Source organism: Pseudomonas sp. GW822-FHT02E03, from assembly GCF_058802325.1.
Map to the genome: position 1 here is coordinate 210,373 of NZ_JBXAOA010000002.1, position 57,671 is coordinate 268,043.

Annotated in this window: 50 protein-coding genes (2 of these 50 only partly in view); 25 read left to right on the top strand and 25 right to left on the bottom strand. The window is 59.9% G+C overall.

The features are described from left to right. The 9 genes in view from tssF (AC1RQB_RS02835) to tssA (AC1RQB_RS02875) are tightly spaced (at most 50 nt apart) and all read right to left on the bottom strand, a layout consistent with a single transcriptional unit that may run on beyond the window. Positions 1 to 1,735: the 5' portion of a type VI secretion system baseplate subunit TssF gene (gene tssF / locus AC1RQB_RS02835; protein ID WP_063342108.1), read on the bottom strand. Its footprint begins 53 nt before the window's first position; the window shows 1,735 of its 1,788 coding nt (coding positions 1-1,735); it begins with the start codon at positions 1,733 to 1,735; its stop codon lies off the left edge, out of view. A 15-nt stretch (positions 1,736 to 1,750) separates the two neighbouring features. Continuing rightward, a complete protein-coding gene (locus AC1RQB_RS02840) occupies positions 1,751 to 2,203 on the bottom strand; it encodes a hypothetical protein (protein WP_241824468.1) in 453 nt (150 codons plus the stop codon). Between the two features lie 50 nt (positions 2,204 to 2,253). Then, positions 2,254 to 2,643, bottom strand: coding sequence for a hypothetical protein (locus tag AC1RQB_RS02845; protein WP_063342106.1), 390 nt, complete (start codon positions 2,641 to 2,643; stop codon positions 2,254 to 2,256). Then, on the bottom strand, positions 2,644 to 3,507 hold the full coding sequence (locus AC1RQB_RS02850; protein WP_063342105.1) for a hypothetical protein: 864 nt from the start codon (positions 3,505 to 3,507) through the stop codon (positions 2,644 to 2,646). A 5-nt stretch (positions 3,508 to 3,512) separates the two neighbouring features. Then, the gene (locus AC1RQB_RS02855; protein WP_063342104.1) at positions 3,513 to 4,016 is read right to left on the bottom strand and encodes a PAAR domain-containing protein; all 504 of its coding nucleotides are present in this window, start codon (positions 4,014 to 4,016) and stop codon (positions 3,513 to 3,515) included. A gap of 10 nt (positions 4,017 to 4,026) precedes the next feature. Then, a complete protein-coding gene (gene tssE, locus AC1RQB_RS02860; protein ID WP_007894554.1) occupies positions 4,027 to 4,434 on the bottom strand; it encodes a type VI secretion system baseplate subunit TssE in 408 nt (135 codons plus the stop codon). Positions 4,435 to 4,448: 14 nt separating this feature from the next. Further along, on the bottom strand, positions 4,449 to 5,924 hold the full coding sequence (gene tssC / locus AC1RQB_RS02865; protein ID WP_007894551.1) for a type VI secretion system contractile sheath large subunit: 1,476 nt from the start codon (positions 5,922 to 5,924) through the stop codon (positions 4,449 to 4,451). A gap of 28 nt (positions 5,925 to 5,952) precedes the next feature. Then, positions 5,953 to 6,456, bottom strand: coding sequence for a type VI secretion system contractile sheath small subunit (tssB, locus tag AC1RQB_RS02870; RefSeq protein ID WP_007894548.1), 504 nt, complete (start codon positions 6,454 to 6,456; stop codon positions 5,953 to 5,955). A gap of 32 nt (positions 6,457 to 6,488) precedes the next feature. Further along, positions 6,489 to 8,045, bottom strand: coding sequence for a type VI secretion system protein TssA (tssA, locus tag AC1RQB_RS02875; RefSeq protein ID WP_063342103.1), 1,557 nt, complete (start codon positions 8,043 to 8,045; stop codon positions 6,489 to 6,491). Between the two features lie 726 nt (positions 8,046 to 8,771). Between tssA (AC1RQB_RS02875) and AC1RQB_RS02880 the strand changes: the two genes are divergently transcribed. Genes AC1RQB_RS02880 through AC1RQB_RS02895 form a run of 4 tightly spaced genes read left to right on the top strand, consistent with a single transcriptional unit; the run spans position 8,772 to position 14,765 of the window. Continuing rightward, positions 8,772 to 10,799, top strand: coding sequence for a type VI secretion system Vgr family protein (locus AC1RQB_RS02880; RefSeq protein WP_063342102.1), 2,028 nt, complete (start codon positions 8,772 to 8,774; stop codon positions 10,797 to 10,799). Further along, positions 10,796 to 11,644 carry a DUF4123 domain-containing protein gene (locus AC1RQB_RS02885; RefSeq protein ID WP_063342101.1) on the top strand — a complete coding sequence of 283 codons (849 nt, stop codon included), beginning with the start codon at positions 10,796 to 10,798 and terminating at the stop codon, positions 11,642 to 11,644. The genes AC1RQB_RS02880 and AC1RQB_RS02885 overlap by 4 nt, the downstream gene beginning before the upstream one ends. Beyond that, positions 11,641 to 12,432 (top strand): hypothetical protein, encoded by a 792-nt coding sequence (locus AC1RQB_RS02890; protein WP_063342100.1) that lies wholly within the window; start codon positions 11,641 to 11,643, stop codon positions 12,430 to 12,432. The genes AC1RQB_RS02885 and AC1RQB_RS02890 overlap by 4 nt, the downstream gene beginning before the upstream one ends. Continuing rightward, positions 12,429 to 14,765, top strand: a complete 2,337-nt coding sequence (locus AC1RQB_RS02895) for a lipase family protein (protein WP_063342099.1) — start codon at positions 12,429 to 12,431, stop codon at positions 14,763 to 14,765. The genes AC1RQB_RS02890 and AC1RQB_RS02895 overlap by 4 nt, the downstream gene beginning before the upstream one ends. A gap of 130 nt (positions 14,766 to 14,895) precedes the next feature. Here the strand turns inward: AC1RQB_RS02895 and tagQ are convergent, their stop codons facing one another. The 12 genes from tagQ to tagH all read right to left on the bottom strand — a co-directional run bounded on the left by tagQ (position 14,896) and on the right by tagH (position 32,108). Then, positions 14,896 to 15,825, bottom strand: coding sequence for a type VI secretion system-associated lipoprotein TagQ (gene tagQ, locus AC1RQB_RS02900; protein WP_008073462.1), 930 nt, complete (start codon positions 15,823 to 15,825; stop codon positions 14,896 to 14,898). A gap of 84 nt (positions 15,826 to 15,909) precedes the next feature. Further along, on the bottom strand, positions 15,910 to 17,637 hold the full coding sequence (locus tag AC1RQB_RS02905) for a formylglycine-generating enzyme family protein (protein ID WP_008073464.1): 1,728 nt from the start codon (positions 17,635 to 17,637) through the stop codon (positions 15,910 to 15,912). Then, positions 17,630 to 18,826, bottom strand: coding sequence for an ABC transporter permease (locus AC1RQB_RS02910; protein ID WP_063342098.1), 1,197 nt, complete (start codon positions 18,824 to 18,826; stop codon positions 17,630 to 17,632). Before AC1RQB_RS02910 ends, AC1RQB_RS02905 begins: the two co-directional genes overlap by 8 nt. After that, positions 18,826 to 19,542 (bottom strand): ABC transporter ATP-binding protein, encoded by a 717-nt coding sequence (locus tag AC1RQB_RS02915; RefSeq protein ID WP_063342097.1) that lies wholly within the window; start codon positions 19,540 to 19,542, stop codon positions 18,826 to 18,828. The genes AC1RQB_RS02910 and AC1RQB_RS02915 overlap by 1 nt, the downstream gene beginning before the upstream one ends. After that, on the bottom strand, positions 19,542 to 22,586 hold the full coding sequence (locus AC1RQB_RS02920; RefSeq protein ID WP_063342096.1) for a serine/threonine-protein kinase: 3,045 nt from the start codon (positions 22,584 to 22,586) through the stop codon (positions 19,542 to 19,544). Before AC1RQB_RS02920 ends, AC1RQB_RS02915 begins: the two co-directional genes overlap by 1 nt. Next, positions 22,583 to 23,314 (bottom strand): PP2C family protein-serine/threonine phosphatase, encoded by a 732-nt coding sequence (locus AC1RQB_RS02925; protein ID WP_063342095.1) that lies wholly within the window; start codon positions 23,312 to 23,314, stop codon positions 22,583 to 22,585. The genes AC1RQB_RS02920 and AC1RQB_RS02925 overlap by 4 nt, the downstream gene beginning before the upstream one ends. After that, on the bottom strand, positions 23,315 to 23,965 hold the full coding sequence (gene tagF / locus AC1RQB_RS02930; RefSeq protein ID WP_063342094.1) for a type VI secretion system-associated protein TagF: 651 nt from the start codon (positions 23,963 to 23,965) through the stop codon (positions 23,315 to 23,317). Then, on the bottom strand, positions 23,962 to 27,462 hold the full coding sequence (tssM, locus tag AC1RQB_RS02935) for a type VI secretion system membrane subunit TssM (protein WP_063342093.1): 3,501 nt from the start codon (positions 27,460 to 27,462) through the stop codon (positions 23,962 to 23,964). Before tssM ends, tagF begins: the two co-directional genes overlap by 4 nt. Then, positions 27,459 to 28,757, bottom strand: a complete 1,299-nt coding sequence (locus AC1RQB_RS02940) for a DotU family type VI secretion system protein (protein ID WP_063342092.1) — start codon at positions 28,755 to 28,757, stop codon at positions 27,459 to 27,461. Before AC1RQB_RS02940 ends, tssM begins: the two co-directional genes overlap by 4 nt. 6 nt (positions 28,758 to 28,763) lie before the next feature. Next, on the bottom strand, positions 28,764 to 30,098 hold the full coding sequence (gene tssK / locus AC1RQB_RS02945; protein WP_007894507.1) for a type VI secretion system baseplate subunit TssK: 1,335 nt from the start codon (positions 30,096 to 30,098) through the stop codon (positions 28,764 to 28,766). A 15-nt stretch (positions 30,099 to 30,113) separates the two neighbouring features. Continuing rightward, complete coding sequence (tssJ, locus tag AC1RQB_RS02950; protein WP_063342091.1) at positions 30,114 to 30,626, bottom strand: type VI secretion system lipoprotein TssJ; 513 nt, start codon at positions 30,624 to 30,626, stop codon at positions 30,114 to 30,116. Positions 30,627 to 30,701: 75 nt separating this feature from the next. After that, positions 30,702 to 32,108, bottom strand: coding sequence for a type VI secretion system-associated FHA domain protein TagH (gene tagH / locus AC1RQB_RS02955; RefSeq protein ID WP_063342090.1), 1,407 nt, complete (start codon positions 32,106 to 32,108; stop codon positions 30,702 to 30,704). 404 nt (positions 32,109 to 32,512) lie between these two features. On the opposite strand from tagH, the gene tssA (AC1RQB_RS02960) reads away from it, so the two are divergent. From tssA (AC1RQB_RS02960) to comJ, 17 genes are all read left to right on the top strand, one after another. Next, positions 32,513 to 33,538, top strand: coding sequence for a type VI secretion system protein TssA (gene tssA / locus AC1RQB_RS02960; protein WP_063342089.1), 1,026 nt, complete (start codon positions 32,513 to 32,515; stop codon positions 33,536 to 33,538). Between the two features lie 80 nt (positions 33,539 to 33,618). After that, positions 33,619 to 34,128, top strand: coding sequence for a type VI secretion system contractile sheath small subunit (tssB, locus tag AC1RQB_RS02965; RefSeq protein ID WP_007894500.1), 510 nt, complete (start codon positions 33,619 to 33,621; stop codon positions 34,126 to 34,128). A gap of 15 nt (positions 34,129 to 34,143) precedes the next feature. Further along, the gene (tssC, locus tag AC1RQB_RS02970) at positions 34,144 to 35,637 is read left to right on the top strand and encodes a type VI secretion system contractile sheath large subunit (protein ID WP_008073493.1); all 1,494 of its coding nucleotides are present in this window, start codon (positions 34,144 to 34,146) and stop codon (positions 35,635 to 35,637) included. A gap of 233 nt (positions 35,638 to 35,870) precedes the next feature. Next, the gene (locus tag AC1RQB_RS02975; protein ID WP_007894494.1) at positions 35,871 to 36,359 is read left to right on the top strand and encodes an Hcp family type VI secretion system effector; all 489 of its coding nucleotides are present in this window, start codon (positions 35,871 to 35,873) and stop codon (positions 36,357 to 36,359) included. 82 nt (positions 36,360 to 36,441) lie between these two features. After that, positions 36,442 to 36,879, top strand: a complete 438-nt coding sequence (locus AC1RQB_RS02980; RefSeq protein WP_008073495.1) for a type VI secretion system amidase effector protein Tae4 — start codon at positions 36,442 to 36,444, stop codon at positions 36,877 to 36,879. Positions 36,880 to 36,887: 8 nt separating this feature from the next. After that, positions 36,888 to 37,322 (top strand): hypothetical protein, encoded by a 435-nt coding sequence (locus AC1RQB_RS02985; RefSeq protein ID WP_177319496.1) that lies wholly within the window; start codon positions 36,888 to 36,890, stop codon positions 37,320 to 37,322. Beyond that, positions 37,316 to 37,882: a hypothetical protein gene (locus tag AC1RQB_RS02990; RefSeq protein WP_238543583.1), complete on the top strand. Its 567-nt coding sequence runs from the start codon at positions 37,316 to 37,318 to the stop codon at positions 37,880 to 37,882. Before AC1RQB_RS02985 ends, AC1RQB_RS02990 begins: the two co-directional genes overlap by 7 nt. Next, positions 37,876 to 38,388: a type VI secretion system baseplate subunit TssE gene (gene tssE, locus AC1RQB_RS02995; protein WP_063342088.1), complete on the top strand. Its 513-nt coding sequence runs from the start codon at positions 37,876 to 37,878 to the stop codon at positions 38,386 to 38,388. Before AC1RQB_RS02990 ends, tssE (AC1RQB_RS02995) begins: the two co-directional genes overlap by 7 nt. Next, entirely contained in the window at positions 38,385 to 40,244 is a 1,860-nt protein-coding gene (tssF, locus tag AC1RQB_RS03000; RefSeq protein ID WP_063342087.1) for a type VI secretion system baseplate subunit TssF, read from the top strand. The genes tssE (AC1RQB_RS02995) and tssF (AC1RQB_RS03000) overlap by 4 nt, the downstream gene beginning before the upstream one ends. Continuing rightward, positions 40,208 to 41,260: a type VI secretion system baseplate subunit TssG gene (tssG, locus tag AC1RQB_RS03005; RefSeq protein ID WP_063342086.1), complete on the top strand. Its 1,053-nt coding sequence runs from the start codon at positions 40,208 to 40,210 to the stop codon at positions 41,258 to 41,260. Before tssF (AC1RQB_RS03000) ends, tssG begins: the two co-directional genes overlap by 37 nt. Further along, a complete protein-coding gene (tssH, locus tag AC1RQB_RS03010; RefSeq protein ID WP_063342085.1) occupies positions 41,253 to 43,931 on the top strand; it encodes a type VI secretion system ATPase TssH in 2,679 nt (892 codons plus the stop codon). The genes tssG and tssH overlap by 8 nt, the downstream gene beginning before the upstream one ends. 172 nt (positions 43,932 to 44,103) lie before the next feature. Beyond that, positions 44,104 to 46,041, top strand: coding sequence for a type VI secretion system Vgr family protein (locus tag AC1RQB_RS03015; RefSeq protein WP_063342084.1), 1,938 nt, complete (start codon positions 44,104 to 44,106; stop codon positions 46,039 to 46,041). 18 nt (positions 46,042 to 46,059) lie between these two features. Continuing rightward, positions 46,060 to 46,494, top strand: coding sequence for a DcrB-related protein (locus AC1RQB_RS03020; protein WP_008007718.1), 435 nt, complete (start codon positions 46,060 to 46,062; stop codon positions 46,492 to 46,494). A gap of 12 nt (positions 46,495 to 46,506) precedes the next feature. After that, entirely contained in the window at positions 46,507 to 50,880 is a 4,374-nt protein-coding gene (locus AC1RQB_RS03025) for an RHS repeat-associated core domain-containing protein (RefSeq protein ID WP_063342083.1), read from the top strand. A gap of 22 nt (positions 50,881 to 50,902) precedes the next feature. After that, positions 50,903 to 51,349: a hypothetical protein gene (locus AC1RQB_RS03030; RefSeq protein WP_008073505.1), complete on the top strand. Its 447-nt coding sequence runs from the start codon at positions 50,903 to 50,905 to the stop codon at positions 51,347 to 51,349. A 74-nt stretch (positions 51,350 to 51,423) separates the two neighbouring features. After that, positions 51,424 to 51,831 carry a tetratricopeptide repeat protein gene (locus tag AC1RQB_RS03035; RefSeq protein ID WP_109790654.1) on the top strand — a complete coding sequence of 136 codons (408 nt, stop codon included), beginning with the start codon at positions 51,424 to 51,426 and terminating at the stop codon, positions 51,829 to 51,831. Positions 51,832 to 51,922: 91 nt separating this feature from the next. Beyond that, positions 51,923 to 52,402, top strand: coding sequence for a competence protein ComJ (comJ, locus tag AC1RQB_RS03040; RefSeq protein WP_008073507.1), 480 nt, complete (start codon positions 51,923 to 51,925; stop codon positions 52,400 to 52,402). A gap of 99 nt (positions 52,403 to 52,501) precedes the next feature. On the opposite strand, the gene AC1RQB_RS03045 is transcribed toward comJ, so the two are convergent. The 3 genes from AC1RQB_RS03045 to AC1RQB_RS03055 form a co-directional block, all read right to left on the bottom strand. Further along, complete coding sequence (locus AC1RQB_RS03045; protein ID WP_003213368.1) at positions 52,502 to 52,777, bottom strand: HU family DNA-binding protein; 276 nt, start codon at positions 52,775 to 52,777, stop codon at positions 52,502 to 52,504. 192 nt (positions 52,778 to 52,969) lie between these two features. Next, a complete protein-coding gene (locus AC1RQB_RS03050; protein WP_063342082.1) occupies positions 52,970 to 54,118 on the bottom strand; it encodes an NAD(P)/FAD-dependent oxidoreductase in 1,149 nt (382 codons plus the stop codon). Positions 54,119 to 54,137: 19 nt separating this feature from the next. After that, positions 54,138 to 54,305: a rubredoxin gene (locus AC1RQB_RS03055; protein WP_007896465.1), complete on the bottom strand. Its 168-nt coding sequence runs from the start codon at positions 54,303 to 54,305 to the stop codon at positions 54,138 to 54,140. A 200-nt stretch (positions 54,306 to 54,505) separates the two neighbouring features. Here AC1RQB_RS03055 and AC1RQB_RS03060 point away from each other — a divergent pair, with 200 nt between their 5' ends. Continuing rightward, positions 54,506 to 55,069: a chorismate--pyruvate lyase family protein gene (locus tag AC1RQB_RS03060; RefSeq protein ID WP_063342081.1), complete on the top strand. Its 564-nt coding sequence runs from the start codon at positions 54,506 to 54,508 to the stop codon at positions 55,067 to 55,069. Beyond that, the gene (ubiA, locus tag AC1RQB_RS03065; RefSeq protein ID WP_063342080.1) at positions 55,069 to 55,959 is read left to right on the top strand and encodes a 4-hydroxybenzoate octaprenyltransferase; all 891 of its coding nucleotides are present in this window, start codon (positions 55,069 to 55,071) and stop codon (positions 55,957 to 55,959) included. The genes AC1RQB_RS03060 and ubiA overlap by 1 nt, the downstream gene beginning before the upstream one ends. 159 nt (positions 55,960 to 56,118) lie before the next feature. On the opposite strand, the gene AC1RQB_RS03070 is transcribed toward ubiA, so the two are convergent. Continuing rightward, positions 56,119 to 56,496 carry a COG4315 family predicted lipoprotein gene (locus AC1RQB_RS03070; protein ID WP_007896473.1) on the bottom strand — a complete coding sequence of 126 codons (378 nt, stop codon included), beginning with the start codon at positions 56,494 to 56,496 and terminating at the stop codon, positions 56,119 to 56,121. 152 nt (positions 56,497 to 56,648) lie between these two features. Here AC1RQB_RS03070 and phoB point away from each other — a divergent pair, with 152 nt between their 5' ends. Both phoB and phoR read left to right on the top strand, forming a co-directional pair. Next, positions 56,649 to 57,338 carry a phosphate regulon transcriptional regulator PhoB gene (gene phoB / locus AC1RQB_RS03075; RefSeq protein WP_007896474.1) on the top strand — a complete coding sequence of 230 codons (690 nt, stop codon included), beginning with the start codon at positions 56,649 to 56,651 and terminating at the stop codon, positions 57,336 to 57,338. 144 nt (positions 57,339 to 57,482) lie between these two features. Then, a protein-coding gene (gene phoR, locus AC1RQB_RS03080) for a phosphate regulon sensor histidine kinase PhoR (protein WP_219734874.1) crosses the window boundary here: on the top strand, positions 57,483 to 57,671 show its start. Its footprint extends 1,098 nt past the window's final position; only the first 189 of its 1,287 coding nucleotides appear in the window; the start codon lies at positions 57,483 to 57,485; the stop codon falls past the right edge of the window.

The window sequence follows — 57,671 nt, forward strand, 5'->3', positions numbered from 1 at the left end:
GTGTGCTTTTTACCCGCAGCTCGTGGAACGAATTGAGACTGGCGTAAAGCGCGAAAAACTCGTTAAGAACCGAAGCGAACACGAACAGGTCGCCCTCGCCGATATACCCTTCCGGGTCGATGGTCAGCTCAGTGCGCAACCCGCGTACCGGCAACCCTCGATGCAATCTGTCGACGTGTTGGTGCTTGATCGACTTGAGCCCGCCCAGCAGGCGTTTGCTGACTTTTTCCGCGTGTTGGTCGTAGTAGCGCGGCAGGTCGTAGGTTTCGAGAATCACCTTCAGCGCATTGACGTCGGCCAATGAGAGGTAGTTGAGCGACATGTTGCTGATCAGCTTCCAGAGGAAGTCACGGTTCAGCGGCGGCGCGAAACTGGAGGTGGCCGGCGTGATGTTGCGGAAACTCAGAAACTCCGGCGTGTCTTCGCAGGCCATGCAGATGTCGCCGAGCTTGAGCTTGCGCGGCAGGTTCTGGTTGGTGCACATCAGCTCGATCGACAGGGTTTCGTGGGCTTCGGTGTGGCGGATGCCGAAGCTCAGGTAGGTGTCGAGGCCGTCGTGCAGCAAGGACGAACGCTGGCGAATGCTGTAATGCGGACGGCTGGTGGGCACGTCGAAACTCGGGTCGTGTTCGAAGGATTCGAACGGCACGTACTCCTGATAACCGAGGCCGCCGGGCTTCCAGCCAGTGACGGTTTCCACCGAGAACACGCCGCAGTTTTGCAGGTCGTATTCGGCTGGTAGCAGCAGGTATTCGTCCTGTTTGCCATCGAGGCGAATGGGCAAAGCATCGTGCTCGAACAGGTTAACGATCGGCGTGCAGTAGAGCTTCACGTTGTCCAGGGTCGGACGCATACGCATGATGCCGCTCTTGCGAATGTCGAAACGCAATTCGAGGCCGCGCATCTGCTTGAGCGTGTCTTCCGGCAGCGCCTTGAGCAGGTCCAGACCGTTGATATCGACGAAGAGGAATTTGTCCTGGAAGGCGAAATATTCCTGCAGGTAGCGATAGCCGCGAAAAGTGTTCAGCGGATACGGGATCAACGCCTCTTCTTCGGCAAAACCCACCGGTTGCACGCGGTCGCCGGGCATCTTGAACGCCATCGGCTGGCCGCTCACACCGTTGATGGGCTTGCCAGCGCCATCCAGCGGGATCAGCTCGATGCCTTCAAGATTGCGCAACAGGCTCAGGTAAAGCATCTGACTGATGTAGCGCTCACCAGCAAAGTGCAGACGCAGTCGACTCAGCTCCAACTCGCCGAGGTGACCATCGGCGCTCATCTCCAGGCGCAGGCTCAACAGCGAACCGTCACCCTTCACCGAGTAAGTCAACGCAGCCAGATCCAGCGGCAACACCTCGGTCGGGTAGCACGTGCGGAAACGGCAGCGCACATCATCGACCGGCACACTCTCCACTGGCGTATCACGCTCGACCCTCAACGCAGGCCCGGAACGCTTCAACGGGTCGAACTGCAAAATGCTGAACGCCGGCAGCGGCCGCATGTAGTTGGGCCACAGCAACTGCATCAGCGAGTGGCTCAGCTCCGGCAACTCGTCGTCGAGCTTCTGGCGCAGGCGCCCGGTCAGAAAGGCAAAACCCTCCAGCAACCGCTCCACATCCGGATCCCGCCCGGCCTGCCCGAGGAAAGGCGCCAACGCCGGGCTACGCTCGGCGAATCGACGACCTAACTGGCGAAGTGCGGTGAGTTCGCTTTGGTAGTAGTGGTTAAAGGACATGGAGTAGCTGCCTGATCATGAATTTAGTGAAGTTACCGAACTGGCACGAAGCCAGCGTCGGATAATCAGTCGATGAACTAGTGAGCGTGTGAATAACGCGATGACACTCATACCTCCTGTCAGCATGCTGTATGCCATCGCACGAACTGGATTCTCAGGAAGAAAATAGAAAAGTACGATCGCGACCATCAGCACTATCGTTGCAAATTTCAAAGCCATTCTAGGCAGCACGAAAACAACTACATTGATGAATATAAAAAATCCAAACATCAGCTCAGCAGTTATCCCAATAGCAACGCCCCTCGCCGTGAAACCGCCCATTCGCTCTTTATAAAAAGAAACTCCAAGATCATGAACAAACACGTACAAAACAATCACCAATAAATAAGCAATAGCCCCGAAAGTTATTTTCGCGACCTGGGCACTATTAGAAACGGCGCAACTCATCGGTGTCGGATTGGAATTCACATCAAGCTCCATTAATTAAGCGCTTTTTTGTACCTATATCACTACCTTGCTCACAGCGATTCACGTTTTTGGAAAAATTTCGCCCAAACCCTCACCAGCAGACTGGACATGACAATTGCAATAAAAGTCAAACTTCCCGACAGAGCACCATATGCCATACCTCGAACAGGGTATTGTGGAAGCATGTAATACAAAATAGCCAAGACCATAAACACGGCTATACCAATTTTGACTGGCATCCTCTTAACAAAAACAATAATGAAATTACAAAAAACAAAAAAGTAAAAAATCACATACATCCCCATCCCGATAGCGACACCACGAGACGTCAACCCGCCCACCATCTCTTTGTAGATTGGCACCGCATAATTATTCATGACAATGTAAAGTGCACATGCCAGAAAATGAATCAGGAACCCTATGACTATTCGACTATTCATTTATTCGCCAACCTGCTTATTCCAAATTCCATATTTATCCAGTTCGCCCTGCAAAATTGGGTTCTCCAGCCTGACATTAGATGTCGGCACGTAAGGAATGCTGACAGGATTCATTTCTTTTTCGGTACTTCGAATAGGGCTCGCTGCGTGATGTTCTACGATAAGCTTGAAGTTTTCGGAAGCCCACAACGCTGCTCTTAAAATAATGAAATTATCATATTCATTTTTTTCATCGACTTTAGCCCCGATTGGCATACCGTCACCAAACTGAATACCAGTCACGATCGTTTCCTTGATTGCGGTATCAATATCTTGATACCGCTCTAGATAGAGTCGATACGTGTCTACAGCGAAAGGAATCTGTCCTATTCCATCAGTCCAATAAGGCTTATCTTTGACCAACACCATCAAGTAGCCATCACCGCCAGCAGATCTCACCTTCCAATCAGCATATGATTGCTTGGCATAAGCAATTGATGGCCTGTCAACATTGGCGTAATCAATAATCCCCTGCCATTCGAAATGCTTATACGCGACATATGCTTCAGAACCTGCTTGCGTGGACTCCTCATTCACCCAAATAAGCTTTCTATAATTATCTGCCAGCGGCTCAAACCATTGATACTTTTCCGCGTATAGTTTTTCCGCAGTCATGATTCGAAAACTTTTATCCTCAGAATCAGGCTTCAACCCAAACAACGGCGTACCGTTTGTACGAGTAATTAGCCAGATACTTGGAAGCGGCACCGACTTTGGCTTTACATCTTTACTCTCGGTTGTTTCTGCTTCAACCTTTAGAGCCGTACTCCCTTCAGAGGTCAAAAAGGTGTAGGGAACACCGTCTACAACAACAATAGTCTCCACGTTTTTTATTCCGCCGAAATCAAAATCGTGACAGGCTCAGCTACTTTGCCGGTCGAAAAGGAACCTGATATACCTGACGATGTTGAGCCGATTTTTTCTATCCCACTCTGGGAACGAATGGTGTAGTTCAATCCGCTCACCGCTTTTCCATCAGAAGTTTTAAATTCAAAAACACGATTGAATATTTCGGGAATAATCACAGGCAACGGAGGTACAAACGGCGCCGGCGAATGCGAATTCCCGATAATCACCGTCCCGGATCCAGCCGTTACCTTGTTGCCATGAGTGCCGACTGAGTCGACGGTGGCCGCCGGTTTCCCATTGATCAAAACCGTCGTCGCCAACCCGCCCGACATCGCACCACCACACGCTGAGGAATCGCCTTGGCGGGCGGCCGCGAGGCCGTCGAAGAACACGTCGCCGGAACCGGCGGCGATCGGGTTGGTGCCGTGGCCGGGGAGCGGGCAAGCGGTGGGGTCGGATACACGTGCTGCGGGTTTGCCGGACATCGGAGTCTCCTTAATTGACCTTTACTTGACCGCTGCCATCCAGGCGCGCGGCGAAACTGACCTGACGCTTGAAACCATCAACTTCCAGCAGGCCTTCGATGCTGAAGGACAGGCGAAGCTGATCGTTGTCACGCGGCAGGGAGATGACACGCACATTGCTCAGGCGTGGCTCGTAGGCTTCGATGAAATTTTCGATGGCCAAACGGGCCTGACTCAGGGAGTCGTGCAGGCTCAGGCGCATGTCATTGAGATCGGGTAGCCCGTAATCGGACAGCGTTTGCACGCTGCCCGCACGGGTGCTGAGCATCTTGGCCAGATGGGCAGCCACGGACGCCATGGCGGAGACCTCGCGGCTCCAGCCGACGCGTTTGTCTGCGTCGCCACCCAGGCGTTCGAAAAGGCTGCCGTATCCAGTCATGAGTCAGGCTCCGCTTACTCTTTGTCCAGCTTGCCAACCAGCGACAGGGTGAAATCGGCACCCATGTACTTGAAGTGCGGGCGCACGTTCAGGCTGACGCGGTACCAGCCCGGCTCGCCTTCAACATCGCTGACGATGATCTGGGCGGCGCGCAGTGGACGACGGCCACGGACTTCGGCGCTCGGGTTTTCCTGGTCGGCCACGTACTGGCGGATCCACTTGTTGAGTTCCAGCTCGAGGTCGGTACGTTCTTTCCACGAACCGAGTTGCTCGCGCTGCAGCACTTTCAAGTAGTGAGCCAGGCGGTTGACGATCATCATGTACGGCAGTTGGGTGCCGAGCTTGTAGTTCAGCTCTGCGGCCTTGCCTTCTGCGCTGATGCCGAAGAACTTCGGCTTCTGCACCGAGCTTGCGGAGAAGAACGCCGCGTTGTCGGAGCCTTTGCGCATGGTCAGGGAGATGAAGCCTTCCTCGGCCAGTTCGTATTCACGACGGTCGCTAACCAATACTTCGGTAGGAATCTTGGTTTCGATTTCGCCCATGCTTTCGAAGTGGTGCAACGGCAGGTCTTCAACCGCGCCACCGCTCTGCGGGCCGATGATGTTCGGGCACCAGCGGAACTTGGCGAAGCTGTCGGTCAGCTTGGTGCCGAACGCGTAGGCCGTGTTGCCCCACAGGTAGTGCTCGTGGCTGTTGGCGACGGTTTCTTTGTACACGAACGATTTGACCGGGTTTTCTTCCGGGTCGTACGGGTTACGCAGCAGGAAACGCGGCACGGTCAGGCCAACGTAACGGGAGTCTTCCGACTGGCGGAAGCTCTGCCATTTGGCGAATTGCGGGCCTTCGAAGTGATCTTTCAGATCTTTCAGGTCCGGCAGGCCGGTGAAGCTTTCCAGGCCGAAGAATTTCGGGCCAGCGGCAGCAATGAACGGCGCGTGGGACATGCAGGCAACGCTGGACACGTACTGCATCAGTTTCACGTCCGGCGAGCTTGGGGACATGTAGTAGTTGGCGATGATCGCGCCCACCGGCTGACCACCGAACTGGCCGTATTCAGCGGTGTAGATGTGCTTGTACAGGCCCGACTGCATCACTTCCGGCGAATCTTCGAAGTCGTCCAGCAGGTCGTCCTTGGAGACGTTGAGGATTTCGATCTTGATGTTTTCGCGGAAGTTGGTGCGGTCGACCAGCAACTGCAGGCCACGCCACGACGATTCCAGGGACTGGAAGTCCGGGTGGTGGAGGATTTCATCCATCTGACGGCTGAGCTTGGCGTCGATCTCGGCGATCATGCGATCGACCATGGCCTTCTTGACCGGCTCACCGTTGTTCTGCGGCTTGAGCAGCTCTTCGATGAACGCCGACACACCGCGTTTGGCGATGTCGTAGGCTTCGTCGTCCGGCGTCAGGCGGGTTTCGGCGATGATGCTGTCGAGAATGCTGTATTCGCCATTCTCGTTACTTTTTTGCTGCGCTGCACTCGAACTCATGGTGTTGGCTTCCTTGGCTGATAGAGACTCAGGCGTCCTGGGCTGCGGCGTTCAGGCCCAGCTCACCCAGTACGCGACCGCGGGATTCGTCGTCGGCGAGAACGCCTTCGATGGCTTTGCGGAACGCAGGCGCGTTACCCAACGGGCCTTTGAGGGCCACCAGCGCGTCGCGCAGTTCCATCAGTTTTTTCAGCTCGGGCACTTGCTCGACCAGCGAGGCCGGGTTGAAGTCCTTCATCGAGTTGACGCGCAGTTTCACGGCCAGTTCTTCAGTGTCGCTTTCTTCCTGAAGACGGTTCGGTACGCTCAGTGTCAGGCTCAGCTCCTGCTTGGCCAGCACTTCGTCGAAGGTCATCTTGTCGATGCTGATCGGCTTGCGATCTTCGATTTTGCGTTCGTCCTTGCGGTGGGTGTAGTCACCGATTGCCAGTAGTTTCAGCGGCAGTTCAATCTCTTCCTGAGCACCGCCGGTGGCGGGTTTGAAGGTGACGTTAATGCGTTCCTTGGGGGCTACCGAGCCTTCTTTGGCCATGGCTTTTCTCCTTGCGGTTGTGGCCCGGGGGCCTATTCGAGTACCACTTCGAGATCGAGGTGGCACAGCCTGCGATAAATCTCTTCCTTGCGTTCACGCACTGCATGGTTCTGCGGTAACAACTCGCAGCAGCTATGCAGCAAATGCAGCACTTCCAGCGCAAGATCGGGCTCCCAGGCGTGCAGGCCTGAGTCCTGTAATGTTTGATCGAGGGTTTCGAGTTGGGTCTTGGCCAGTTCGTACTTCTTGGCCATGAAGCACAGCCGCGCGAGGGCGAACTGCCAGAAGAATCGAACCCGTCCGCCGTGGGCACTTTGCAGGCCTTGCTTGAGGACCTGCACGGCGGCCTTGAGACCGTCCTTGCGCAGAATCGGCAAGACTTCTTCCAGGGCCAACTCCCAGGCTGGCTGGGTATCGGCGACCTCGACTTTGCGAGGCGCACTGGCGCTTTGCAGGTGCGGCATGACGTGGGCGCCGATCCAGGCGCGGGTGGCCGGATCGGCGAACGGCGCGCCGTCATGGAAACGCAATTCGATGATGCCGGGCAGGCGCTGAACCAAAAGCGCGAAGTGGATTTCCACTTCGCGCATCGCCATCTCGGCGTTCAGCCCCTGAAGGCATTCCCAGACTATTCGCTGGCCATCGAACCAGAACGGCGCCTTCGCCAGGCTCGCCTCCAGCTCTACCAGCAGATCAGCGTATTTCCCTTGGTCGTAGCGGTCCTGATAGGCCTTGAGTTTGTCCGCCGGCAGCCCGCGCAGAACAGTGATCTGCTCGGCGTTACGCTCGGGCACCGCGTCGATCGGCAGCCACAGCAATGTGCGATTGAGGCGCAGGGCACGCAGGTCGGTGGCTTTCTGCTTGAGCCACCAGGCACACAACGGACGGGCGTTTTCCTGCTGGGCACGCAGGGCCTTGTGGGCTTCTTTTTCGTTGTCGATCGGTGCGCCGGGGGTGAACAGCTGGGTCGCGGCCTGCTTGACCTGGGCCACCGCGGCACCCACCACACCGGGCTCCGGCTGATTGTCGGCGGCGCGCTGGACCATGTTTTTCAAGCGACGGGAAATCGGCAGCAGCAACGGCGCGTCGTCGCCCAAATGCTCGGTGCATGCGGCGTCGAGCCCTTCCAGATGCTCGACCAGACGGCGGAACAGCGGCAACTGCTCTTTGATCGCGACGTTTTCGTTCAGCACCTGCTCAAGACGCGGCACCAACCAGCTGATGGCTGCGGCGCGGGTGCGGGCCTTGTTCGGGTGGATTTCGGCCCAGTGATTTTCACAGAGGTGGTGCAGCAAACCGAGGCCGGCCAGCAACCCCGGGAAGGATTCGCGCTGGTACAGCGCCCAGGTCAACCAGGCGCCGACACGCAAATCCTTGGATTGCGTGCGCAGCAGGTTTTCACTGTTTTCGCGGATTTTCAGCCAGTCGATCTGACCGCTTTCGTGCATGGACGAGGCTTTACCCAGCTCACTTTCCAACGCCTCATATTCGCTCGAAAAGCGAACATCCTCGCCCGCGAAATTCTCTTTTGAAACAGAGGATTTTGCGAGTTCAAGGTAATGAGCGGAAAGTTTGCTTGAGTAGGACATCCGTGACCTTTAATTAGAATTACAGTCACGCGGCCATTGGAGTTGAAATGGCGCCGGACAGTATCAAAGAGCTGCGAGGAGTCTCATCCAATTGAGTTCGCGCTCTTTCAAGGCGCGCATCCTAATCACAATGATGGCTATTTGCAAGCACCCGATTAAACAATAAAACTGCGTCTTTTTTGTTGCTGTAGGAGATCACCCTATAGGGGACAGGGGATCCCCTGATGCCGGTTTTGACCTCCCCTCCCTCGACGCATCACCCCCGCAACCATTGAGCCAGAGCGGCTCATCAACCCCGCCAATAATCACCGGACATTCACGCCCTGAAACGGAACCCAGCATGACAAAAATAAAACATAAAAAATGTAGGAGCTTTCCTAAAAGTTACAGTCATCCATGGACATAGTGATAACTGACAATAAGCAATATGGAGCGCCATCATAATGATGGCACTGCATATTTCACCCATCTTTCTACAAATACGTACTCAGTTCGTCTCAAACTTCTTAAAAAAGTATCGAAAGCCATTCACGCATTGCTGCCGCAACATTCTGAAATGCGGAAAACTCTGACGTACTTTCTGGACGAGTCCGACATTCATTCTTTTGCTCTCTTGTTAGCGTGCTGGACAGCTTGCGTTTGCTCACGCCGGGCATGGCTTGGGCACCGCGATTTGTCTCCTCTTTCGGCTCAAGGACGAGCCACGGAAAGCAAAAGGATAAGCGCATGTTCGCCCCGGCCAATGCTGCTCATTTCACGTTGTTGATCCCAACGGTTCGCAACGATTTCAAAGTGCTGGCCTTTGGAGGCACTGAAGCCATCAGCACCTTGTATTCGATCCAGATCGAGCTGGTTAGCGAATACCCTGACTTCGACCTGGAAAGCTTGCTCAGCCAACCGGCGTTTCTCCAGTTCGGTCTCAATGGCGAAGGCATTCATGGCCGTATCGAAGATGCTCTCGTCGGTGAATCCGGTAAACGCCTGACCCGTTATCACCTGACCCTGGTGCCCGCGCTGTACTACTTGCAGTTCAGTCACAACCAACGGATTTTCCAGTACCTGACGGTGCCGCAAATCATCGCTCAGGTCCTTGAGGGGCATGGCATTCAGGCCGATGCGTTCACCTTCAACATCGGAACGAATCAGGAGCGCGAGTACTGCACTCAATACGGGGAAAATGATTTCGAGTTCGTCCAGCGGCTGTGTGCCGAAGATGGCATCGCGTGGCACCATCGACATTCCCGGGAAGGCCATGTGTTGCTGTTCACCGACGACCAGACCTTCTTCCCCAAGCTGGGCGAAACCCCTTATCAGCTAGACTCCGGCCTGGTGGCGGAGCATTCGGTGGTCAGCCAGTTCTCCCTGCGCTTCAGTACCCGCCCCAGCACGACCACCCGCCGACACTACGACCTGAAACGCCCGAGTCTGTTGCTGGAAAGTCGCTTCACAGCCGAGTTCACTCCTGAGCTTGAAGACTATCGCTACCCGCTGTTTTTCGAGAGCGACAAACGCGGCAAACAGCTCGCCCGGCAGGCGCTGGAACGGCACCGTACCGATTACCAATTGGCCGAAGGCGAAAGCGACCAGCCGACCCTGCGCAGCGGTCATTTTTTCAGCCTGACGCAACACCCACGCAAAACCTACAACGATCTATGGCTGTTGCTCAGTGTCACTCACGCTGGAAAACAACCCCAGGTGCTTGAAGAGTCAGTTACCAGCGAGGCCAAACCTGAGGATGGTTTTACCCAGGGCTACCGCAACCGCTTCAGTGCGATTCCCTGGGACGTGTTTTATCGACCACCGATGCCCGCGCGAAAACCTGTGCTGGTCTGTCAGACCGCGCGTGTCACTGGGCCGCCCGGAGAGGAAATCTTTTGCGATGAGTACGGCAGGGTTCGTGTCGAGTTTCCTTGGGATCGGGCAGAACTCAACAGCGAAAAAAGCAGTTGCTGGTTAAGGGTTGCATCCAGTTTGGCGGGCGAAGGTTTTGGGGCGGTGGCCATCCCGCGCGTCGGCATGGAAGTGGTCGTGACATTTCAGGAGGGCGATCCGGATCAACCATTGATCACCGGTTGCGTGGTCAACAAGGTCACGTCCGTCGCTCATCAGTTGCCCGAGAACAAGACCAGAACGGTTCTGCGCAGCCAAAGCTCGCCGCGCAATGGCGGCTACAACGAACTGTCGATTGAAGACCGCACCGGGCAGGAAAAAATCTACCTGCGCGCCCAACGCGACATCGAGCAACTGATCCTCAACGACAGCCGCAGCCTGATCAGCAACGACCGTTTCGAGCAGGTGGACAACAACAGCACCAGCCTGATCAAGGGCGAGGAATTCCACACCACCCAAGGTGTGCGCAGCACGGTGATCGGCGGTGATGAACTGATCACTATCAGCGGCAATAGCAGCACGACATCCACGGGGTCGCTGGTGATTCAGGCCGGGCAACAGACGCATGTCACCGCCACTCACGTGGTGATCGATGCCGGCATGAGCCTGACGCTCAAGGCGGGTGGTCACCACATCGTCATCAACGCCGGCGGGATTTTCAGCAGCGTGGCCATTGTCGAGGGCGGTGCGCCACTGGCGGGTATTGCGCCACTACAGGCGCTTCAGGCTGTGACCAGCAATCCGAATCCCGTCATCGCCAGCCCACTGTCTATCGTCACCGCCGCCCGCCAGCAGGCGGCGGACTACTGCCCGCTTTGCGAGGCTTGTCTCGCTGGCCAATGCAGCATTGGAGAAGTCGCATGAATGCACTCGAACAATGGCTACACGAGCAATCGCGATCCGGGCTGGATCTCTATCTGATGCTCGACTCGGACGGTCAGCTCGACGAGCGCATGGCGTTGGCCAAGGAACTGGGAGCCGATCAGTACCGCAATTTGTATGTGGGTACGGCAGCCAACTCAATGGCGCCAGCAGGCCCTTTTCTTTTCCATATTGGCACCGTCAAACATCCGCTCATCCAGGCACTGCTCGATACGCCGGAGCGTCATTGGGGTTGGCTGGCCAGTGCCAACCTCACGGACCTGGATGCCTTGGTCACTCATTGGCGCGACCGGCTGGTAGTCGGCGAGCGCCCGAATCAGGCGCTGTATCGCTTCCACGATAATCGCGTACTGGGGCGCGCCCTGAGTCATCTGCAACCCGAGCAGTACGCCGATTATCTGGGGCCGATCGCCAGCGTCTGTTACTGGCACGCGGGGCAATGGACGGTCACTGACAACCCGGACCCCGGCGCACATCCGCTGCCACCCGACCCGGCCTGGTTGAAAACCCCGACACCGGAAATTGTCTACGCGAACGTGCAGTTCGATAACACGCGCCGCTACTTGGTCCGTGAGCACACCGAGGCCCTGGCTCGGCTCGCCGCAGAGCGGGACGTGGATGACTGGTTGTGGGGCGTGATTCAACTGGCCCATTTATGGAATTGGCAGCAACCCGAGCAGGTGCATTTTTTGTTGACTCAGTGCTTGAAGGCGCCGGGTTACCTGCCGCCCAAGACATGGCAACCGAAGCCGGAAGAGGACTCGGCGGCGCATTTTGAGCGCGTATATGAGCAAGTGCTTTATTGGCAACGCGATGCGCCGGTATGAGGGGGTTACTTCAAAGACTGATCCTCGGCGGTTGCTTCTCCTTGACCTTGGGTTGCTCCGCGCTCGGTAAGTCGGACAGCTTCACCTTCGCTCCCGATTTTCCGCCTGACTTCAAGTACGAACTGACAGCCAGCTACGTGCCCGCCCAAGGGCAAACGTGCACCGTGCCGGGCGGGAAAGGTACTCAGCTTGGATTCAACAAGGTCTACATGGAATACGAAGCGACTTCCGAGATCCCGCTTTATAGAACCGTGAGTGGCTGCCCGTTGGCGTTGAACCGTGTGGAGGTCGAGGTGACGGGCATTTTTGGCCCGGAACGAAGTGATAGAAGCACTGACTATGCCGCAATTGCCGTGCGTCCAGAGTTGTTAGAGCGACAAATGGGCACTTTCAACACTGACGGCGTAGGTGAGTTTTTTGGTGAATGCCAGTGGGCTTTTCGCACAGTCGGCCCCAAGCGCTACCTGATAAAACTGCTTACCTGCAAAAAAATGGATGAACAGGGAAATGTCGCACGAAGTCGTCCTTTCACGGCATACACGCTGGACCAGCTACCTGGCAAAACCGTGAGGCTGAAGATCAAGTTGGCCAAGGAAGAACTACCTGCGATTGGTGATACTTGGGTGAAAGTGCCCGGTGGATGGAAACGCTGCATGGGCGACAACTTCGAAGACCAATACGCGTTTTGCTTCGGTAATCACGAGGATTTCAGCTCCTTCAAGTTGGTGGATGAACGGACTTGCACCATTTACCCGGGATGCACGGAAAACAAGGAACAAACCCCATGAGTATTGAATCTTTAGCGGTAAGTGATGTGCCATTTATGGGGGGCAATATCCACGCTTGCCCACTGCGAGGTCATTCGACGAGCTTTCAATTAGTGGACGAGTTCGGTGATGGCAAGCCTTATGCCGGTTTGCCCTACGAGGTTACTGATTACGAGGATGCCGTTTACACCGGAAAGCTCGATGCAACTGGGGCCGGAAAGGTAGACAACCACTTCTGTGGCCCGGTATTGCTCAAGCTGAATCAGCCATATCAAGGGAGTGAAAAAACATACTCGTTTTTACGTGGAAGACCGAACTACCCGCTCCCCATCACCGAACTACAAGTACGCGCCGAAAAAACCCGCTTTGTCGACAAATCAGGCGTACGCACTCTGGCAAATCCAGCGAAGAACCTCGCAGACCCGGATGCCTATTACCAGGTTGAAGTGAGCGAACTGGTCAAGCACGTTGCGCATTTGCCGCCCTTGGCCTCACGCAGCACCCCACCCAACACGGTGTTACACACGCTGTTCCGCCAACCCGCTAAAACCAGGGCTTTGACACTTCGGAATAAAGAGGCCCCGGGTGGTGGAATGGGCGCTGTCATGACCCCAGCAGACATGGGCATGTCCGAACTGGGGTTCGCCCCGCCGCCGCCCAAGCCAAAAGGCATCGCCTTACTGCCGAACAAACATCATGTGCTGGAAGTCCGTCCGATGAGAGCGCTGCGACCGATGTTGTCGACTGGCAACGAGTTTTGCGCACTAAACCTCTATCAACTGGCACTGATGTCGACGTTGAGTTACACCGACTTTGGTCAAGACCCGAATACCCAGCCCGTCAAATCGGATAGCGTGACATTTCCACTGCGGCCCAGCAGTGGCAACTGGTTCGGTCATGCCCTGCCGCAATTTGATGAGTTGTGGAAAGTCGATCCCTCGCAGACGAAGAAGTACTACCCGCTGTATGAAGAGGTGCCTTACTCGAAACGGCTGGAAGTGGTGCCGTTCGACCCGTTGCTCTACCCCGAAGTCAACAATCCAGAGTTGGGTGATGAGCAGGAACACCCGGCCAAGCTGCACTTTCTTGATGATCGCGAACTCATGGAAAGCTCGGACACACAGGCTTTCATCACCCATCACGACGAGTTGATATTGATCAGTGTCAGGGGAACCAGTGAGAAAGGACCTGACGCCTGGCTTGATGCGGATGCACACCAAGTACCCTTCGAGGAAGGGGATGGCAAAGTGCACAACGGTTTTTATCGGGCAGCGAAAGTGGCCTACACGTTTGCCGTGAAGTATTTGGAAAAGTTCTACAGCGGGCAAAAGCTGGTGATCTGCGGACACAGTCTCGGCGGTGCGGTAGCGCTGTTACTGGCTGAAATGCTGCGACGCAATAAACGGTATCAACCGGAAATCGTGCTTTACACCTACGGCGCCCCCCGCGCCGCCGACTCAACCTTTATCGAAGCTGCAAAACCACTGAACCACCACCGCATCGTTTTCCACAACGACCCGGTACCGAGCGTTCCTTCTACCTGGATGAACACGCCGTCCAACCGCGTTCCGATGTACGCCACCCATGGGGCGGTACTTGCCCTTCACCCGGTGGGTGGTTTGGCGTTTTTTGTAGGCGGGATCATCAACTTCACGGGTGACCCCTATGGGCATCACGGCCAGTTGCGTCACTTCATGCCGGTGGAATTTGGCGAAGGTCACAGGTCCTCCATCCTTTGGGAACCGGGTTGCAGCACGATCAACGATCATGGTTGCGCCGAAGCGCTGCGGCAGTTTGATGGCTTGCCCAAGCGCGACTCATTTCTGCGACAGGTGATAGATAACGGCCATCACTCGATGGTCGGCAGCTACATCCCCGGCTGCTGGGCCAGCCTGCGCCGTTGGAAGGAAGCGCTGGAAAAAAGACGCTCACTGGTGACTTTGCGCGAATTCGAATGGGTCAGCGACACCCTGACAAACGTTTCAGGTCAATTGAGCGCACTCAAAGCGAAAATCGAAAAACTCTCCCGTGCTCATGCCAATCCCCAGCGAGATGCCCAAGCGATAAGGGATCTTGAAAAAGAAGTCGAACAGATCGGCCAAACCAAGGCCCGTCTGCTAGCGCTGCACAAGCGGACAGTCATCGACGCTGATGTTTATGGCAGCTACGCCGCCCAGCCCGAGTGGGTGCAGGAGAGTCTGCTTCGGTGGAATGCTCATCCGGAAAATATCGTTCAGGAACAGTTGGCGATGATTCCACCAGTGGCCGAAGACCACGACGCGGCCATTGCGGCAATGACCGGAGGGCATGCCGTAGGCTCGCCATTTCATCTGGATATTGATTCGATTGTGTAGCTTTACTGGTGAAACGAGCGCTGGATCATTTGCCAGTGCAGGAGATGGCGGCGCATAGCGCCAAGGTGTAGCCAGTACAGATCACTCCCACGCAGAGCGTGGGAATGATCGAAAACCTACAAAAACTCAATCAAGCATTCGGGCAAGGTACCGGTGCCCAATCGCCCAGGTCCGGGTTTTTGCACATGCTGTTGACTTGAGTGTTGCCTGCGCTGGCGACCTGTTTGCTTTCAGCCTGTTTGGCTTGTGCGGTCTGCAGGGTTTTCTCGGTGGTGACCGCTTCTTTCGGCACGGTTGGCAGCACCGGTTTTTTCGCCGGTTTCACCGCTTTTTTGCTCTTGGTCGGTGCCACGACTGGCGTGGTGTCGGCGGTTGCCACGGTGACCACGTCAGTGCGCTGTACACCGACTTGCTGCAGGTCTTTTTCGTAGGCCTGAGTGTAGTTGTTCAGGTCTTCGCTGGCTTTACCGTTCACTGCAACGATCAGATCGTTGGACTCTTTGAGGCCTGCGACGATTTCTGCCAGGCGCTTGCGGCCTTCGGTGTCGTTGACGGTTTTGGCCTTGCGGTCGGCGACCAGTTTGGTGAACGCGTTCTGGTAGCACTGCTGCGAAGTCTTGGCGTATGCGGTGCTGCGATCGATGTCCGCGGCGCTTTTGTTGACGTCGGAGGCGTAGGACGCGATGCGCTGGTTGTCATCGGCGATCTGCTTCTGGCGCTCGGTGTAGTAACCGGCCGCGCCGCCCGCCAGGGCACCGCCCGCTGCACCGATGGCGGCGTTGCGGCCACGGTTCTCGGAATCGACCAGGGCGCCCAGCAGTGCACCGCCGACAGCGCCGACAGCCGCGCCGGTGACGACCGACTTGGTCATGTTCGAATCGGTGGCACGCAGGTGCTGCACCGGCTCGTAGCAGTTCGGGTAGTACTCGACCTTGGTGCTTGAGGCGACCTTGGAGGTCGGCGACGTGGCGCAACCGGTCAGTACGGTGCTGAAGCCAACGGCCATCAGCAGCAAGTGACGCTTGGAAAGCGAAGCAAAAGGTTTACGGGAGGAAAGCATAGTTGTGTTCTCTTTTAAGTTTGACCAGCTCAGCACGGCCCACCGCCGCCTGAGTCCCTTCCAAGCTCGCTGTACAACGAACGATCAAGACCGCTGAGCGTTCGATGCGAGCAATTCCTTCAATATCGCCGCCGGGTCGGCTCGTCGTTGCTGACGATATTCACCGACATGGCGAACGAATAACGTTGCGCGCGTTACCAGGCTTTTGCCCAGTACCGGCTTGCGCTCCAACTCTTCCTTGATGCGTTGAAACTGCGCCTGGATCACGGCATCGGTGTAGCGCGTGCCGGTCGCCAGGTTGTCGATATAGATCGCCACCGCACCGTCCAGCGCGCTGCGGCCATTGTCGATGGCGGTAGCGAACAGCTTGGCGCTGGCCTCGTCCTTGGCGTCCACGGCCTGCTGGCGACTCTTCTGCAAATTGGTCAGGCGGATGTTGTAGTTGTTGACGGTCTCGGCCACCAGGGCCGCCGACTGGATCAGGTTGCCGGCCGCTTCCTCGCGCTGCTGGGCGATGAGCGAGACGTTGCGCTTGAGCTCTTCGTTGACCAGCCCCAACTCGGCTTGCAGGCGCGGGTCGACGCTGGCAGCAATGATGCTGTCCAGGCGTTTGGTCGGGTCCTGGGCGTCGTCAATGGCATCGGTCAGCGAAGCCAGCCGACCTTCTTTCTGCCATTGGGCAAACAGTTCCTTGTAGCGCGAACGTGGCGCCGACAACGCGCCAATCGCCACCCGGAACCCGGTGGTTTCGTTGCTTTGCTCGGTGCCGTCGGCGGCGAACAACGGGTACTCGCGACGCATCCCGGTGAACAAGGTGCCCTCGCCTTCCAGGTAGTTGCCGCCCTTGACCACGAAGCCGCCGTAGGTGCCTTGGCGGCGTCCGGCGTGTACTAGCTGGAAGGACTCCTGGACCATCTCGGCGGCATTGCCGATCACGTCGAACAGGCCGATGGGGTTTGGCAGTTTGGTACCGATCGGCATCAGACGCGCTGCCTGACCAGTGCCGCCGGCGACTTGGTTGAACACCGCCCAATCGGCCAGTGGGCCGTCGCTTTCGCTGCCTTCCAGACGCCGGGGAAACAGGCGCCCTTCCAAATCCTGACGGCTGATGGCCTGCCCGCCACGGGCAGCAAATTCCCATTCGACCTCGGTCGGCAAGCGCACAAAACCCAGCCCGCCCTCTTCCGCCGAGGTGCCGCGACCGCTCACCGGTAGCAGGTCCTTGTGGTATTTCATCAGCCAGGCGCTGTACACCGCCGAGAAGCGTTCGGCCTCGAATCGTGACAACTTCACCTTGGGCAAACGCCCGGCCATGCCTTGCGGCGCCTCGGCTTGCAGTGCCTCGCAGGCCGGCGCCGGCTCGCCGCTGGCCAACGATTGCGCCTGGGCCATGACCTGGGCGTATTGGCGGGCGGTGACTTCGTATTTGCCGATGAAATAAAGCATCGGTTTGAGCGGGGTCTTGGCGTCCGTCTTGGGCATCAACGGCGTGATGGTCTTGCCCCAATCCTTGGGCAGATCCTTGAGGGTGAACTGGCCGTTGATGAAGTCCCGGCGATAACCGGAGATGAACGACTGTTGATAACCGGACTCGCCCTCGCTGAAGGGATAGCCGAGGCTGATCTCGCGGTCGTCCAGAGTGCCTTGCGCCAGGATGTAGACGTAACGGAACACCATCTGCCCTTCGCACGGCAGCGGCAGGCTGACGTCGTCGGGCAACGGCTTGGGGTTGTCCAGTTTGTCTGTACTTTCATCTGCCCAGACCATGCTGGCCAGGCTCAGCGCCACGGCGGCGCCCAGTAACTTATACATCTCGGATTCCTTCAAACGCCTGGATACGCGCCACTCGCCAGCCACCACAGGCCGCCGCCACGACGCTGACGCCGAGCACGGCTGCCAAGGCCCACGCGTAGTGATGCGCCAGCAGATGACTGGCGTATTCGCCCGGCGCCTGCGCAAATAAATGGTTCAGGCCCGATTGCGCCAAGCCATACAGCCCGGCGCTCAACAGGGCCGCAAGGCCGGCGCTGTACAGCGCCTGCAACACAACAAACAGCAACAGCGCCGCCGTGGAAAACCCCAGCAGCCGCAACACCGACAACGCTCGACGCTTGCGCTCGACCGCCGCCAGCGCACCGGCAAAAATCGCCGCGAACGCTCCCGACAAAGCCAATCCGGCGATGATCCAGAATACGATCGACAGGTTGCGGCTCAGCGATTGCACCTGGGCGATGGCCTGGGCCTGGGTCGAGACCAGCAGATTCTGCGCAGCGAAATACTGGCGCAGTGGCTCGACATCCGAGAGACGACGGGCGTACAGACGAAACGCCGGGTACACCCGTTGCTCCGTCACACCCACCGACTCCCCCGGCCAGTTGAACGCCGACACGGCGCGGCCGTCCCGGTAATCTTCAGCCGCTTCCAGCAAGGCCAACGGTGCGAACAACCCGTCCCGGGCGAAGGTTTCCAGCGGCAGTACGCGCAGCACCTGGACGCGAGTGCGCTGCGCCTCGCCACGACCGGCTACTTGCCGACCGACACTGGCCTGCAGCCAATCACCGGCCTTGGCCCCGAGCTTTTCGGCGGCGGTCTGGCTGAGCAGCACCTGATCCAGCCCTTGGGGCACCGACAGACTGCCGAGCAAGGGGTCGTTGGCGGCGGTGGGGATCATTTCGACGGTCACCGTCAAAGCGCCAGCGGTCAGATCCACCGTCGCGGCAATCTGCCGGGTGCGCGGCAAGGCGAAAGCCACGTCGTCGCGCCGGCTCAATTGTTCGATAAACGCGAAGCTGAACCGACCGCCACCCAAGGGAATGATTTCCCGGGTGGCAGGGTCGTTTTCCAAGCGCTCGGTCAAACTGCTGACCAGGCCGAATTTCAAGCCGAACAGCACCAACAACGGCGCGACCACCGCCACCAGCGCCAGTACCGAACAGGCCGACAGCCACGCATCGTTGCGGTAATCCTGCCAGGCCAGGGAAGCCACCAGCGCGCTGCGCATCAGCAGGCCTCCCCGAGGATGGCGGTGACACCGCCATCAACGTCGCGATGACAACTGATGCGCCGCACCTGCAAACCGCTGGCGCGGGCCAATGATTCGTCGTGGGTGGCGACGACGCAGCACACGCCATGTTCGCGGGCCTGGGTCACCAGCAACTGCATCACTCGTTCCGCGTTCAGCGGATCGAGGGCGGCGGTCGGTTCATCGGCCAGCAGCAAACGCGGCCCATGAGCCAGGGCGCGAGCGCAACTCACCCGCTGCCGTTGGCCGACGGACAAGTCGCCCGGCTTCTTGCCCAGTTGATCGACGATATCCAACGCCCCGGCCAAGCGATCCACGCTGCCGTCGTCTTTCAAACCGAGCAGTTTGCGCGACAGGTCGATGTTGCCGCGCACGTCCAGAAAATCCAGCAGGCCACCGGTTTGCAGCACGTAGCCCAAGTGCCGACGGCGCAGGTCCGCCAAGGCACTTTGCGCCTCTGCGCGCCACAGCCCGGTAATGTCCGTGCGGGTTTGGCCGGGCGCAAAATCAAACTGCCCGGCCTGATCCGGAGCCAGCACCAGCGCCAGCAAATCGAGCAACGTGCTTTTGCCACAGCCACTGGGACCGACCACCGCCAATTGTTCACCGGCACACAGTTGCAGCCGAGGGATCACCAGGCTGTAACGCTGGCTGCCGACGCCCCGGTGTTTGTGCACGGCGTTCATGTTCAGCATCACGGCAGCGTCGACAACGGAACGCGGTACAAGGCATCACCCGGTTCGGCATCGCCGAAACGCACCCAGTTGGCCAAGTCGTTGTGGAAGGTTTCGTAGAGGCGGATCTTCGAATCCAGTTCGTCGATAAAATCCTCCTGCTCGGCCACGCTCAGGGAAAGCCACAAATCCTGGGTCATGTTCAGCGACTTGCTGCGGTAGGGCAGCCCTTCCAGGTACTCACCCAGCACCCCGCCATCGGCCAGGTTGCCACCCTTACGCAAGGCCGAGGGATCGCGACTCATGTAGGCACTGGCGCTGGCGATTTCCTGGAAGAAATTCTTCGGCGAGGTCTGGGTCTTGCGGGCCGCATCGACGATCAGTTTCAGCGATTGCTGCAAGTCGTTGAGCTGCAACTTGGTCAGCATCACGCACACCTGGAACGCCGGCAGTGCCGGGTTGGTCAGGTCGCGGTCGGCGGTCCAGGCGCTGACCAGTTGCGGCGCCTGGCTGGCGGCTTTACGCCCCAGGAAGTCCATGTGCATCGCATAGCCGACGGCCGCCGATTTGTCGCTCAGGCTCGGCGCGGCGCTCAGCAGCGGCACGGTTTGGGGCTTGTCGCTACGCACCTGATGCACCAGGTCGGCAAATACCGAACCGATCTCGTCCACCCGCTCACCGAACTTGCGTACATCGGCGCCCGGCACCGGAATGTACAGGTCGCCAATCTGTGGGTTGGCGTCGGCGGTCAGGGTGCGGTATTGGCTTTGCGCACCGCTGTGGGTTTTCTTGCCGGCATCGCTGAGCAGGTGCAAGGCGTAGATCTTGATCTGCTTGCCCAGCGCAGCCTGGCGCACTTCGGCCTCGTTCATTTGCGTGGCGGCATACGGGTCGTTCTTGCGCAAGGCACCGGCATCGGTGACCAACAGAATCAAGCGCCCGCCATAGCCGGACCAGTCCATGCCCTCGACCGCTTCCATCACGCCGGCAAACGCATCTTCGTTGAACGAATGGCTAGAAACCGTGGACGCCTTGACCTGCCGCGCCAGGTCCATGAAGCGCTGTGGGTCGCGGCCCTGGTCCAGTGTGATCAAGGTCTTGGCGACGTACTCCAGGCCCGGGGTTTTCTGGGTGCTGCTGCGAAAGCCCACCAGGCCGAAGCTGACACTGTCCTGCTCGCCCCGCTCGGCGATGCGGGTTTGCAGTTGGTGTACGACGTCGCGGACCTGATCGATGTAGGGCTGCATGGACACGGTGGTGTCCACGACCAACACCACGGCGGTGCGGAACGCGTCGGCATTGGCGGTGGTGATGGGTGTGTTGTTGGTTGCGGCCTTTGGAGCATTGCCGGGGTCGATGGACGCCACGTTCAGCAACTGCACCGGCTGGCCGTTCTCATCGAAGCTCTCGCGCGAATCGAAAATCGGCAACAGGTAAAACTGATTCTGCGGCACCGCGCTGGCGGCCGGTTCCAGGGCCAGCACCTGTTGGTTGTCTTCGTGATTCTGCTGGGCCTTGAGCAACAGGTTTTTTGCCGCCGACGGATCTGCCAGCAGCCTCTCCACGTCACCGGGCTGACGCAGGAACATCACCGGCGCGCGACCGGAGCGTTCGGTGAACTTGAGCACCAGGCTTTGCTTCCAGTCGCTGACTTGCGCGGCCGGCAACCAGCCGTCACTGCGCCCGTCGGTGGCGGCGCCGACACGCAGCCATGGGCTGCCATCAACTTCTTTGCGCTGATAGACGTAAAGCACGGAAAACGCCGGCAAGGCCTTGTCAGGGGTGGCCCCCGGTTCGCTGGCGAGTTTCGCCCCCGGCTTGCTGAGCACTCGCTGGAACAAGGTTTTTTTGCCGGCCATCAGCAGTGGCCGCTGACCGCCATCGATCTCCGTCGCCACAGGGGGGTTTACGGGTGGCGCCACGGTCGGTGGCGGGCTGGCGGGCGGTGCTGAAACCACCGGCACCTTGGCGTCGGCTTCGCCGTCACCGGACAGCCACCAATAACCCGCGCCACCCAAGACCAGCGCCACGGCCACCGCGACGGCGGCGAGTGCGAACACCGGCCCCTTTCGCTGCTCCGAGACCGTGGACGACGGCGTCGGCTTCACAGTCGGCGCAACAGGATTGGATCGAGGTTGTGGCTGCGCGGGGCCGGTCGGTATATCGATGGACACCGGCGTCAGTCCCACCAGGTCATTGCTCACCGCAATCGGCACTACCGGAATTGGCAATGGCCGGATCGTGGTCGCTTCAATCGATTCCCGAGGCAGATTATCCAGCGCCTGCAACAGCGCCGCTGCATCCGCGAAACGCTCGGCCGGATCCTTGGCCAACAGCTTGCGCAGCACCTCTTGATAGCGACCGTGGTGCACTGGCAGCTCCGGCAACGGTTCTGTCAAATGTGCCAGGGCCGTTGAGAGTGCGTCGTTGCCGGTATACGGCAGTTTGCCAACGAGGATTTCGTAGAGCACCACGCCCAGGGCATAAAGATCGGCTCGGCCATCAATATCCTGGCCGCGCGCCTGTTCCGGGCTCATGTAGCTGGGAGTACCGACAGCGAAACCGGCCTGGGTGAACTGGGTGCGGTCATCCATGGACTTGGCGATGCCGAAGTCGGAGAGCACCGCCGTGCCATCGGCGCGGAACAGAATGTTCGCCGGTTTGACGTCGCGATGAACCAGCCCCAGCCCATGGGCATAGCCCAGGGCCGAGGCGATCTGACGGATATAGATCAGACCCTTTTCCGGCGTCAGGCCGGCGGCGATGCGCTCCTTGAGCGTGCCATTGGGCAGGAATTCCATGGCCATGTAATACAGCTCACCGACATGGCCGATGTCATGGATGGTGACCGTATGCGGGTGAGACAGACGCGCCAGGGTTTTACCTTCGCGCAGGAAACGCTCGCAGAAACTCGGGTCGGCCGCCAGCGCGGCGGCCATGACCTTCAGCGCCACCTTGCGCTCCAGCGAGCGCTGGGTCGCCAGGTAAACGCTGGCCATGGCGCCTTCGCCGATCTCGCCGTCGATGTCATAGCCGGGGATCAGAATATTCACGGTGGGGTTCATGAAGGCACCTTCACGACGATGACGGTGATGTTGTCCGGAGCACCACGCATCAGGCCCAGGGACACCAGGCTGCTGGCGATTTCACCGGGTTCGTCGTGGCTCAGCACCTCGCTGATTTCATGGTCCTCGACGGTCTTGGTCAGCCCATCGCTGCACAGCAGGTAACTGTCGCCAGGCATCAACAGCAGATCGACCATCGCCAGCTCCAGTTGCGCCCCTACCCCAACAGCGCGGGTGACAATATTGGACCGTGGATGCACCCGGGCTTCAGCTTCGCTGAGCAGGCCGCTGTCCTGCAGATCCTGAACGTAACTGTGGTCCCGCGAGATGCCTTCGAGCAGGCCGTCACGCAGGCGATACAAGCGGCTGTCACCCGCCCACAGGCACACTCCGCGCAAGTCACGCGCCACCAACGCCACCACGGTGCTGCCCATCATGGTCACGCCGCGGTTGGCGGTTTCTTCACGCACGGTGGCGTTGACCCGCAGCAAGTCGGTTTTCAGCGCCGCGACGTATTCATCCAGCGAACGGCCTACGGCAACGTTGCGCAGGCTATCGACGATCAGACTGCTGACGTAGTCGCCCGCCGCGTGCCCGCCCATGCCATCGGCGACCACCCACAGGCCGTTTTCCGGCCGGTCCAGGCAAGCGTCTTCGTTAACCTGGCGGACCATACCGACATGGCTCTTGCTTGCAGACTTGAACGTCTTTCCAACGCGTGGACACATCTACACAACACCTTCTTGGCCGAGCAAAAATTGCGCAAAATCAGCGGCGGCCGGCAGGCCCTGGCACCGCAATAAAGCAGGAGCGATACGCTCCGACCCCTGGCCCCACCACAGGCTTGCGCCTTCGCAGGCCAGTTCGGCAAGCGCGGTCATTCGTGCCTTCGGGTCGGTGGCATCAAAGCGATGCAGGCCGGCAAAACGGCTGCTTGGCGCGCGTGGCAGGTATGCTGGGCTGCCCAGCGTCTCCAGCCCTGCACCGAAGGCTTCGAAGCTCGCCTCCACGCTCAACGTGCTCAACAGCAATTGCTCGACTTGCTCAAACCAGACATCCGAGCCGCCCACCACCGACGCCGGATCAACGTCGTGATCCAGCAGTACCGCGACGGTCAGCGGAAAATACCGGCCAACCCGATCGATGCTCGGCATCACCACCCCAACGGCGGCCTGCGGCCCACACACACCGGGCCCGAGCATGAAGCGCCACAGCGGACTGACCAGATAGGCATCCAGCCAACGGTCCCCGAGGCTCTGGCTGGCGAGCAGGCCCGCCGCCAGCCACGAATCCCAGGGGCCGATAAAACTCTGCGGCAAGCCACGGCTGACAAAGTCCCCACGACTGGCCAACTTTCCATAGAAACCCGGCGTGCTCATAAACGCTCCGGCAGGCTGAAACCGCTGAGTACACGGCTCTTGAACGGGTTGAAGGCGCTGTTGGCCCGCAGCTCATAAGAGACGCTGGCGCCGTCGACTCGCAGCCGCAGGTTGAAGCGGTCCGGCGAGTTGCCGGCGGTCAGGTCCGATTGCTCCAGCAGACGGAACCAGGCCCAAGGCCCGTCCAGGGTGATGCCCGAACGACCGCTGGCTGAAGGCGGCATGATCGAGATCCGCACCACGCCGATGCTGCCGGGGTTGGGCCATTGCATGGAAGTGGGACGGCTCGGACCGTGGTCGTAGCTCAATTGCTGGCCGTCGAGGTCGAGCAAAAACTGAGTGATGGTGGCGTCCATCGCCACTGGCTTGAGTTCGAAGCGCACCATCGGCTGGGTGCCGCCGGAACGGAAATACGCATCCCGGATAGTCGCCGCCCGTTGGAACGTTTGCAGCACGCCCGGGGCAATGCCGAGCTTCTGTGCGGCGCCCGGCTGCCAACGCCAGGCCTGGGTCGAGGTATCCACGTACGGCTGCAGGTAGTTGCGGAAATAGTTGTCCATCACCCCGCCCACACCGAAGAACTGGCCGAAGTCGTCCAGGGTCGCATCCCGCGCACTGCCCGGCGACATTGGATAACGCCCGGCCAGGGACTGGCGATAGATGTTCACCACTTCGCTGGTCCAGGCCGCATTCAGTTGATTGCGTACCCCGCCCATCATGCTGTTGGTGGTGGAGTTGACCACCGATTTGACCAGGCCCTGCACCAGCGGCGGCTGACGTTCGGCGTTGAGGCTGACCCGTGTCGCGGCCGCTGCGGCCTGGTTCTTGGCTTCGCCGAGCAAGGCGTCGCCGCTGGCGCCGACCATGGCACTGACCTGCACATACAGGGCGTTCATGTCGGCCAGCAGGCCGTCGATGGCCGCCGGCTCGCCTTCGTTTTTGCTGACGATGCTGTTGAGTTCGGCAAAATGCGCGGTGATTGGATCTTCACTGGCATCCGCTGTGTTTTGCGTCGCCTGCTCCTGGCCGAGCAAGGTGCCCAAGCGCTCCTTGAGCTTGTCGACCCCGCCCTCCACCGGCACGCCCTTGGCAGCCAGCAGGCGCTCTTCCTGTTGCAGGTCGGTTTCCTTCGCCACTGCTACCAGCAGTTTTTTCAACGGCGAGGTCGGGCCGGAAATCACCCGCAACACATCGGCGGCCTGGGCCACGCTGGTGATCGGCACGAAGTCGATATCAGCCAGCAAGGCGTCCCACTGGCGCTGATAATCCTGGAAGTACAGGCGACGCACGTCGGCGGCCAGGCTGACGACGTTCTGTTGTTCCGCCTGGTCGCGACCGAGCACCCACTGCTCCTCGGCCAGAGTGCCGGTCTGGTTCAGGCTGGTCAGCAAAAACCCTTGGCGGTAACCCTTGGCCGTGAAGAAGCCGCTCAAGGGTTCGCCCAGCGGCTTGCCACTCTTGCGGCTGAACACCAGCGCGGCATCACGCCCGGCCGCTTCGTTGATACGAAAGTCCGGGATGCCGTCCGGCAGTTTCTGCCGCTTGACCCGGTCATAGACGCGCTGGGCCACCGGCAGCTGCTGCAACTGCCGGCGCAAGTCGTCGATCAGGCGCGGGTCCAGACGTGCGGTGGGCGGATGGCGCTCGAACAGTGCCTGCAAGTGCTCCTCCAGGGCCAGACGCTGCTCGGCCGGCAAGTCGCGCGGCAGGCTGCGATCCCAGTCCAGGGCGATCCACGCCTTGATGAAGTCGGCATCGTAATGCTCGCTGTCGGCGAGCATCAGGTAGGCCTTCAAGCCTTCGTAAAGGAAGTCCGAATTGCCGCCGCCGTGCAGTTGCTCTTCGATGCGCGTGAGCAAGCGTGGCGCGAAGACCGCGATCAGCAACTTGCGATAGACGCTGCCAGACTCGGCTTCAAGCATGTCGCCCTGATACAGGCCCAGGCCTTCGGCCCAGTTCGGCGAGTCGGCGGCCAGGTGCTTCACCGCGTTGAGCAAAGGCAACACCGCAAGCACGTCCCGTTGTGCCGGGCTGAGGTTCTGCACGGCCTGGCCCAGGGGCGCGACTTTCTGATCGACTTGCGCGATATACGCCTGGTTGGCGCGGTAGCTGACCCACCACAAGGTCCCGACCACCAGCACCAGGGCCACGGTCGAGGCCAGCACACCCCGGGCGATCCACTTGCGCCGACGTTCGACTTTCGGGTTAACCCCCACCAGTCCACGCTCGGCAAAGGCCACGGCGCTGAAGAGTTTTTCGATGAAGTAACTGCGCCCGGTGCCGTTCTGGCGTGCCAGGTGCTGGCGGTCCAGGTTCATGCTCTGGGCCATTGAGCCGATCAGCCGGTCAATCGGGCTGCCTTCCTGGGTGCCGCTGGTGAAATACACCCCGCGCAATAGCACCCGCTCTTCAAAGGCGTTGGGTTTGAATACGCCCTCAAGGAAGCTTTGCAGGCAATCCTTCAACGCGCCGAACTGTTGCGGGAAGCCGTAGATCAGATCGCGCCGCGCCGGGTCGCGTTCCTGTTGCAAACGCTCCACCAAACGATCGTTGAGGCGCTGTTCCAGGCCGGTGAATTCGCTTTGCAGATGGGCCAGTGGGCTGTCATTGTTTTTGCCGTCGTCCAGGGCAAAAGTCATACCCCAGACCTGGGCTCGTTCTTCCTTGCTCAGGGTATCGAAATACTCCATGAACCCTGGCACCAGATCGAGCTTGGTCAGCATCAGGTAGATCGGAAAGCGCACGCCCAGTTGCGTGTACAGCTCCTGGATACGCAGGCGGATCGCGGCGGCATGGGCAGCACGCTCGGCGTCGCTGCCCAGCAGCAAGTCGGAGAGGCTGATGGCGATAAACGCGCCGTCGATCGGACGCCGGGCCCGCTGTTTCTTCAACAGGCCGAGAAAACCCAGCCACGCGGCTTTATCGACTGTCGCGTCGCTGTCCTGGGTGGTGTAGCGCCCTGCGGTGTCGAGCAGCACGGCCTGATCGGTGAACCACCAATCGCAATTGCGCGTGCCACCAACGCCACGGACCGCCCCGGCGCCCAACTGCGCCGCCAACGGAAAATGCAGCCCGGAATTGACCAGCGCCGTGGTCTTGCCTGAACCCGGCGGGCCGATGATCACGTACCACGGCAGTTCATACAGGTTACGGCGCTCGTCACCGCCCAGCTTGGCTTTCTTCAACAGTGCCAAGGCTTCGTCCATGCGCTGGCGCAGGGTTTCGAGCTCCTCAGAGGTGGCGATGCTGGTCGGGTCCGGCGGGGTTTGCGCCGCCAGGCTGCGCATCACTTCGGCGGCCTGTCGGCGAGCCTGGATGATGCGAAACACCCGGTAGGCGATCCACACCGCGAACACCAGAATGATCAGCGCCCAGCGCCGCCCTTCGGGCACCAGCAATTCAAGCAGCGGCCCGACAAACCAGATGATCAGGCTCAGGGCGATCAGCCCCAGCAACGGAATGACCCAGCGGATGATAAAACTGAAAAACGCCTTCACTCGACCCCCTCCGCCAACACTGTGATTTCGACCCGACGATTGCGTGCGCGGCCCTCTGTTGTAGCGTTCGAGGCCAACGGTTCGGTGTCGCTGCGGCCTTCGGCGCTGAAGCGTTCGGGCTGGCCGGTCTTGGCCGAAAGGATTTGCAGCACCGAATTGGCCCGCGCCTCGGACAAGGCCCAATTCGATGGAAACCGCAAGGTGGCAATCGGGCGATTGTCACTGTGGCCGGTCACCCGGACCTGGCCCTTGACCTTGCGAACGGCATCGGCGATGCGCAGCATCAGCGGCTGGAAATTGTCGACGATGCTGGCGCTGCCCGAGGCGAACAGCTCATCGCCACGGATGGTCACCACTGAACGGTCAACGGCATCTTCCACCGCGACCCGACCGGCCTTGATTTCATCGGCGAGGAAGCCTGCCAGGCGGGGACGCTCGATCAGTTTCGGTTGCACCACCGGACGGTCGATGGCCTGCACCGGGATCTCGCCCAGCGCATGGATATTTTTAAACACCGGCTCGGCATCAGCGGCCAGTTTCAAGCGCAGGCCGAACAGCAGTGCCAGCAGCAACGCCACGCCGATGGCCACGGCGATCCAAGGCGGCATGAATTGCGCGAGTCGGTCGCGGGCCACGGTGACGCCGCGCCAATGGGGCGACAGTTCACGCTCATAATCGCCACGAGCGCTGCGGATGACCGCACTGGTGCGTTCACGCAAGGCTTCCAGTTGGCTGCGACCGTCGTTCATGACCCGATAACGCCCTTCGAAACCCAGGCACATGCACAGGTACAACAGCTCCAGCAGATACAAACGTTCGCGGGGACTTTGCAGGCAATGTTCCAACAGCTGGAACACCTTCTCGCCGCCCCAGGCTTCGTTGTGCACGGTGATCAGCAGGCTCTGTTTGCCCCAGTCGCTGGCACCACCCCACGGTGTACTCAACACCGCTTCATCCAGGGCGGTGCACAAGGCGTAACGGGCCAGCAACACATCGTTGCGCACCACGCCGGCAGCCTCGGCCCGCTCCTCGAACTGGCGCAGGTAGGCCAGTAATTGCGCGCGCAGGCTCGCCGGCGCCGGGTGGGCAATGGTGTTGCGCAAGCGGGTCAGCAAAGCCAGCAACGGGCCAGCGGCGCTCTCCAGGGGGTTGAGACCTTCGGCCTTGCCGATCAAAAGCGGCGCGGCCGGCATCGAAAGTGGCGCGGCCTGGGCGCGACCAGCCTCCGGGCGGACCGGGTCGGCGCCACGGCCACCGGGTGTCGGCATGAATTGGGTACGATCGTCGTTGCTCATTGCGGTTTATCCTCGGATCGCCCAGAAAGCCAGGTTCAGCCCCGGGAATTGCCCCGCGATGTAGAACGCAAAACCGCCGGAGTTGGCCAGTTGCTGCCAATGCTCGCTGCCCCGGTCCAGTTCGTAATAGGTGGAGCCGGCGTGATACGGGATCTGCCGTGGCGCCACCGGCAGCGGCAGCAGGCCAATGCCCGGTAATTGCAGGTTGACCAGGTTGCGGATGTGCTCCACCGAGCCGACTTTGCTCTGTTGGCCGAAGTGGCCGCGCAGGGTTTCGGCGGGCACGTCGGCGCGCACCACCAGGATGAAGCTGGCGCTGTCGAGCAGGGACTTGTCGGCCAGCATCGCGACGTGGACGCCATAGGCTTTTTCGACGATCGGAATCGGCGTGGCCTTGCTGTCGATCAGCATCGACAACGCCTCACGCAGGGCTTGCATCACCGGCGCGAAACTCAGCGCCAAGTCATCGTGCTGGTACTGCGGGTATTCCTGGGGTCGCCGCCCGGAAGCAGTAAACGTCGAGAACTCCCCGGCCAGACTCACCAGCTCGCTGTAGAACCGCTCGGGGTGCAACGGGCTCAACTGGCTCAAGTGCTGGATCAGCGGCTGGGCACGGTTGACCAGTTGCAGCAGCATGAAATCGGCAATCTCCGAGGCACCACCGGCACCGGACGCCACCACTCGCCCGGCGAGGGCTTCGCCGCGCTGATGAAGCAGGCCCAGCAGTTCGCTGCGAAACGCCGCCAGGGGGTTGGAGGCGACCACATCCAGCAGCGGCGGGATGTAAGTGTCGTCGAGCACCAAGGCTCGGTCGGCGCGTTTTTCCTTGATTCGTACCAGGCCGATGGCGGCGTAGTCGCTGATGCCATCCTGGGCTACCAACAATCGCAGCGCTCTCGAGCCCACGGCCACGGGGGCCTGGTTTTCGAACGGCGCGTTGTCGTCCCGTACTTCGCGAACCTGGCTCACGTAGCGCGCAGCGCCCAGGGCTTCGCCTTCGTCAACGGTATCTCGCGCACCGGCGCGCTTGAGCGGCAAGGCCAGGTACACCAAGCCATCGCGCAGGTTGTCATCGACATTCAGCGGGCTCGGCGCCAGGTCATCCTGGGGAATGTTGAATGGCGTGCCGTCCGGCAACAGGCCCCGTGCCGAGATGATCGCCAGCTTGCCCTGGGCCAGCAGCCCCTGGTCGATCAGCAATTCGGAGAAACCCCAGGCGCCGGCCGACAACGGGCGGCTCCGGGCGTCGATGAGGTTCTCCAAGTAACGGTCATGCTGCTGAAAGTGCTGCGTTCCAATGAACATGCCTTCCGACCAGACCACACGATTGTTCCAGGACATGGGGGGCTCCGATTGTTATTGGGCAGGGCTGGATGGGGAAACCACGACGGCGCTGCGCACGGCTCGCACGTCGAGGCTGATCTGGTATTCGGTGTATTGGCGCGGCGGGACATTCATCACCGCGCGCCACAACGACTGATCCAGCTCGCGATACCCCACCAGCACGCCGATATGGCGGGTGGCCGGGTCGAGGTCGCGCTGCAGGCTCAACTGCTGGCCGGGCTGGATCAGCACTTCGTCCTGATCGATCAGATCGGCGCCGAGCGTCGCCTGGGCCCGTTCGGCCAGTGCGAAATAATCGGAACGGCCGAAGGTGGCGGCATTTTTCAATTCGAAAATACGCACCCGGACCGGGGCTGGCTGGCCAGTGGCGTCGGGGTTGAGCCCGGCAATGGCGTGAAAGTGCAACTCGACGGCGGCCGTATCGGCCTCGGCCTCAGCCTCTTCGGGCTGGGGTTTGGCCGCATCCTTGGCACATGCGGTCAGCAGAAGCGCGGTGGCAACTGCGAGTAAAAACCTGGGAATCATCCTGCGTCCTCAATGACGTTTCAGCTATCCGTTGTTCCGTTTTTTGCTATGAATGGTGCTATGCGATGGCGACGCTCAGCCGCGGCGCTGCCTTGTACTGTGTTCTTCGTAGGCGCGGCTGAATTCCCGACCGAACAGGTCCTGGAAATCCTCTTGGGCCTCGCGGGAAATATTGCTGTAGAGCTCGGTGAACTGCTGCCAGTACTGGGCCTGTCGCGAACCACTGAAAATGCTCGACAGGCCACCGGGCTTGCCCATTCGCTCTTCAAGTTGCGCCGGCTCGAAGCGCGCCAAGAGGTGTTTGATCGCAGCTTCCACGCCGGCCATCACCGCCAATTGGTGGGCACGCAAGTCATCGAAGCTGTCGCGCACAGCCAGGTCCGGCGCCATGAACGCCTGACTGCTGTGGCGCAACAGCAACAGCAATGCTTCATCGACGTTGGGAGCGAATTTCAGCGGGTTGTTTTGCACCGGTTGAATCATCGTCTGCTGAATGCGGAACTCGCCCTTGAGGCTGCTACGGGCGCGCAAGACATCGATCAGGCCTTCGACCATCAGCCGATAACTGCGGCCGATGCTTTCCATTTGTGCCTCGGCCTGAGCCTTGTCCAGGCGCACTTGATCCAGCCCGGCACCGCGCAGAAAGGCTTGCAACAGGTCGGGTTGAGAATTGTCGGCCGGGCTGACCGGATCGACCAGGCGTTCGACGACGGCCACGGGCGGTTCGCAAAGGGGTGCCGGTTCGATCGGTACGTTGATGTGAGGTACGGATGGCGGCGCAACCTCTGTAACAGGCAGCGGGGCGATCGCCACCGGTGCAGGCTTGTCGCTGAACAGATCCCAATCTTCCGGAATCACCGGGGCCGACACCAGCGGCGCAGGCCCGGCCACGGGCGTTGGGCCAGGGATCGGGGTCGGTGGGCGGAAGTCGTGCTGCTCGGCCGGGACATGGTCGGGCTGGGTGGCCGGCGGGACGCTGGCCGGCGTCAGAAAGTCGAACAGGTCCGGCATCGTGTCCATGGCCGATACGCCCTGAAAATGTGCAGGCGGTGTCACGGGCAACGACGTCGGCGTATTCACGACGGCGCCCTGACGCCCCATCAGGGCTTCGAAGCTGCTGGACGAATTGGCGAAAGGGTTGCCATCGGTCACCGGCAGACTGAAATCGATACGCGCCTGGATTTCATAATCACCGATGCGGATAACTTCGCCATCTTGCAACGGCTCGCTGTTGCCCTTGCGCAGACGAATACCGGCCTTGACCAATTCCACACCGTTAGTGCTGTTATCAGTTAAGTAATACCGGCCATCTTTATATTGAACAACGCAATGTTTGCCGGACACCAAACGCTCTGGATCGGGCAATACCCAGTCATTATCAGAATTACGGCCAATTGCCATCACGCCCTGATCCATTGATTTCTCAGGGCACTGGCCAGGGGTAATTTTGTGATAACTAGTGATAGTCAAACACAGCGACATCTTGCCTCCTTGCTGAACACTTTGCTCGCGGGCGAATCGGGATTAACTCCCGCCAGACTCGCTCCGACAACCTTGCAAAAACAACCTTGAAACGGCTTTTTACCAGCATGATTGCTGATCTTAACCGGCTTGCGTGACAAAAAACCTGCATCAGTGCCTGCTTCGACCTATCGGTCGCGCGGGTTGTTAAGCACTTCACATCTGTCACACAGAGGAAATAGCTTACCTTGACAAGCCATAAGTACTACACCAAAAATGCACAACTTCTTGAATATCAATGATGGCACTTTAAGATCGCTGCGTATCCAAAGGGCCATTACACTCAAGGAAACATGCGAAGTTCCACTTGGAACTAACGTGTGAACAGCCCGACTGTCAGTCGGGCGATATGGAGATCAAATTCAGTGGAAGTGCCTTTGCTGCTTGCCGCCGTTTCCGCGACTTCGCCTTGCGGCGAAGATTTGGAATATGACGCGGATTTTTTGCGCCTGGAACGCGATTCCCAAGGCCAGCCCGAGCGCAGCATGGGCGATTCGATATTGCCTGCCGCCCCCCCTGAATGGCGCAGCATCCAGCAGCAAAGTCTGGTTTTGTTGCAACGCAGTAAAGACCTGCGTATCACCCATTTCCTTTTGCAAAGCTCCCTTGCCCTCGAAGGCGTCACCGGCCTGGCCCGCGTCCTGACACTGATCAGCGAATTGCTCAAGCAATACTGGGCCGACCTGCATCCGCGCCTGGATGCCGAAGACGACAACGACCCCACCGTGCGCATCAATGCCCTCGCCGGCCTGACGTCCGATGCCACCATTCGCCTGCTGCGCGAAAGCATCCTGGCCCGTTCGCGAACCTTTGGTGCTGTCAGCCTGCGCGCCGCCGCCAATGCCAGCGGCCTGCAAAGCTTCCCTGACGAAAACCTCGGCGCCGAGCAGCTCGCCGGGGCGTTCCTGGACAGCGATCCCGAACAGTTGGAAATCACCCGCGCCGCTTTGCAGGAGGCCCGCAGCGTCGCCGAGGCCATCGAGCAACAGGTCAGCGAACACATCGGTTCCGCCCAGGGCGTTGACCTTGGCCCATTGAAGCAACCGCTCAAAATGGCCTTGCAGATTCTCGGCCAGTTCGCCCCCCAGAGCGGCGACAGCCCCCTGCCCGATACCCTCGGCGAAGACAGCACCGCGCCGGTTGAATATGCCACCGCACCGAGCGCACCGCGCAGTACCGGCACTGGCGAAATCAACAACCGCGACGACGTGCTGCGCAGCCTGGACCGGATTCTTGCGTACTACACCCGTCATGAGCCCTCCAGCCCACTGCCGGTGCTGTTGAACCGGGCGAAGAATCTGGTGCACGCCGACTTTGCGGCCATCGTGCGCAACCTGATTCCCGACGGCATGAGCCAATTTGAAAACCTGCGCGGACCAGACAGCGAATAAAAGCGAACGGATCACGCAGTCACGTCACCGGTACCACCGATGACGCCAACACCGTCGCTTGAGCGACCAGGAGCAGCAACGTGGCGAAGCAAAGTTCTCAGAAATTCATCGCGCGCAACCGCGCGCCTCGAGTGCAGATCGAGTACGACGTCGAGCTCTACGGCGCCGAGAAAAAGGTCCAGTTGCCCTTCGTCATGGGCGTCATGGCGGACCTCGCCGGCAAGCCCGCCGAGCCTCTGGCACCTGTGGCCGATCGCAAGTTCCTGGAGGTGGATGTCGACAACTTCGACTCACGCCTCAAGGCCATGCAGCCACGCGTCGCGTTCCATGTGCCCAACGAGCTGACCGGCGAAGGCAACCTGAGCCTGGACATCACCTTTGAAAGCATGGACGACTTCAGCCCGGCCGCCGTGGCGCGCAAGGTCGACTCGCTGAACAAGCTGCTCGAAGCGCGCACCCAACTGGCCAACCTGCTGACCTACATGGACGGCAAGACCGGTGCCGAAGAAATCATCATGAAGGCCATCAAGGATCCGGCGCTGCTCCAGGCGCTTGCCAGTGCGCCGAAGCCAGCCGAGCCTCAGGCTTAATCAGGACGAATGATCATGACCGATTCAGTACGTGCAGACGCTCAGACACTGAGCACCACCGAAGAAGCCAGCGAGTTCGCCTCCCTGCTGCTGCAAGAATTCAAACCCAAGACCGATCGCGCTCGCGAAGCCGTCGAGACCGCTGTGCGCACCTTGGCCGAACAGGCCCTGGCGCAGACCGACCTGGTGTCCAACGACGCCATCAAGTCGATCGAATCAATCATCGCCGCCATCGACGCCAAGCTCACCGCCCAGGTCAACCAGGTCATCCACCACCCCGATTTCCAGCAACTGGAAAGCGCCTGGCGTGGCCTGCATTACCTGGTGAACAACACCGAGAGCGATGAGCAACTGAAGATTCGCGTGCTCAATATCTCCAAGACCGACCTGCACAAGACCCTGAAGAAATTCAAGGGCACCGCGTGGGACCAGAGCCCGATCTTCAAGAAGATGTACGAAGAAGAATACGGCCAGTTCGGCGGCGAACCTTACGGTTGCCTGGTGGGCGATTACTACTTCGACCAGTCGCCTCCGGACGTGGAACTGCTGGGCGAACTGTCGAAAGTCTGCGCCGCCATGCACTCGCCGTTCATCGCAGCCGCATCGCCGACCGTGATGGGCATGGGCTCGTGGCAGGAACTGTCGAACCCGCGCGATCTGACCAAAATCTTCACCACCCCGGAATACGCCGGCTGGCGCTCGCTGCGCGAATCGGAAGACTCGCGCTACATCGGCCTGACCATGCCGCGCTTCCTCGCGCGTCTGCCGTATGGCGCCAAGACCGATCCGGTGGAGGCCTTCGCCTTCGAAGAAAACACCGACGGTGCCGACAGCTCCAAGTACACCTGGGCCAACGCCGCTTACGCAATGGCGGTGAACATCAACCGTTCGTTCAAACACTTCGGCTGGTGCTCGCGCATCCGTGGCGTGGAGTCTGGCGGTGAAGTGGAAAACCTGCCGGCGCACACCTTCCCGACTGACGATGGTGGCGTGGACATGAAATGCCCGACCGAAATCGCCATTTCGGACCGCCGCGAAGCGGAACTGGCGAAGAACGGTTTCATGCCGCTGCTGCACAAGAAAAACACTGACTTCGCCGCGTTCATCGGCGCCCAGTCGTTGCAGAAACCGGCCGAGTACGACGACCCGGATGCCACCGCCAACGCCAACCTGGCCGCGCGCCTGCCGTACCTGTTCGCCACCTGCCGTTTCGCTCATTACTTGAAGTGCATCGTGCGCGACAAGATCGGCTCCTTCAAAGAGAAGGACGAAATGCAGCGTTGGTTGCAGGACTGGATCCTCAACTACGTCGACGGTGACCCGGCGCACTCCACCGAAACCACCAAGGCCCAGCACCCATTGGCTGCGGCCGAAGTGATCGTCGAGGACGTGGAAGGCAACCCGGGGTACTACAACTCCAGGTTCTACCTGCGCCCGCACTATCAGCTCGAAGGTCTGACCGTGTCGCTGCGCCTGGTATCCAAGCTGCCTTCGGCCAAAGGCGCGTAAAAGACTGCAGCGGCACGCTTGTGTGGGAGCCGGGCTTGCCCGCGATGGCATCAACGCGGTTCTGCTGAAAAACCGCAGTGCCTGCATCGCGGGCAAGCCCGCTCCCACAGGTTCTGCGCCTTGACTGGCATTGGACCAGGCTCGAGAAAGCGTGATTCTGCAGGAGCTTCGAACAGATTTCGCAAGGTCGGCGTTAACCAAACAATGTGGTAGAGACCACACAGGGAGAAAACATGGCTGTTGATATTTTCATCAAGATCGGCGACATCAAGGGCGAGTCCATGGACAAGGCCCACAAGGACGAAATCGACGTCTTGAACTGGAGCTGGGGCATGTCTCAGTCCGGCAACATGCACGTGGGCAGCGGTGGCGGTGCAGGCAAGGTGAACATCCAGGACCTGTCGCTGACCAAGTACGTCGACAAAGCCTCACCGAACCTGATGATGCACTGCGCCAGCGGCAAGCACATCGACAAGGTCAAGCTGACCGTGCGCAAGGCCGGCGGCGAAAGCCAGGTCGAGTACATGATCATCAACCTGGAAGAAGTGCTGGTCACGTCCCTGAGCACCGGCGGCTCGGGTAGCGATGATCGCCTGACCGAAAACCTCACCCTGAACTTCGCCAAGGTGCTGGTGGACTACCAGCCGCAAAAAGCCGACGGCACCAAGGAAGGCGGGCCGGTCAAGTTCGGCTGGAACATCCGCCAGAACGTCAAGGTGTAATCGAAGATGCCCCCGGTGTTATGCGCTGGGGGTGTTTTGGTGCTTGCTCGAATCCAATCCTTTCCTATCCGGTGTCTGAGTCATGGCCAAGCCTTCGTTTATTAATTTGTGGAGCAGCTATCCCACCGTCAAGGATCCATGCGACCAGCCCTGGGGCAACCAGTGCGCGATTCGTATGAGTGTCGCGTTGAATGGCGAGCTGACCATCAAGGTCAACAAGTCGACCTACACCGACCCAAAATGCAAGCATGACCATGCCCGTGGCGCCGAGTCTCTGGCGAACTGGCTGTGGCGGAATCATTTGGGGCGTCCGACCATTTTGAGTGGTAGCGCAGCCGATCGGCTGACACTCAGCCAGAAGACCGGAATCATCTTTTTCAAGGATTGCTTTAGCCGTGCAAACGAGCCTGAAAGCGAGCGCTCAGGTGACCACATCGATCTATGGAATCGTGGCCGAACCAAAGGCTTCTTTGACGGTGACTTCCTTTCCAGACAGGTCTGGTTCTGGGAGTTGACATGATAGGGCCAATGCTCCGAGCGACACTCCTGTGCGGCCTGCTGATCAGTTTGAATGCCTGCGCTGAAACCGATCCAGACCAACTCGACGCGCCCGCTCGCACTCAAGGAACGTTCGCCGGCCAGCTGCTTAAGCTAGTCGACCAGAACGGTCAGTGCGCCGTCCTCAAACCTGATCAGACTCATTTGGTACTGGGTATGGAATGGCCGTGCTATTTCAACCTGAACCCAAAGGGTGAATTGCGGGTAGAAATGTTCAGAGACGTCCCGATCTTCCTGGTCGAGCGGAGCGTCCCCGAACCATCGCCTAGTCGGGACTGCGATACAAAATCCCAAGCCGTACGCAAAATCAACGGCGTTCTGGAAGCCTCGTCGGTCAACCCCAGCGCCATGTGCGGGCTCGGCCAGCAAGACCAGAAAATGTTTACGGCACTATTCCGGTGGTAACCGAAATCGCCATCCGCGATCGCCTGCAACCGTCCCTGCTGGCCCGGTTGAACGCGCCGAGAACGGTTGGTGCTTGTTCCAATCCAATCCTTTCCTGCCCGGCGTCCGAGTCATGGCCACGTCGTCAGTCATCAATGAAAAAGCACCTGCTCACCATGTGCCTGGCGATGAATTTGATCAGCCTGAGCGCATGGGCCGAACATGCCGAGATGCCAACAACCCAGGCGGTTTTTGTTGGGCAGCAACTCCGACTGATTGACGACCAGGGACAATGCACGCTGGTCAAACCCGACCAGAGTCGCATGAAACTGGACATGGAATGGCCTTGCAGCTTCAGCCTGGATAAACAGCAGCAACTGCGAGTAGAGACTTTCAACGACATCCCGATATTTTCGGTCTGGCGCAGCGAGCACATGCCCGCGCCCAGCCGCGACTGTCTCAGCAAGATGCAGGCTATTCGTCAGATGCCCGAAGGCCTGGAGGCGGGAGCAGTTAACGCATTTGCGTCCTGCGGCTCAGGCGGGGACCAAAAAATGTATGTGGGGCCATTTACGTGGTAACCGAAATCGCTACCCGCGATCGCCTGCAACCGTCCCTGCTGGACCGGTTGACCGATGACGACCCGAGCAATCCCAAGGAAAGCGCCGACAAGCGCGTGCTCTCCCTGACCCAACTGAAAGCTTCGGTGCTGCGTGACCTGGCGTGGTTGCTCAACACCACTTCATTGCTCGGCGCCGATGCGACGTTGCACACCCCGGCCGGCACTTCGGTGCTCAACTTCGGGCTGCCGGCGCTGGCCGGCAACAGTGCGTCGAATGTCGATATCGCGGCGCTTGAAGCGCTGATCCACCAGGCCATCGCCACCTTCGAACCGCGGATTCTGCGTAACACCTTGCGCGTGCGGGCCCGGGCATCCGCCGAGATGAACCACAACGCCCTGAGTTTCGAGATCGAAGGCGATCTCTGGGCGCAGCCAGTGCCGCTGCGCCTGATGCTGCAGACCGACCTGGACCTGGAATCCGGCCATGTGCGAGTGATCAACGCCGAACAGCGGAGACGCTCATGAACCCGCGCCTGCTGGAACTGTACAACCAGGAATTGCACCACGTGCGCGAAAGCGCGGCGGAGTTCGCCCAGGAATACCCGAAAATCGCCAGTCGGCTGACGTTGTCCGGCATGGACTGCGCCGACCCGTACGTCGAGCGCTTGCTGGAAGGTTTTGCTTATCTGACGGCGCGGGTACAACTCAAGCTCGATGCCGAATACCCGACCTTCACCCACAACCTGCTGGAAATCGCGTACCCCCATTACCTGGCGCCGACACCGTCGATGACCGTGGTGCAATTGCAGGCCGACCCCGATGAAGGCTCGCTGAGCAGCGGCTTCCCGCTGCCTCGGGACACGGTCCTGCGCGCCGCCCTGGGCCGCGAAACCCAAACCTGCTGCGAGTACCGCACCGCCCATGCGGTGACGTTGTGGCCGTTGCAGGTCAGCCAGGCCGAGTACTTCGGCAACCCGTCCGCCATGCTCGGGCGCCTGGCCGCCAGTGAACCCAAGGCCAAGGCCGGCCTGCGCCTGACCCTGCGCACCGGCGCCGAACTACCGTTCAACAGTCTGGCCCTGGATAACCTGCCGCTGTACCTCAACGGCGCAGACGAGCAGCCCTTCCGCCTCTATGAACAGCTGCTGGGCAATGTCTGCGCCGTGTTCGCCCGTCAGCCCGGCGCCGATTGGGTGGAACGCCTGCCGCAGGACGCACTGCGCTCCCAGGGATTCGACGACACCGACGCCGCGCTGCCAGTGGTCTCGCGGGCCTTCCAGGGCTATCGCCTGTTGCAGGAATACTTCGCCCTGCCCCACCGCTTTCTGTTTGTCGACTTCACCCAATTGAGCCGGGCGGTCAAACGTTGCGACGGCCAGGAACTGGAATTGATCGTGCTGTTCGATCGTCACGATCCGAGCCTGGAAGGCAGCGTCGGTGCGGCGCAGTTCCTGCCGTTCTGCACCCCGGCCATCAACCTGTTTCCCAAGCGCCTGGATCGCATTCACCTGTCGGAACGGGTCAATGAACATCATGTGATCGCCGACCGCACCCGGCCGATGGATTTCGAGATTCATTCCCTGACCACCCTCACCGGCCACGGCACCGGGTCGGAGCAGCCTTTTTTGCCGTTCTATGCGGTGCGCGATCCGTCTCGCTACGGCCGCGACCAGGCCTGGTACACGGTGCGGCGCGAACCCCGCGTGCTGTCCAGCGGCCAGCGGCGTAACGGCCCGCGCTCGACGTACATCGGCAGCGAAACCTTCGTCAGCCTGGTAGACAGCCAGCAGGCGCCCTATCGCCACGATCTGCGTCAACTGGGCGTAACAGCGTTGTGCACCAACCGCGACCTGCCGCTGTTCATGAGCGTGGGCAACAGTAAGACCGATTTCACCCTGGCCGACAGCGCACCTGTCGCGGCGGTGCGCTGCGTGGCAGGCCCAAGCCGCCCACGCGCCAGCCATGCCCATGACGCCAAGGCCTGGCGGTTGATCAGCCAGCTGTCGCTGAATTACTTGTCCCTCAGCGAACAAGGCCAGGGCGCCGCCGCCCTGCGCGAACTGCTGCGTCTGTACGGCGACAGCAACGATGCAGCCTTGCAGTTGCAGATCGAAGGCCTGCGCGAAGTCAGCAGCAAGGCCTGCACCCGACGCCTGCCGATGCCCGGCCCGATCGTGTTTGGTCGTGGCCTGGAGATCACCCTGGAATTCGATGAAAACGCGTTTCGCGGCACTGGAGTCTTCTTGCTCGGTGCAGTGTTCGAGCGCTTCCTGGCACGCTATGTGTCGATCAACAGTTTTACCGAGACGGTGATCCGTACCACCGAACGCGGCGAGATCATGCGATGGAAAGCCAAGCCCGGACGCCGTCCGACCCTGTGAGTACCCTGGACGCGATGCACCAGGAACCCTGGGAATACGACTTCTTCCAGGCGTTGCGGCGCATCGAGTGCGAATCGCCTGAACTTCCGCGCCTGGGTCATTCGACGCGCCTGGCCGATGATCCGCTGCGCCTTGGGCAACAGGCCGATTGCACCTTCGCCCCGTCGACCCTGGCGTCGGTACAGCCGGGCGTCGACGGTGCGCCGGCGCGCCTGGAGCAGTTCTTTTTCGGCCTCGGCGGCCCCAACGGCCCATTACCGCTGCACCTCACCGAATATGTGCGCGAACGCCAGCGCAACAACGCCGACAGCACCAGTAAACGCTTCCTGGATGTGTTCCATCACCGCCTGCTGAGCCTGTTTTATCGGGCCTGGGCCGAAGCGCGGCCCACGGTCAGCCATGACCGCCCAGACGATGACTACTGGTCGGCACGCCTGGCAGCACTGAGCGGCCGCGGTATGCCGAGCCTGCTCAAACAAGGGCTGATCCCCGATACGGCGAAGTTGCATTACAGCGGTCATCTGTCGGCACAAACCCGCTACCCGGACGGTTTGAAGGCCATTCTCAGCGAGTACTTCGGCCTGCCGGTGGAGATCGAAGAATACGTCGGCCAATGGCTGGAACTGCCGGAACGCAGCCGCGTGGGCGTCAGCGCCCATCAATTGGGCGTGGATTTTTGCCTGGGCCGTTACGTCTGGGATCGCCAGCACAAATTCCGCATTCGCCTGGGGCCACTCAAGCTGGATGACTACATGAGCATGCTGCCCGGTAGCCAACCCTTCAATGAGCTGGTGGCCTGGGTGGCCGAATACCTGGGCCATGAACTGGACTGGGATCTGAACCTGGTTCTGAAACAGCCCGAAGTACCGGCGCTGCAACTCAATCGCCAGTTCCGCCTGGGTTTCAATACCTGGCTGGGCAAGCCCGAAAAAGATGCCAAGGACTTAATACTGGCCCGGCATTACGCCGAGCAGGCCAACACCTCACACACCTCAAGGAGCCAAGAGCATGGGTGAAATCAGTCGCGCCGCGTTGTTCGGTAAACTCAACAGCGTGGCCTACAAAGCCATCGAAGCCGCCACCGTGTTCTGCAAGTTGCGCGGTAACCCTTATGTGGAACTGGCCCACTGGTTTCATCAGTTGTTGCAATTGCAGGACTCGGACCTGCACCGCCTCATCCGCCAGTTCAATATCGAGCCGGCGCGCCTGGCCCGGGACCTGACCGACGCCCTGGACCGTTTGCCACGCGGCTCGACTTCAATCACTGACTTGTCCTCCCATGTGGAAGAAGCCGTGGAGCGTGGCTGGGTCTACGGCAGCTTGATGTTCGGCGAAAGCCAGGTGCGTACCGGTTACCTGGTGCTGGGCATCCTCAAGACGCCGAGCCTGCGCCATGGGCTACTGGGGCTGTCGGCAGAGTTTGACAAGATCAAGGCCGAGGCCCTGAGCGAGCGTTTTGATGAATACGTCGGTGACTCGCCGGAAAATGCGCTCAGCGCCAGCGATGGTTTCAACGCCGGCAGCGTGCCTGGTGAAGCCAGCGGCGCCATCGCCCCCAGCGCCATGGGCAAGCAGGAAGCGCTCAAGCGCTTTACCGTCGACCTCACCGAGCAGGCTCGCAGTGGCAAGCTTGACCCGATTGTCGGGCGTGACGAAGAAATCCGCCAACTGGTGGACATCCTCATGCGCCGTCGGCAGAACAACCCGATTCTGACCGGTGAAGCCGGCGTCGGTAAAACCGCCGTGGTCGAAGGCTTTGCCCTGCGCATCGTCGCCGGTGACGTGCCGCCGGCGCTCAAGGATGTGGAATTGCGCAGCCTCGACGTCGGCTTGTTGCAGGCCGGCGCAAGCATGAAAGGTGAATTCGAACAGCGCCTGCGCCAGGTCATCGAAGACGTCCAGGCCTCGCCAAAACCGATCATCCTGTTTATCGACGAAGCCCACACGCTGGTCGGTGCCGGTGGCGCCGCCGGCACCGGGGACGCGGCCAACCTGCTCAAACCCGCCTTGGCCCGAGGCACCCTGCGCACCGTGGCGGCCACGACCTGGGCCGAGTACAAGAAGCACATCGAGAAAGACCCGGCCCTGACCCGTCGCTTCCAGGTGGTGCAAGTCGCCGAGCCGTCCGAAGACAAGGCGCTGTTGATGATGCGCGGCGTGGCCTCGACCATGGAAAAACACCATCAGGTGCAGATCCTTGACGAAGCCCTGGAAGCCTCGGTCAAGCTCTCCCATCGCTACATTCCCGCGCGCCAGTTGCCGGACAAATCCGTGAGCCTGCTGGACACCGCCTGCGCCCGGGTCGCCATCAGCCTGCACGCCGTGCCGGCCGAAGTGGACGATAGCCGTCGCCGCATCGAGGCGCTGGAAACCGAGCTGCAAATCATCGCCCGCGAACATGCCATCGGCATCGTGATCGGCACTCGCCAGAGCCAAAGCGAAAACCTGCTGAGCGCCGAACGCAAACGCCTGACCGAACTGGAAAGCCGCTGGGCCGAAGAGAAAACCCTGGTGGACGAATTGCTCGCCACCCGCGCCACCCTGCGTGAACGCGTCGGTGTAGTGGACAGCGATGTCGGCAGTGAGGACAGCCACGCCCTGCGCGAGAAACTGGTGGACCTGCAACAGCGCCTCAGCGCCCTGCAAGGCGAAACTCCATTGATCCTGCCGACCGTGGATTACCAGGCCGTGGCCTCGGTGGTTGCCGACTGGACGGGTATTCCGGTGGGCCGCATGGCCCGTAACGAACTGGAAACCGTGCTCAACCTCGACCAGCACCTGAAGAAACGCATCATCGGCCAGGACCATGCCCTGCAGATGATCGCCAAACGCATCCAGACCTCCCGCGCCGGCCTCGACAACCCGAGCAAGCCGATTGGCGTGTTCATGCTCGCGGGCACTTCCGGCGTGGGCAAGACCGAAACCGCCCTGGCGCTGGCCGAAGCCATGTACGGTGGTGAGCAGAACGTCATCACCATCAACATGAGTGAATTCCAGGAAGCCCACACCGTGTCCACCCTCAAGGGCGCGCCACCGGGCTACATCGGCTATGGTGAAGGCGGCGTACTGACCGAAGCCGTGCGGCGCAAACCCTACAGCGTGGTGCTGCTGGACGAGGTGGAAAAAGCCCACCCGGACGTGCACGAGATTTTCTTCCAGGTCTTCGACAAAGGCGTGATGGAGGACGGCGAAGGACGGGTGATCGACTTCAAGAACACCTTGATTCTGCTGACCACCAACGCTGGCACCGAGCTGATTGCCCAGGTCTGCAAAAACCCGCAAAACGTGCCCGAGCCCGAAGAGATCGCCAAGGCCCTGCGCCAGCCGCTGCTGGAGATTTTCCCGCCGGCATTGCTGGGCCGCTTGGTGACCATTCCGTACTACCCGCTCAGCGACGAGATGCTCAAGGCCATTACCCGCCTGCAACTCAACCGCATCAAAAAGCGCGTGGAGAACACCCACAAAGTGGCCTTCGATTACGACGACGCGGTGATCGACCTGATCGTCTCCCGCTGCACCGAAACCGAAAGTGGCGGGCGAATGATCGACACCATCCTGACCAACAGTCTGTTGCCGGACATGAGCCGCGAGTTCCTCACCCGCATGCTCGAAGGCAAAGCGCTGGCAGGCGTGCGGATCAGCGCCCGGGATAACGAATTGCACTACGACTTCAGCGACGCGGCATAGCCCCTGGAGGAATGCGGTCAGTGTGGGAGCTGGCTTGCCTGCGATTGCGGTGTGACATTCAGCATTGATGTCGACTGATATACCGCTATCGCAGGCAAGCCAGCTCCCACATTTGATCCGGTTCCGGCAGGGAGAAAGCGGCGCGGCGATTACAACGTTTACGGGATAACTGATGCTATTCAAGCAACTCTCACGCCTGGCAAAAATCACCAGCCCCCTGGGGCCGGATGTGCTGTTGCTCAAGGACATGGGCGGCGGCGAAGAGTTGGGGCGGCTGTTCAACTATGAGCTGCAACTGCACTCGCTGGACAACGCCATCGACCTCAACCAGTTGCTGGGCAAACCCATGTGCCTGAGCCTGCAACTGGACGGCGGTGGCGAGCGCTATTTCCATGGCATCGTTGCCCGTTGCAGCCAGAACGTCGACCAGGGCCAGTTCGCCAGCTACCAGGCCACGCTGCGGCCTTGGCTTTGGCTGCTGACCCGCACCTCCGATTGCCGGATTTTCCAGAACCTGACCATCCCGCAGATCATCAAGCAGGTTTTTCGCGACCTGGGTTTTTCCGACTTCGAAGATGCCCTGAGCCGGCCCTATCGCGAGTGGGAATACTGCGTGCAGTATCGCGAAACCAGCTTTGATTTCGTCAGCCGCCTGATGGAGCAGGAAGGGATCTACTACTTCTTCCGCCATGAACAGGGTCGTCACGTGCTGGTGCTGGCCGATGCCTACGGCGCCCACACCAGTGTGCCCGGCTACGCTTCGGTGCCCTACTACCCCAAGAATGAACAGCAGCGCGAACGCGATCACATTCACGACTGGCGCCTGGCCCAGGAAGTCCAGCCAGGCTCGCTGGAACTCAATGACTATGACTTCCAGCGCCCCAGCGCGCGAATCGACGTACGCTCGGCCATGCCTCGTCCGCACACCGGCGGCGACTATCCGCTGTACGACTATCCCGGCACCTATGTGCAAAGCGCAGACGGCGAACATTACGCCCGCACCCGCATCGAAGCCTTGCAGACCCTGCACGAACAGGTCGAGTTCGCCGGCAACGCCCGGGGCCTGGGGTCAGGTCATTTGTTCAGCCTCACGGGTTTCAGCCGCCAGGACCAGAACCGCGAATACCTGATCGCCGGCGCCCGTTACTACGTCGCCCAGGAAAGCGGGGAAAGCGGCGGCGCTGGCGCTTCGGCGCAGTTCGAAAGCAGCCTGACCTGCATCGACGCGCAACAAAGCTACCGTCCCCTGCCCAACACCCACCGGCCTATCGTCAAAGGCCCGCAGACCGCACTGGTGGTCGGCCCCAAGGGCGAGGAAATCTGGACCGACCAGTTCGGCCGAGTGAAGGTGCATTTCTATTGGGACCGACACGACCAGTCCAACGAAAACAGTTCGTGCTGGATTCGCGTGTCGCAATCCTGGGCCGGGAAAAACTGGGGTTCGATGCAGATCCCGCGGATCGGCCAGGAAGTGATCGTCAGCTTCCTCGAAGGCGACCCGGACCGGCCGATCATCACCGGCCGCGTCTACAACGCCGAACAAACTGTGCCCTATGACTTGCCGGAAAACGCCACCCAAAGCGGCATGAAAAGCCGTTCGAGCAAGGGCGGCACACCGGCGAACTTCAACGAAATCCGCATGGAAGACAAGAAAGGCGCCGAGCAGCTGTACATCCATGCCGAGCGCAATCAGGACATCGTGGTCGAGGTGGATGAAAGCCACTCGGTAGGTCACGACCGCAACAAGAGCATCGGGCATAACGAGACGGTGACCATCGGCAACAACCGCCTGCGTATCGTCAAACAGGAAGACATTCTTTCGGTGGGCCAGCGCAAGACCGACAGCATCAGCCAGAGCTACGTCATTGAAGTGGGCGAGAACCTGCGGCTGGTCTGTGGTGAAAGCATCCTGGAGCTCAATGCCAGCGGCCAGATCAACCTGACCGGCGTGCAAATCAGCTTCTATGCCAGCGGTGATGCCGAGTTCAACACCGGCGGCGTGCTGCACCTGAACAACGGCGGCGGCGCTGGCGCCACGCCTGACGGCCAGGGCGTCAAGGCCAGCATCGACGCCAACATCAACGCCGCGTTTCCCAAGCCCAAGGGCTAATCACGAGATCTGTGTTCCATGACTTACCGAATCAATGAATTCCAGTTCCAACTGCCGGCAGGCGAACTGCAAGACGCGTCGATCAACATCCTCAAGTTCCCTGAACTGGGCACTTCGCTGATTGTCAGCCGCAGCTTGCTGGCTGAGGGCGAAACCCTGCAAAGCAACTTCGACGACCAGCTCAAGCGTCTGGAAAAACAGGTGCAAGACTTGCGTTTTCAACCGGGCGTCGCCGTGCGTCTGGGCGCCAGCCAGGAAGTCGAAGGCATCGAGTTGCGCAGCCAGTTCAACAAGGGCAACGACAAAGTCTTCCAATACCAGTTGGCACTGGTGTTGCCCGGCACCCGCAAAATGCTCGCCCTGAGCTACGTGAAAGCCGAGAAACTTGGCGATGCCGAAGCCGCGCATTGGGCGACCATCAAGAGTTCGCTGTTGTTCGACGTTCCGGCCTGATGAGCACCCTGCATGTCTGACGCACTCTGGGCCGCCCGCCTGGGCGACGCGCTCGATCACGCCTCGATGATGGCCGACATCCTCGGCGGCGTGCTCGAGGTGGCAGCCAACATCGCGATTACCGCGCTGGCCACTGCTGCCGTGGTCGCGGCCACCGGCATTACCGTCGTCACAGGCGGGTTGGGGTGCTTCGTGCTCGGCCTGGTGGTGGGCACGATCGTGGGCCTTGCCATGAGCAAGACCGGGGCCGACAAGGGCTTGAGTAACCTGTGCGAGAGCTTCAGCAACGCGCTGTTTCCGCCCACGGTGCAGGCAAATATTCTCACCGGCTCCACCAACACCCTGACCAACAACATCCCCGCCGCCCGCGCCGCCGGGGCGATCCCGTCCCATGTCGCGCCGGCCGGTACCGAACTGGAGGCGCCCGAGCCGGAAGCCGAGCCCAGCTATCTGGACATGGCCGAGAGCTTCTTCTCCCAGATGTGGCGCCCCACCGTCGCCACCCCCGCGCCCGGCGCGGTGCCCAAGCCGCTGGACCTGCTCGTCTGCATGAAGCATCCGCCAATGCCGCCGCAGTTTATGGCCGAGGGCTCGGACAAAGTCACCATCAACGGCCAGCCCGCCGTGCGCAGCGGCGACCGCAGTACCTGCGACGCCAAGGTGGTGTCGTCCGGGCTGATTTCCTCCAACGTCACCATCGGTGGCGGTTCGGTGGTGGTGCGTGAGATCCGCAGCGGCAAAACTCCGGGCGTGGGGCTGGCAGTCACGGCGTTGCTGATGCTCAAGGGCGGCAAGGGGAAGTTCTTCAGCAAACTGCCGTGCATGCTGATCGGCGGCGCGACGTCGATGGCCGTCAGCAGCGCGATGGGCGCGATGGCCAACGCCGCCATGGGCTCGTCGAACCCGGTGCACGCGGCGACCGGGGCCAAGGTGCTGGGGGGCGATGAAGAGCTGGACTTCGTGTTGCCGGGCATCTTGCCGATGGATTGGCAGCGGTTCTACAACAGCCGTGACGAGCGGCGCGATGGGTTGTTTGGCGCGGGTTGGAGTGTGTCCTACGAGGTGTGCGTCGAAATTCTGCCTCACTCGGAGGGTGGTGAAACGCTGGTCTACACCGATGAGCAGGGCCGACGCATCGATATGGGGTCGATTCCCTTGGGTGGTGCGGTGTTCAGTGCGGGGGAAGGGCTGAGTGTTCGACGCCATGTTAATGGGCAGTTGTTGATTGAAAGTGATGACGGCGTGTATCGCTTGTTCAATCCAACGCCCGGCAATACGGTGCTCCTGCGCCTTGATCAATTGGGCGATCGCAACGACAACCGTATCTACCTCGACTATGACGACGTCGGGCAGCTTGTTCGGCTGCGGGACACCTTTGATCTAGTACAGGTCGAGCTGATTCGCGAACGCGACCGCGTGGCTCGGGTTGAGCGCCTGTACCCCGATCAACGCCGCGAAATACTTGCCAGTTATGCCTATGACACAAGGGGCAACCTGGCCGAAGTACGCGACGCCACCGGCCAGGTACAACGGTGCTTCAGCTACGACGCCGGACAGCGGATGGTCGAGCACCAGTTGCCCACGGGGCTGCGTTGCTTCTATGAATGGGCGCTGATTGAAGACCTGGAATGGCGCGTGGTCCGGCACTGGACCGATGAAGGCGATGCCTACCAGTTCGACTATGACCTCGTCGCCGGTGTCACGCGCATCACCGATGGCTTGCAGCGCGTCAGTACACGGCGCTGGAACGCCCAGCACCAGATCACCGAGTACACCGACAACCTCGGCCAGACCTGGCAGTTCGAATGGAACGACGAGCGCCAACTGCTCAGCGCCACCGACCCGCAGGGCGGTCGCTATGAATACAGCTACGACGACGCCGGCAACCTGATCGGCGAAACCGACCCGCTGGGCCGCAGCGATTCGACCCTATGGCTTGAACTCTGGGCCCTGCCGCTGGTGGAAACCGACGCCGCCGGCAACAGCTGGCAGTATCGCTACGATCAGCGCGGCAACTGCATCGCCGAAACCGATCCGCTGGGCCACATCACCCGCTACCGCTACGACACCCACGGCCAGGTCGTCGAGATCATCGACGCCACTGGCAAAAGCAAGAAACTGCGCTGGAGCCCGTTCGGCCAACTGGTCGAGCACATCGATTGCTCGGGTTATCCGACGCGGTTCAACTACGACCACCGGGGTTATCTGCAAACCATCACCGATGCCCTCGGCGAACGCACCCAATTCAGCTATGACGCCCAAGGGCGGTTGCTCAGCAGCCAATTGCCGGACGGCCGCACCGAGCAGTACCAGCGCGACGTCAGCGGACAGTTGACCGGTTATACCGACCCGGCCGGGCACACCACGCTCTATCAACACAACCGTCGCGGCCAGGTGCGCCAGCGCACCGACGCCCATGGCCGGCAGGTGCAGTTCGGGTATGACAGCTACGGACGGCTGCAAGCGCTGACCAATGAGAACGGTGAAAGTTATCGGTTTGCCTGGGATGCCGGCGATCGGCTGACCGAACAACAGGATCTGGATGGCAGCGCCAAGCGCTACACCTATGACCTGCTGGATAACGTCGCGGCGGTCACGGTTGTTCCGGCGCTTTATGGCAACGGTTTGGCCGTGGTCCCCGAGACGCCCCTGGCCCCTATCGTTCATCGACTCGAGCGCGACGCCGCCGGCCGGCTGATCGCCAAAGTCACCGACGATGGCCGCACCGACTACACCTACGATCCGCTGGACCAGCTTACCGCCGTCACCTTCACCGACCACCAGGGCAACGCACAAACCCTGAGCTTCGCCTACGACGCCCTCGGCCAGTTGCTCGAAGAACAGAGCGCGGCTGGCAGCCTGCACCACCACTACGACGAACTCGGCAACCTGATCCAGACCCAACTGCCCGACGGCCGCTGGATCAATCGCCTGCACTACGGCAGCGGCCACCTGCACCAGATCAACCTCGACGGCCAGGTCATCAGCGACTTCGAGCGTGATCGCCTGCACCGCGAAGTGCTGCGCACCCAAGGCCAGATCAGCACCCGCAGCGAATACGACCGCAGCGGACGCTTACGCGCACGCCAACGCCGACACAGCAGCCAGCCCTCGCTGATGCCGGCCGCCGTGCAGAAACATTTCGAGTACGACCCCGCCGACAACCTGATCGGCAAACTCGACCAGCAACCCGCCACGCAACACCGCCAACTGCTGCACTACGACGCCACCGGCCGCATCATCGCCAGCCAGGACAGCCTGCACGGCCAGCGCGAAACCTTCGCCTACGACGCCGCCGCCAACCTGCTGGACGGCCCGCAACCCGGCGCCGGGCTGGTGGTGCACAACAAACTGCTGACCTATCAGGACAAGCGTTACCGCTACGACGCCTTTGGCCGGATGATCGAAAAACGCAGCGCTAAACGGGGCCTGCAGCGCTTCGGTTACGACGCCGAAAGCCGGTTGATTGAAGTGCGCAATGACAACGGCAGCGTGGTCAGGATGACCTACGACCCGCTGGGCCGACGCATCGAAAAAACCGGGCACGACAGCAACGGTTATCCACTGGGAGAAACCCGCTTCACCTGGGACGGCCTGCGCCTGTTGCAGGAACATCGCCATCAGCAGACCAGCCTCTACCTCTACGAAGACGAAGGTTACGAACCCCTGGCCCGGGTTGACGGGACAGGCCCGCTGCAAAAAATCCGCTACTACCACAACGACCTCAACGGCCTGCCGGAACAGCTCACCGAAGCGGACGGCCACAACGTCTGGCAGGCGACTTATCGGGTGTGGGGCAACACGTTAGAAGAGGTGCGTGAGCCGTACTACATTGAAGAGCAGAATTTGCGGTTCCAGGGGCAGTACCTGGACCGGGAAACGGGGCTGCATTTCAATACGTTCAGGTTTTATGATCCGGATGTGGGGCGGTTTACGACGCCCGATCCGATTGGGTTGGATGGGGAACTCAACCTATACCAATACGCGCCGAATCCGATTGCCTGGGTGGATCCATGGGGATGGAAATGTTGGGGTACTGCAAGGAAAGGTCACTGGAAAAAAGCGGCAAGTAAAGCTCCACCAGGCAAGTATTCCGCCAAAAACCTGGCGCGAATGGCGGCAGGTAAAGCGCCGAGAATGAGGGTCGAGGTCCGCTACCGTAACAGTGCAAGGAACCGACGGCTTGGGCGTGTCGGCAAGACAGCTCGAATAGATGTGTCGATGGAACTGAACCACCAGTACATTCCCCAGCGCGCCGGATCGAAAGTCGCTCACGAGGATTGGAACCTGACCAAAGCAACACCTTGGGGGCATGAGTCAATGGACAAGTACCGCCATACGGGATGGGACTTGGTAAAAGTTATAAAAACCACCGGACAATGGTAAAGCAGGCTTTACAGGAGAAGACATGAGCGGGTTGACGGATTTTCACGTGTTCTGGGGCGCTGCGATGGAGATTGCAGAAAAGCAATCCGCGTCGATGGAAGCCGAAGGTGCAGAAGATTTTGCAAGGGGCCTTTACAACGAATACGTCGAGCAAGGCGCCCCAAAAAATAAAAAGAAATGGCTAACTGAACGTCTAGCAAATGAGTTCCTGTGTTTGAATGAAAAACCTGTATGGGTGGGCGAACCAGCCTGGTTGTATCATCAGGGCCAACCCATGGTCTTCTTACATCAATTTTTAGTCTCACCCTCAGCACAGCATATAAAAGAAAAAATTTCACTTGGCGACACCATATACGTGTTTGGCTCAAAACATATTCTTAAAAGATCGCCAGAGGATAGTTGGACAGTCATTTATCGAACGGCCGTCCAAACCTTGGAAGGAGAGACTGCAGTGGAAATCCTAGAGTAGGCTGTTAGAAATCTGACGCCCTTATAGCGGTCAAGTATCAAGCAGGACGTCTACCATAAATACAGAACTATCATATGAAAAACTTAGCAGATGAAACCCCCACGCTGGCAGACAAGATAATGGCCATCATGGCCTCGGGCAATGAGCTCGATGAGCAAAACAGAAAAGATGAAGCTCGGACCCTGTACCAAAAGGCTTGGGACTTGCTTCCTGAGCCAAAACTTGAATGGACACCTTTGTCGTCATGGGTCACAGGTTCTTTTTTCAACCTGCACTTCGACAACGGTGACTTCGAGACCGCTAAAGATTGGGCGCAAAAGACCCTGGATGGCCGAGAGTCAGATATCGATACAGGTCCGTTGATCAACTTGGGAATGGTCTACTTTGAACTGAAAGATTATTCACAGGCTTATAAATACTTTGATGATGCATATAGCTTCGGTAAGGCACGAGCCTTTCAGGAAAGACCAAAAAATATCTGAAGTTCTGTTTAGAGAAAAAATCCTGACCAAACCCAAGGGCTCTAGGGCTGAGGCGTCAAAGAATCGAACAGGATCCGATCAAGGTTTACTGATGAAAAATAACGCTCAAACTGTGGACCTATTAATCTCCCACAGTCAAATTCAATTCCGCTCACGGCCTTTCGACGAAACCTCAAGCCAATGGGGCAAGATTAACCTGGAGCAGGGTGCGGTCCTCCATAGCGACTATGTTGTGTTTGACCCTCTACCCGAAGATGCTTTCGGTGCAAACGTACACCTGAAACTGGAAGACAGCTTCAACCTCGACCCCAGCGCCCAGCGCTGCATAGTGGTGCCGTTTCGTGTCACGGATCCCAGTCATGTGGAAATTGCATCCGCTGCTGAAAAATTCAAGGTCGAGCTTGATCTAGAGAAACGCGACTATGCGTTGTACTTCGAGGTTTGCGAGGGTGAAGAGATTTTTTACAAAATCACTCTGGTCCCATCGGACAGCAAAGCACCAGTGAAGTACCTGTTGGACGATCCTTGGGGCGGAGAAAAAGACAAGGTACTGGTAGAGGGACTTCGTTAGAAATTCATCTCTGCGTCCAACAAAAAATGGGCACCCGATTCAATCGGTGTGCCCATTTTTCAATACGGTTCTCCCCGTTTTTCAGGGAGTTCGCCGCAATTATGGATTAACGCTGTCTTTCAACGACTTGCCTGGCTTGAACGCAACAGTGTTGCTGGCCTTGATTTTGACTGGCTCACCGGTCTGCGGGTTTTTGCCCGTACGGGCACCGCGATGGCGTTGCAGGAAGGTGCCGAAGCCCACCAGCGTGACGCTGTCTTTGCGGTGCAGAGCGCCGGTGATTTCTTCGAGAACGGCATTGAGAACGCGGTTGGCCTGCTCTTTGGTGAGGTCTGCTTTTTCTGCAATTGCAGCAGCGAGTTCTGGTTTACGCATTAGTGAAGCCCCTTTGACGGTTTTTTGTTGTTATGTCCGTGCTGTTCTCGTTGGAACAGCGCCTAAGGCGCCGCAGGTGCTCTACTCTGCGGCAGACGGGAGTGAGAATGGCACGCGCTTTAGAGCGGCGCCAGTCTCCCCGCGACCTTTGTGGGGGCAAAAGCGGGGTGATTCCGACAGAACGACCGCTATTTACGCCAGCAAGGCGGGAAGCTCTTTGTTCAGGGCGAGTTTTTCCATCACCGCCGCGCCTGTCAGGGCATAGCCCAGTAATTGGCCGGCGCTGTCACGGCACAGCACCTTGATGTCCGCGCCCTGCCCTTCGACCGTCCAGACGCCTTCCGCGCCCCGTGGTGGCGGCGAAACCACCAATGGGCAGACCGGTGTTTTCACGGTGATCGGCATCGGGCCATAACTCACCGCTGTAGGGTTTCCGGCGAGGGTCTGGGCCAGCGCTCTCGCACAACTCATGAGGGGCATGACGTACAACAGATTCAGCCCATCGACCTCGGCGCAGTCGCCCAGGGCGTAAATGTTGGCGTGAGAGGTTTTCAGGTGACGGTCGACCACCACGCCGCGATTGACCTGCACCCCGGCAGCGGCCGCCAGGTCGATGCGCGGGCGCAGGCCGATGGCCGAGACCACTACATCGCAAGGGATGACCTGGCCGTCGGACAGGTGCGCCTCCAGGCCGTCTGCCACTCGCTGCAAGCGATTGAGCACCGGCCCGAGGTGGAAGCGCGCGCCCAGGCTTTCCAGGCCGGCCTGGACCGCAGCGGCCGCCGCCGGGTGCAGCAAGGTCGGCATGACCTGTTCGCACGGTGCAACCAGTTGCACCTCGTAACCACCGAGAATCAGGTCGTTGGCGAATTCGCAGCCGATCAAACCGGCGCCTAGCAGCAATACCCGATGTTTGCCGGCCGCGGCCGTGCGAAAGCGTGCGTAGTCTTCAAGATCGTTGATCGGAAAAACGGCGTCAGCGGCATCGCCTTCGATCGGCACCCGCACGGTTTCCGCGCCCCACGCCAGGATCAGGTCACGGTAGATCACCGCTTCTTCGCCGATCCACAGGCGTTTATGGCCCGGATCGATACCGCTGATGCGCGTGTGGGTACGCACTTCGGCTTTCAATTGCTCGGCCATGGCACCCGGTTCGGCCATGCTCAGGCCATCGGCGTCTTTATTCTTGCCGAAGCCGGTGGAGAGCATCGGCTTGGAGTAGGAGCGTCCGTCATCTGCGGTAATCAGCAGCAGCGGGGTTTCGCCATCGAGTTTGCGAAACTCCCGGGCCAGGTTGTAGCCAGCCAGCCCAGTGCCGACGATCACGACAGGTGCGTTCATTCCTTGCTCCTTTCTTGTCTTAGTTGATTTCAATCATTTCGAAATCCATCTTGCCCACGCCGCAGTCCGGGCACAGCCAGTCTTCCGGCACGTCCTGCCACGGCGTGCCCGCTGCAATACCGTCGTCCGGCCAGCCCTCGGCTTCGTTATAGATCAGGCCGCAGACCACACATTGCCACTTTTTCATTCAGGTACTTCCTCAGGATTCAGGCTTTTGCCGGCGCGCACGGTCGATAGGTGGAGCGCTGCCGTCCGGCTCAGGGCGTTTTGTACTGATCGCGCCCGGCAGATGCAAGCCTGTTCGGCGCAACGGCAGGCCGGATCAATCAAAATCGCCGTGTGACATGGTAAGCTCGCCGCCTCATTTGCTGCCAATAATGACTCACTGTGCCGCACTCAAAATTCCCCTCCCCGACGCCGCTCTGGCTCTCTCGAAGCCAACTGACGCCCCTCCCCGACACGTCTACGCTCGATTGGTTATTCGATGAAGGATCGCTGACCCGGCGCCTGATCCGCTTGTCGAATGACGGTTTCAGCGTCACGCCGCTGTTCGAAGGCTGGCAATCGCTGCGCGCCGACGAATGTGCAGCGCTGGAGCTGGCCGAAGGCAGTGAAGGCTGGGTGCGCGAGGTGTATTTGCGCGGCCACGGTGAAGCCTGGGTGTTTGCCCGCAGCGTGGCGGCGCGTAGCGCGCTACAGGGCGACGGGTTGCATATGGATGAATTGGGCAGCCGTTCGCTGGGCGAATTGCTGTTTTGTGATCAGGCATTTCAGCGCCGGGCCATTGAGGTTTGTCACTATCCTCAAGCATGGCTACCGATGGATGCTCAGGCGCCTGAACTGTGGGGCCGGCGCTCGCGTTTCGATCGCGGCGCCTTGAGCGTGCTGGTGGCCGAGATCTTCCTGCCGACCTTGTGGAGCGCCGCCCGCGCCCATCCGGAGAATTGCTGATGTACCAGAGCCTGCTCAAGTCCCTGAACCGCTTGAACCCACGGGCCTGGGATTTCATTCAGCTGACCCGCATGGACAAGCCGATCGGCATTTATCTGCTGCTGTGGCCAACGCTGTGGGCACTCTGGATTGCCGGTGAAGGTTCGCCTTCATTGGCCAATATCGTGATTTTCGTGCTTGGCGTGGTACTGACCCGTGCCGGCGGTTGTGTGATCAACGATTGGGCGGACCGTAAGGTCGATGGCCACGTGAAACGCACCGAACAGCGGCCACTGGTGAGCGGCAAGATCAGCTCGAAAGAAGCCCTGGTGTTCTTCGCGGTCCTGATGGGCGTGAGTTTCTTGCTGGTGCTGTGTACTAACGCGAAGACCGTGTGGCTGTCGCTGGGCGGCTTGGCTCTGGCATTCAGTTATCCATTTATGAAGCGCTACACCTACTACCCGCAAGTGGTGCTGGGCGCGGCGTTTTCCTGGGGCATGCCGATGGCGTTCACCGCCGAAACCGGTGAACTGCCGGCAGCGGCCTGGTTGTTGTGGATCGCCAACCTGTTGTGGACCGTGGGCTACGACACCTATTACGCCATGACCGACCGCGACGACGATCTGAAGATCGGGGTGAAATCCACGGCGATTCTGTTTGGCGACGCCGACAGGGCGATCATTCTGACCCTGCAGGGCTTGGCGTTGGGGTGTTTGCTGCTGGCGGGTTCGAAATTCCAACTCGGCGGCTGGTTCCACCTTGGATTGCTGGCGGCGGCGGGTTGTTTTGCGTGGGAGTTCTGGTACACCCGCAGCAAGGACCGGATGCGCTGCTTCCAGGCGTTTTTGCACAATCACTGGGCGGGATTGGCGATTTTTGTCGGGATCGTGCTGGATTACGCGTTGCGCTGACTGATCTGTAGCAGCTGCCGCAGGCTGCGTTCGGCTGCGCAGCAGTCGTGAAATCTGTCTCTGCGGTGTAACAGGTAAACCGCGTGCACAGGACTCACGACTGCTGCGCAGCCGAACGCAGGCTGCGCCAGCTGCTACAGGTGCGATCTTGCGCGCCAATCAGTGCCGATACATGTGCCAGAAGCCGCCTTTACCATCACCCATGGCATCCCCTGGCTTCGTGTCCATCTTGTAGCCATACATTGGCTTGCCTTTATAAGCCCATTGCATCGTGCCGTCGTCACGCTTGATCGGCGTCCAGTCACCTGTGGACTTGGCATCCATCGGCGCCATCAACGGCGGCCAATTCGTCGCACACTCACCTGTGCACATCGACTTGCCATCTTTGTCCTTATCGAAGGTATAGAGCGTCATACCTTTGTGATCGACCATCATTCCGTCTTTCATCATGGCCGGATCGGCGGCGAAGGCCAGGGACGGCAGCGTTAGCGCAGCCGTGACCAGCAGGGCCTTCCAGGATTGAGCAATGTGATTCATGGAAACCTTCCTCTTGTGGTTGTCAGGATTCGGACTTAGAGCTTAGTTCAGGATCACGCCAATCGCAGGACGGCTAAAATACTGTCACACGACTGCAATAATTCCGTTATCTAATGCGGCGCAAGACAGTTAAATGACAAGAGGATTAACGCATGGTTGGCAGGAGCATTCTGATCGTCGACGACGAAGCGCCCATTCGCGAAATGATCGCCGTTGCGTTGGAAATGGCCGGCTATGACTGCCTGGAGGCGGAGAACTCGCAGCAGGCCCATGCCATTATCGTCGACCGCAAACCGGACCTGATCCTGCTCGACTGGATGCTGCCCGGCACCTCTGGCATCGAACTGGCCCGCCGTCTCAAGCGTGACGAGCTGACCGGAGATATCCCGATCATCATGCTCACCGCCAAGGGCGAAGAGGACAACAAGATCCAGGGCCTGGAAGTCGGCGCTGATGACTACATCACCAAACCGTTTTCCCCGCGAGAGCTGGTGGCGCGCCTGAAGGCCGTGCTGCGCCGCGCCGGCCCGACCGATGGCGAAGCGCCGATCGAAGTTGGCGGCTTGCTGCTGGACCCGATCAGCCACCGCGTGACCATCGACGGCAAACCCGCCGAGATGGGCCCGACCGAGTACCGTTTGCTGCAGTTTTTCATGACCCACCAGGAACGTGCCTACACCCGCGGGCAGTTGCTGGATCAGGTCTGGGGCGGCAATGTCTATGTCGAAGAGCGCACCGTCGACGTGCACATCCGTCGCCTGCGCAAAGCCCTCGGCGATGCCTATGAAAATCTGGTACAAACCGTGCGCGGCACTGGCTACAGGTTTTCCACCAAGGCATAGAAGCAGCGGCAAGCTTCAAGCTATAAGCGGCAAGCAAAAGCGCAGCCGAGCCCGTCACTCTTACTTGAAGCTTGCAGCTTGAAACTTGAAGCTGCGTTAGGACGCTCCGTGAACCAAAACTGGCATGGCACCCTGATTCGCCACATGCTGTTGCTGGTCACCGCCTGCCTGGTGATCGGACTGATTTCCGGCTACTACGGCTGGAGCCTCGCCGTGGGCCTGGGCCTTTACCTGGCGTGGACCCTCAAGCAACTGCTGCGTTTGCACGAATGGCTACGCCTGCACAAACCCGATGAAGCACCGCCCGATGGCTATGGCCTGTGGGGCGAAGTG

Excerpts from the sequence above, each read along its gene's own strand:
- AC1RQB_RS02845 (WP_063342106.1), bottom strand. The coding sequence starts at position 2,643 with ATGAATAGTCGAATAGTCATAGGGTTCCTGATTCATTTTCTGGCATGT.
- AC1RQB_RS02855 (WP_063342104.1), bottom strand. The coding sequence starts at position 4,016 with ATGTCCGGCAAACCCGCAGCACGTGTATCCGACCCCACCGCTTGCCCG.
- tssE (WP_007894554.1), bottom strand. The coding sequence starts at position 4,434 with ATGACTGGATACGGCAGCCTTTTCGAACGCCTGGGTGGCGACGCAGAC.
- tssC (WP_007894551.1), bottom strand. The coding sequence starts at position 5,924 with ATGAGTTCGAGTGCAGCGCAGCAAAAAAGTAACGAGAATGGCGAATAC.
- tssB (WP_007894548.1), bottom strand. The coding sequence starts at position 6,456 with ATGGCCAAAGAAGGCTCGGTAGCCCCCAAGGAACGCATTAACGTCACC.
- tssA (WP_063342103.1), bottom strand. The coding sequence starts at position 8,045 with ATGTCCTACTCAAGCAAACTTTCCGCTCATTACCTTGAACTCGCAAAA.
- AC1RQB_RS02880 (WP_063342102.1), top strand. The coding sequence starts at position 8,772 with ATGTTCGCCCCGGCCAATGCTGCTCATTTCACGTTGTTGATCCCAACG.
- AC1RQB_RS02885 (WP_063342101.1), top strand. The coding sequence starts at position 10,796 with ATGAATGCACTCGAACAATGGCTACACGAGCAATCGCGATCCGGGCTG.
- AC1RQB_RS02890 (WP_063342100.1), top strand. The coding sequence starts at position 11,641 with ATGAGGGGGTTACTTCAAAGACTGATCCTCGGCGGTTGCTTCTCCTTG.
- AC1RQB_RS02895 (WP_063342099.1), top strand. The coding sequence starts at position 12,429 with ATGAGTATTGAATCTTTAGCGGTAAGTGATGTGCCATTTATGGGGGGC.
- tagQ (WP_008073462.1), bottom strand. The coding sequence starts at position 15,825 with ATGCTTTCCTCCCGTAAACCTTTTGCTTCGCTTTCCAAGCGTCACTTG.
- AC1RQB_RS02905 (WP_008073464.1), bottom strand. The coding sequence starts at position 17,637 with ATGTATAAGTTACTGGGCGCCGCCGTGGCGCTGAGCCTGGCCAGCATG.
- AC1RQB_RS02910 (WP_063342098.1), bottom strand. The coding sequence starts at position 18,826 with ATGCGCAGCGCGCTGGTGGCTTCCCTGGCCTGGCAGGATTACCGCAAC.
- AC1RQB_RS02915 (WP_063342097.1), bottom strand. The coding sequence starts at position 19,542 with ATGCTGAACATGAACGCCGTGCACAAACACCGGGGCGTCGGCAGCCAG.
- AC1RQB_RS02920 (WP_063342096.1), bottom strand. The coding sequence starts at position 22,586 with ATGAACCCCACCGTGAATATTCTGATCCCCGGCTATGACATCGACGGC.
- AC1RQB_RS02925 (WP_063342095.1), bottom strand. The coding sequence starts at position 23,314 with ATGTGTCCACGCGTTGGAAAGACGTTCAAGTCTGCAAGCAAGAGCCAT.
- tagF (WP_063342094.1), bottom strand. The coding sequence starts at position 23,965 with ATGAGCACGCCGGGTTTCTATGGAAAGTTGGCCAGTCGTGGGGACTTT.
- AC1RQB_RS02940 (WP_063342092.1), bottom strand. The coding sequence starts at position 28,757 with ATGAGCAACGACGATCGTACCCAATTCATGCCGACACCCGGTGGCCGT.
- tssK (WP_007894507.1), bottom strand. The coding sequence starts at position 30,098 with ATGTCCTGGAACAATCGTGTGGTCTGGTCGGAAGGCATGTTCATTGGA.
- tssJ (WP_063342091.1), bottom strand. The coding sequence starts at position 30,626 with ATGATTCCCAGGTTTTTACTCGCAGTTGCCACCGCGCTTCTGCTGACC.
- tagH (WP_063342090.1), bottom strand. The coding sequence starts at position 32,108 with ATGTCGCTGTGTTTGACTATCACTAGTTATCACAAAATTACCCCTGGC.
- tssC (WP_008073493.1), top strand. The coding sequence starts at position 34,144 with ATGACCGATTCAGTACGTGCAGACGCTCAGACACTGAGCACCACCGAA.
- AC1RQB_RS02975 (WP_007894494.1), top strand. The coding sequence starts at position 35,871 with ATGGCTGTTGATATTTTCATCAAGATCGGCGACATCAAGGGCGAGTCC.
- AC1RQB_RS02980 (WP_008073495.1), top strand. The coding sequence starts at position 36,442 with ATGGCCAAGCCTTCGTTTATTAATTTGTGGAGCAGCTATCCCACCGTC.
- AC1RQB_RS02985 (WP_177319496.1), top strand. The coding sequence starts at position 36,888 with ATGCTCCGAGCGACACTCCTGTGCGGCCTGCTGATCAGTTTGAATGCC.
- tssF (WP_063342087.1), top strand. The coding sequence starts at position 38,385 with ATGAACCCGCGCCTGCTGGAACTGTACAACCAGGAATTGCACCACGTG.
- tssG (WP_063342086.1), top strand. The coding sequence starts at position 40,208 with ATGGAAAGCCAAGCCCGGACGCCGTCCGACCCTGTGAGTACCCTGGAC.
- tssH (WP_063342085.1), top strand. The coding sequence starts at position 41,253 with ATGGGTGAAATCAGTCGCGCCGCGTTGTTCGGTAAACTCAACAGCGTG.
- AC1RQB_RS03015 (WP_063342084.1), top strand. The coding sequence starts at position 44,104 with ATGCTATTCAAGCAACTCTCACGCCTGGCAAAAATCACCAGCCCCCTG.
- AC1RQB_RS03020 (WP_008007718.1), top strand. The coding sequence starts at position 46,060 with ATGACTTACCGAATCAATGAATTCCAGTTCCAACTGCCGGCAGGCGAA.
- AC1RQB_RS03025 (WP_063342083.1), top strand. The coding sequence starts at position 46,507 with ATGTCTGACGCACTCTGGGCCGCCCGCCTGGGCGACGCGCTCGATCAC.
- AC1RQB_RS03030 (WP_008073505.1), top strand. The coding sequence starts at position 50,903 with ATGAGCGGGTTGACGGATTTTCACGTGTTCTGGGGCGCTGCGATGGAG.
- AC1RQB_RS03035 (WP_109790654.1), top strand. The coding sequence starts at position 51,424 with ATGAAAAACTTAGCAGATGAAACCCCCACGCTGGCAGACAAGATAATG.
- comJ (WP_008073507.1), top strand. The coding sequence starts at position 51,923 with ATGAAAAATAACGCTCAAACTGTGGACCTATTAATCTCCCACAGTCAA.
- AC1RQB_RS03045 (WP_003213368.1), bottom strand. The coding sequence starts at position 52,777 with ATGCGTAAACCAGAACTCGCTGCTGCAATTGCAGAAAAAGCAGACCTC.
- AC1RQB_RS03050 (WP_063342082.1), bottom strand. The coding sequence starts at position 54,118 with ATGAACGCACCTGTCGTGATCGTCGGCACTGGGCTGGCTGGCTACAAC.
- AC1RQB_RS03055 (WP_007896465.1), bottom strand. The coding sequence starts at position 54,305 with ATGAAAAAGTGGCAATGTGTGGTCTGCGGCCTGATCTATAACGAAGCC.
- ubiA (WP_063342080.1), top strand. The coding sequence starts at position 55,069 with ATGTACCAGAGCCTGCTCAAGTCCCTGAACCGCTTGAACCCACGGGCC.
- AC1RQB_RS03070 (WP_007896473.1), bottom strand. The coding sequence starts at position 56,496 with ATGAATCACATTGCTCAATCCTGGAAGGCCCTGCTGGTCACGGCTGCG.
- phoB (WP_007896474.1), top strand. The coding sequence starts at position 56,649 with ATGGTTGGCAGGAGCATTCTGATCGTCGACGACGAAGCGCCCATTCGC.